Source organism: Variovorax sp. YR752 (genome assembly GCF_943372545.1).
Genome location: NZ_CALRZC010000008.1, coordinates 1 through 57,671 on the forward strand (window position 1 = coordinate 1; position 57,671 = coordinate 57,671).

General features: G+C 66.7%; 47 protein-coding genes and 1 pseudogene (1 of these 48 running past the window's edge). 18 read left to right on the forward strand and 30 right to left on the reverse strand.

Translation table 11 applies throughout. From position 1 onward, the window contains the following. The 7 genes and pseudogenes from AAG801_RS03030 to AAG801_RS03060 form a co-directional block, all read left to right on the forward strand. Window positions 1-913: pseudogene (locus tag AAG801_RS03030) on the forward strand (hypothetical protein); the annotation flags it as partial. Between the two features lie 92 nt (window positions 914-1,005). Beyond that, the gene (locus AAG801_RS03035; protein WP_101488646.1) at window positions 1,006-1,503 is read left to right on the forward strand and encodes an OmpA family protein; all 498 of its coding nucleotides are present in this window, start codon (window positions 1,006-1,008) and stop codon (window positions 1,501-1,503) included. 114 nt (window positions 1,504-1,617) lie between these two features. Next, window positions 1,618-4,719, forward strand: coding sequence for a Mur ligase family protein (locus tag AAG801_RS03040; protein ID WP_341887102.1), 3,102 nt, complete (start codon window positions 1,618-1,620; stop codon window positions 4,717-4,719). Beyond that, window positions 4,716-5,009 carry a hypothetical protein gene (locus AAG801_RS03045; RefSeq protein ID WP_341887103.1) on the forward strand — a complete coding sequence of 98 codons (294 nt, stop codon included), beginning with the start codon at window positions 4,716-4,718 and terminating at the stop codon, window positions 5,007-5,009. The genes AAG801_RS03040 and AAG801_RS03045 overlap by 4 nt, the downstream gene beginning before the upstream one ends. Before the next feature lie 91 nt (window positions 5,010-5,100). Next, a complete protein-coding gene (locus AAG801_RS03050) occupies window positions 5,101-6,930 on the forward strand; it encodes an ATP-binding cassette domain-containing protein (RefSeq protein ID WP_101488649.1) in 1,830 nt (609 codons plus the stop codon). A gap of 83 nt (window positions 6,931-7,013) precedes the next feature. After that, window positions 7,014-8,309 (forward strand): HlyD family type I secretion periplasmic adaptor subunit, encoded by a 1,296-nt coding sequence (locus AAG801_RS03055; RefSeq protein WP_225617102.1) that lies wholly within the window; start codon window positions 7,014-7,016, stop codon window positions 8,307-8,309. After that, window positions 8,306-9,877, forward strand: coding sequence for a TolC family protein (locus tag AAG801_RS03060; protein WP_341887104.1), 1,572 nt, complete (start codon window positions 8,306-8,308; stop codon window positions 9,875-9,877). Before AAG801_RS03055 ends, AAG801_RS03060 begins: the two co-directional genes overlap by 4 nt. 127 nt (window positions 9,878-10,004) lie before the next feature. Here the strand turns inward: AAG801_RS03060 and AAG801_RS03065 are convergent, their stop codons facing one another. From AAG801_RS03065 to AAG801_RS03140, 16 genes are all read right to left on the reverse strand, one after another. Next, window positions 10,005-11,420, reverse strand: coding sequence for a sigma-54 dependent transcriptional regulator (locus AAG801_RS03065; protein ID WP_341887105.1), 1,416 nt, complete (start codon window positions 11,418-11,420; stop codon window positions 10,005-10,007). A gap of 55 nt (window positions 11,421-11,475) precedes the next feature. Then, window positions 11,476-13,560 (reverse strand): TadG family pilus assembly protein, encoded by a 2,085-nt coding sequence (locus AAG801_RS03070; protein WP_341887106.1) that lies wholly within the window; start codon window positions 13,558-13,560, stop codon window positions 11,476-11,478. Between the two features lie 11 nt (window positions 13,561-13,571). After that, window positions 13,572-14,027 (reverse strand): TadE/TadG family type IV pilus assembly protein, encoded by a 456-nt coding sequence (locus tag AAG801_RS03075; protein WP_341887107.1) that lies wholly within the window; start codon window positions 14,025-14,027, stop codon window positions 13,572-13,574. After that, a complete protein-coding gene (locus AAG801_RS03080) occupies window positions 14,024-14,551 on the reverse strand; it encodes a TadE/TadG family type IV pilus assembly protein (protein ID WP_341887108.1) in 528 nt (175 codons plus the stop codon). The genes AAG801_RS03075 and AAG801_RS03080 overlap by 4 nt, the downstream gene beginning before the upstream one ends. Window positions 14,552-14,586: 35 nt before the next feature. Beyond that, window positions 14,587-15,015 (reverse strand): DUF3613 domain-containing protein, encoded by a 429-nt coding sequence (locus AAG801_RS03085; protein ID WP_341887109.1) that lies wholly within the window; start codon window positions 15,013-15,015, stop codon window positions 14,587-14,589. After that, window positions 15,012-15,938, reverse strand: coding sequence for a tetratricopeptide repeat protein (locus tag AAG801_RS03090; protein ID WP_341887110.1), 927 nt, complete (start codon window positions 15,936-15,938; stop codon window positions 15,012-15,014). The genes AAG801_RS03085 and AAG801_RS03090 overlap by 4 nt, the downstream gene beginning before the upstream one ends. Continuing rightward, entirely contained in the window at window positions 15,935-16,894 is a 960-nt protein-coding gene (locus tag AAG801_RS03095) for a type II secretion system F family protein (protein WP_341887111.1), read from the reverse strand. Before AAG801_RS03095 ends, AAG801_RS03090 begins: the two co-directional genes overlap by 4 nt. Then, window positions 16,891-17,898 (reverse strand): type II secretion system F family protein, encoded by a 1,008-nt coding sequence (locus AAG801_RS03100; protein WP_341887112.1) that lies wholly within the window; start codon window positions 17,896-17,898, stop codon window positions 16,891-16,893. The genes AAG801_RS03095 and AAG801_RS03100 overlap by 4 nt, the downstream gene beginning before the upstream one ends. Beyond that, on the reverse strand, window positions 17,891-19,207 hold the full coding sequence (locus tag AAG801_RS03105; protein WP_319357429.1) for a CpaF family protein: 1,317 nt from the start codon (window positions 19,205-19,207) through the stop codon (window positions 17,891-17,893). The genes AAG801_RS03100 and AAG801_RS03105 overlap by 8 nt, the downstream gene beginning before the upstream one ends. 7 nt (window positions 19,208-19,214) lie before the next feature. Then, on the reverse strand, window positions 19,215-20,510 hold the full coding sequence (locus tag AAG801_RS03110; RefSeq protein ID WP_341887113.1) for a histidine kinase: 1,296 nt from the start codon (window positions 20,508-20,510) through the stop codon (window positions 19,215-19,217). Between the two features lie 35 nt (window positions 20,511-20,545). Beyond that, complete coding sequence (locus AAG801_RS03115; protein WP_341887114.1) at window positions 20,546-21,937, reverse strand: type II and III secretion system protein family protein; 1,392 nt, start codon at window positions 21,935-21,937, stop codon at window positions 20,546-20,548. 14 nt (window positions 21,938-21,951) lie between these two features. Then, a complete protein-coding gene (gene cpaB, locus AAG801_RS03120) occupies window positions 21,952-22,935 on the reverse strand; it encodes a Flp pilus assembly protein CpaB (RefSeq protein ID WP_341887115.1) in 984 nt (327 codons plus the stop codon). 82 nt (window positions 22,936-23,017) lie between these two features. Further along, window positions 23,018-23,521, reverse strand: a complete 504-nt coding sequence (locus tag AAG801_RS03125; protein WP_341887116.1) for an A24 family peptidase — start codon at window positions 23,519-23,521, stop codon at window positions 23,018-23,020. A 16-nt stretch (window positions 23,522-23,537) separates the two neighbouring features. Then, window positions 23,538-23,729: a Flp family type IVb pilin gene (locus AAG801_RS03130; RefSeq protein WP_341887161.1), complete on the reverse strand. Its 192-nt coding sequence runs from the start codon at window positions 23,727-23,729 to the stop codon at window positions 23,538-23,540. Window positions 23,730-24,141: 412 nt separating this feature from the next. Continuing rightward, window positions 24,142-25,530 carry a L,D-transpeptidase family protein gene (locus AAG801_RS03135; RefSeq protein ID WP_341887117.1) on the reverse strand — a complete coding sequence of 463 codons (1,389 nt, stop codon included), beginning with the start codon at window positions 25,528-25,530 and terminating at the stop codon, window positions 24,142-24,144. 77 nt (window positions 25,531-25,607) lie between these two features. Further along, window positions 25,608-26,774, reverse strand: a complete 1,167-nt coding sequence (locus AAG801_RS03140) for a tetratricopeptide repeat protein (protein ID WP_341887118.1) — start codon at window positions 26,772-26,774, stop codon at window positions 25,608-25,610. A 205-nt stretch (window positions 26,775-26,979) separates the two neighbouring features. On the opposite strand from AAG801_RS03140, the gene AAG801_RS03145 reads away from it, so the two are divergent. After that, entirely contained in the window at window positions 26,980-27,984 is a 1,005-nt protein-coding gene (locus AAG801_RS03145) for a tripartite tricarboxylate transporter substrate binding protein (RefSeq protein ID WP_341887119.1), read from the forward strand. A gap of 125 nt (window positions 27,985-28,109) precedes the next feature. Here the strand turns inward: AAG801_RS03145 and AAG801_RS03150 are convergent, their stop codons facing one another. After that, window positions 28,110-28,907, reverse strand: a complete 798-nt coding sequence (locus AAG801_RS03150) for an IclR family transcriptional regulator C-terminal domain-containing protein (protein WP_341887120.1) — start codon at window positions 28,905-28,907, stop codon at window positions 28,110-28,112. Window positions 28,908-29,044: 137 nt separating this feature from the next. Here AAG801_RS03150 and AAG801_RS03155 point away from each other — a divergent pair, with 137 nt between their 5' ends. The 6 genes from AAG801_RS03155 to AAG801_RS03180 all read left to right on the forward strand — a co-directional run bounded on the left by AAG801_RS03155 (window position 29,045) and on the right by AAG801_RS03180 (window position 37,150). Beyond that, window positions 29,045-29,746: a 3-oxoacid CoA-transferase subunit A gene (locus AAG801_RS03155; RefSeq protein WP_119552256.1), complete on the forward strand. Its 702-nt coding sequence runs from the start codon at window positions 29,045-29,047 to the stop codon at window positions 29,744-29,746. After that, window positions 29,743-30,390 carry a 3-oxoacid CoA-transferase subunit B gene (locus AAG801_RS03160; RefSeq protein ID WP_341887121.1) on the forward strand — a complete coding sequence of 216 codons (648 nt, stop codon included), beginning with the start codon at window positions 29,743-29,745 and terminating at the stop codon, window positions 30,388-30,390. The genes AAG801_RS03155 and AAG801_RS03160 overlap by 4 nt, the downstream gene beginning before the upstream one ends. A gap of 30 nt (window positions 30,391-30,420) precedes the next feature. Continuing rightward, entirely contained in the window at window positions 30,421-31,626 is a 1,206-nt protein-coding gene (pcaF, locus tag AAG801_RS03165; protein WP_192193623.1) for a 3-oxoadipyl-CoA thiolase, read from the forward strand. Beyond that, window positions 31,626-32,603: a tripartite tricarboxylate transporter substrate binding protein gene (locus tag AAG801_RS03170; RefSeq protein ID WP_341887122.1), complete on the forward strand. Its 978-nt coding sequence runs from the start codon at window positions 31,626-31,628 to the stop codon at window positions 32,601-32,603. The genes pcaF and AAG801_RS03170 overlap by 1 nt, the downstream gene beginning before the upstream one ends. Before the next feature lie 59 nt (window positions 32,604-32,662). After that, complete coding sequence (locus tag AAG801_RS03175) at window positions 32,663-33,676, forward strand: tripartite tricarboxylate transporter substrate binding protein (protein WP_341887123.1); 1,014 nt, start codon at window positions 32,663-32,665, stop codon at window positions 33,674-33,676. Between the two features lie 363 nt (window positions 33,677-34,039). Then, window positions 34,040-37,150 (forward strand): autotransporter outer membrane beta-barrel domain-containing protein, encoded by a 3,111-nt coding sequence (locus tag AAG801_RS03180; protein WP_341887124.1) that lies wholly within the window; start codon window positions 34,040-34,042, stop codon window positions 37,148-37,150. Window positions 37,151-37,176: 26 nt separating this feature from the next. On the opposite strand, the gene AAG801_RS03185 is transcribed toward AAG801_RS03180, so the two are convergent. The 5 genes from AAG801_RS03185 to AAG801_RS03205 form a co-directional block, all read right to left on the reverse strand. Next, window positions 37,177-37,599: a ribbon-helix-helix domain-containing protein gene (locus AAG801_RS03185; protein WP_341887125.1), complete on the reverse strand. Its 423-nt coding sequence runs from the start codon at window positions 37,597-37,599 to the stop codon at window positions 37,177-37,179. A 76-nt stretch (window positions 37,600-37,675) separates the two neighbouring features. Further along, window positions 37,676-38,254 carry a DJ-1/PfpI family protein gene (locus AAG801_RS03190; protein WP_153282122.1) on the reverse strand — a complete coding sequence of 193 codons (579 nt, stop codon included), beginning with the start codon at window positions 38,252-38,254 and terminating at the stop codon, window positions 37,676-37,678. A gap of 141 nt (window positions 38,255-38,395) precedes the next feature. Then, complete coding sequence (locus AAG801_RS03195) at window positions 38,396-39,250, reverse strand: carbohydrate ABC transporter permease (RefSeq protein WP_319357414.1); 855 nt, start codon at window positions 39,248-39,250, stop codon at window positions 38,396-38,398. Continuing rightward, on the reverse strand, window positions 39,247-40,137 hold the full coding sequence (locus AAG801_RS03200) for a sugar ABC transporter permease (protein WP_341887126.1): 891 nt from the start codon (window positions 40,135-40,137) through the stop codon (window positions 39,247-39,249). The genes AAG801_RS03195 and AAG801_RS03200 overlap by 4 nt, the downstream gene beginning before the upstream one ends. A 91-nt stretch (window positions 40,138-40,228) precedes the next feature. Further along, window positions 40,229-41,452 carry a sugar ABC transporter substrate-binding protein gene (locus AAG801_RS03205; RefSeq protein ID WP_341887127.1) on the reverse strand — a complete coding sequence of 408 codons (1,224 nt, stop codon included), beginning with the start codon at window positions 41,450-41,452 and terminating at the stop codon, window positions 40,229-40,231. Between the two features lie 331 nt (window positions 41,453-41,783). On the opposite strand from AAG801_RS03205, the gene AAG801_RS03210 reads away from it, so the two are divergent. Genes AAG801_RS03210 through AAG801_RS03220 form a run of 3 tightly spaced genes read left to right on the forward strand, consistent with a single transcriptional unit; the run spans window position 41,784 to window position 45,266 of the window. Next, window positions 41,784-42,572 (forward strand): SDR family oxidoreductase, encoded by a 789-nt coding sequence (locus AAG801_RS03210; protein WP_341887128.1) that lies wholly within the window; start codon window positions 41,784-41,786, stop codon window positions 42,570-42,572. 36 nt (window positions 42,573-42,608) lie between these two features. Continuing rightward, entirely contained in the window at window positions 42,609-43,805 is a 1,197-nt protein-coding gene (gene ugpC, locus AAG801_RS03215; RefSeq protein WP_341887129.1) for a sn-glycerol-3-phosphate ABC transporter ATP-binding protein UgpC, read from the forward strand. Window positions 43,806-43,823: 18 nt separating this feature from the next. Then, window positions 43,824-45,266, forward strand: coding sequence for an aldehyde dehydrogenase family protein (locus tag AAG801_RS03220; RefSeq protein WP_341887130.1), 1,443 nt, complete (start codon window positions 43,824-43,826; stop codon window positions 45,264-45,266). Between the two features lie 33 nt (window positions 45,267-45,299). Here AAG801_RS03220 and AAG801_RS03225 read toward each other — a convergent pair whose 3' ends face one another. The 8 genes from AAG801_RS03225 to AAG801_RS03260 form a co-directional block, all read right to left on the reverse strand. Beyond that, entirely contained in the window at window positions 45,300-46,238 is a 939-nt protein-coding gene (locus AAG801_RS03225; RefSeq protein WP_341887131.1) for a LysR family transcriptional regulator, read from the reverse strand. A 42-nt stretch (window positions 46,239-46,280) separates the two neighbouring features. After that, window positions 46,281-47,765, reverse strand: a complete 1,485-nt coding sequence (locus tag AAG801_RS03230) for a D-aminoacylase (protein WP_341887132.1) — start codon at window positions 47,763-47,765, stop codon at window positions 46,281-46,283. 20 nt (window positions 47,766-47,785) lie between these two features. Further along, window positions 47,786-49,081 carry an amino acid deaminase gene (locus AAG801_RS03235; RefSeq protein WP_341887133.1) on the reverse strand — a complete coding sequence of 432 codons (1,296 nt, stop codon included), beginning with the start codon at window positions 49,079-49,081 and terminating at the stop codon, window positions 47,786-47,788. Then, entirely contained in the window at window positions 49,078-50,064 is a 987-nt protein-coding gene (locus AAG801_RS03240) for an ABC transporter ATP-binding protein (RefSeq protein ID WP_341887134.1), read from the reverse strand. The genes AAG801_RS03235 and AAG801_RS03240 overlap by 4 nt, the downstream gene beginning before the upstream one ends. A 151-nt stretch (window positions 50,065-50,215) precedes the next feature. Further along, window positions 50,216-51,253 (reverse strand): ABC transporter ATP-binding protein, encoded by a 1,038-nt coding sequence (locus AAG801_RS03245; protein WP_341887135.1) that lies wholly within the window; start codon window positions 51,251-51,253, stop codon window positions 50,216-50,218. Continuing rightward, window positions 51,253-52,092 carry an ABC transporter permease gene (locus AAG801_RS03250; RefSeq protein ID WP_153282130.1) on the reverse strand — a complete coding sequence of 280 codons (840 nt, stop codon included), beginning with the start codon at window positions 52,090-52,092 and terminating at the stop codon, window positions 51,253-51,255. The genes AAG801_RS03245 and AAG801_RS03250 overlap by 1 nt, the downstream gene beginning before the upstream one ends. A gap of 3 nt (window positions 52,093-52,095) precedes the next feature. Then, the gene (locus AAG801_RS03255) at window positions 52,096-53,037 is read right to left on the reverse strand and encodes an ABC transporter permease (RefSeq protein WP_341887136.1); all 942 of its coding nucleotides are present in this window, start codon (window positions 53,035-53,037) and stop codon (window positions 52,096-52,098) included. Between the two features lie 9 nt (window positions 53,038-53,046). Further along, entirely contained in the window at window positions 53,047-54,627 is a 1,581-nt protein-coding gene (locus AAG801_RS03260) for an ABC transporter substrate-binding protein (RefSeq protein ID WP_341887137.1), read from the reverse strand. A gap of 221 nt (window positions 54,628-54,848) precedes the next feature. Here AAG801_RS03260 and AAG801_RS03265 point away from each other — a divergent pair, with 221 nt between their 5' ends. Then, window positions 54,849-57,671 carry the 5' portion of an RICIN domain-containing protein gene (locus AAG801_RS03265; RefSeq protein ID WP_341887138.1) on the forward strand. The gene runs 1,920 nt beyond the window's last position, so the window shows 2,823 of its 4,743 coding nt (coding positions 1-2,823); its start codon is at window positions 54,849-54,851; its stop codon lies beyond the right edge, outside the window.

The window sequence follows — 57,671 nt, forward strand, 5'->3', positions numbered from 1 at the left end:
CGGCGTGGTGGGTGACGACGGCCTGCTGGGCGGCGTCCTCGGCGGCGACGGCGGCTTGCTCGGCGGCGTGCTGGGTGACGACGGCCTCCTGGGCGGCGTTCTCGGCGGCGACGGCGGACTGCTTGGCGGCGTGTTGGGTGACGACGGCCTTCTGGGTGGTGTCCTCGGCGGCGACGGCGGTCTGCTCGGTGGCGTGCTGGGTGACGACGGCCTGCTGGGCGGCGTCCTCGGCGGCGTGACCGGCGGCGACGCTGGCGGCCTGCTCGACGGCATCCTCGGTGACGACGGCCTGCTGGGCGGTGTCCTCGGCGGCGTGACCGGCGGTGACGCTGGTGGCCTGCTCGACGGCGTGCTCGGCGACGACGGCCTGCTGGGTGGTGTCCTCGGCGGCGTGACCGGCGGCGACGCTGGCGGCCTGCTCGACGGCGTGCTCGGCGACGACGGCCTGCTCGGCGGTGTCCTCGGCGGTGACGGCGGCCTCCTGGGCGGCGTCCTCGGCGGCAGCGAAGGCGGTCTGCTCGGCGGCGTCCTCGGTGACGACGGTCTGGTTGGCAGCCTGCTCGGTGCCGATGGCCTGGTGGGCGGCCTGCTCGGCGGCCTGACGGGCGGCGCCGAACCGGTGGCCGGCATCCTGGAACCGGTGACGAGCCTGCTCGACGGCTCGGCCGGCTCGGTGGTCTCGACGGTGGTCGACACCGTGACGACCGCGGTCGAACCGGTGACCGACATCCTGGCCGGCACGCCGGCGGCTCCGGTGGGCGCGGTGGTGACCGGTCTGCTGGACACCGTCGAACACACGGTGGCCCCGGTGCTCGACAACGTGCTCGCCCCGATCTCCAGCCTGGTCGACCAGAGCCCGACCGGCGGTGCCCTGGCCCCCGTGACCAACATCCTGCACGGCCTGCTGGGCTGATCCAAGGGATACGACGAAGGAGAGGAAGGGAAACCTCGATAGCAAGCAGACAGGGACAGGCCGCCAGCGGCCTGTCCCGCGAAAGGACCGTCATGAACAAGAATTTCCGGATACTGGCCCTCGTGGCAATGAGCGCAAGCCTCGTTGGGTGCGTTGTGCCTCCCAAGGGCGGTCGCGACGACGCGACCTACTACTACTCCAACAAGAGCGTGCGCGAAGTGCCCAAGCCGGAGCCGGCGCCCCCGCCGCCGCCGCAGAACACCCCGGCCAAGATCGTCTACTTCGACTTCGACAAATACGACGTCAGGGCGGGCGACCGCAGCATCGTCGAGGCGCACGCGGGCTACATGCGCAACCGGCCGGCGAGCCGCGTGGTCATCGAAGGCAACACCGACCTGCGCGGTGGCCGCGAGTACAACCTCGCGCTCGGCCAGCGCCGTGCCGAGTCCGTGCAACGCATGCTCACGCAGATGGGTGTGCCGGCCGAACGCATCGAAGCCGTCAGCTGGGGCATTGAAAAGCCCGCATCGCTTGCCACCACCGAGGAGGGCCATCAGCTCAATCGCCGCGCCGAATTCAGCTACCGCTGAACCGGGTCCACGCGATGATTCCGAGGGCAGTGCCCGGTTCGCGATCACGTCGTCCAAGCGAGAGCAGATGACGGACGCGACCGGTCGCCGCTCGCATTCGACCGGAGCCGAATGATGTCCTTCTCAGACCAGCTCCACGCCTGCCACGAGCGCCTGGTGTCCGTGTGCGCGGCACTGCCCGCGCCCTACCCGGCCTTCACGCTCTTCTTCTCGGTGAGCGACGGCGCCCAGCGTGCACACGTCGTGCATGCACGGGCCGACGACTTCGAAACCGCCTGGCGCGAAGGCGCCGACCTTGTCGAGCGATGGGTGCGCGAGCGCGGCATCGTCTCGCCCTGGCTGCGCATCGACTGGGTCGAGGGCGCCAGCCCCATGGACTGGACGCAGTTCAAGACCCAGCTCACCGCGGTCAAGCGCAACTACTTCCGGCTCGGCCTGGCCTTCGACCAGGACTTCGGCTTTGCCTTCACCGAGCAGGAGCTCAACGCCAACGCCATGCTGTGCGGCGATTCGACCATCGCGCATTCGGTGGTGAACGTGCGCAACTTCGACGTGTATGCGCAGGCCCGCTTCGAGCACACGCTGCCGCTGGAAGAATCGTCGGAGCGCACGGTGTACCTGCTGGCCACGGTCGGCGTGTTCTGCCAGCCCGACGGCGTGGTGCACAAGCTCGTGGGCACGGGGCTCGACGCGGGCCGGCGCCAGCTGCCGGCGCTCAACCCGCAGTCGGTGCTCGAGCTGGTGCGCAGCGGCTCGTCGTACCTGGCGCGCCAGATGCAGAGCGACGGCCTGTTCGTGTACGGCTACTTTCCGTGCTTCGACCGCCGCATTCCGACCTACGACGCGATGCGCCACGCGGGCACCGTGCACGCCATGCTCGAGGCCTGGGAGCTCACGCGCGACGACACGCTGCGCGCGGCCATCGACCGCGCCATCGACCACCTCACCGACGCGCTGATCCGCGACTACACGCTGCCCGACGGCCGCGAAGTGGCGTACCTCGTCGACACCGGCGGTGAGATCCGGCTGGGGGGTAATGCGGCCTGCGTGCGCATGCTTGTGCGCTACTGCGAGCTGATGGAAACGCGCCACTGGCTGCCGCTGCTCGAGAAGCTCGCGCTGGGCATCGTGGCGCTGCAAGACCCGGCCAGCGGGCGCTTCGACCACGTGCTGCACGCGGCCGACCTGACGCTCAAGCAGGCCTCGCGCGTCATCTTCTACGACGGCGAAGCGGCCTTCGGCCTCATGCGGCTGTACGGCCTCACGCGCGATCCGCGCTGGCTGGCCGCGGTCGAGAAAGCCTTCGACCATTTCATTGCGAGCCAGCACTGGCAGTCGCACGACCACTGGCTCAGCGGCTGCGTGAACGAGCTCACGCAGTGGAGCCCGCAAGAGCGCTACTTCCGCTTCGGACTGCAGAACGTGGCGGGCTACCTGGACTTCGTGCTCGACCGCAAGACCACCTTTCCCACGCTGCTCAGCCTCATGCTGGCGGCGCAGCAGATGCTGCAGCGGCTCGAAAGCATGCCCGCCATGCGGCACCTGCTCGACGAGCTGGACACCGAGAAGTTCTACCGCGCGCTCGACTACCGCGCGCACTACCTGCTCAACGGCTTCTTCTGGCCCGAGATGGCGATGTACTTCCGCCGGCCGTCCACGGTCGTCGGCGCCTTCTTCGTGCGGCACCACTCGTTCCGCGTGCGCATCGACGATGTCGAGCAGTACGTGACGGGCTTCGCGGCCTACCACCGCTACCTGCTGGACCGGCGCAGCCAGCCCGGCGGCCCCGGCCCCGGAAGCGGCGGCAGTGGGGGCGGTGGCGGCGTGCGCGACGACGGCGCGGTCTGGACCGCCGGCGAGATGGCGCGCGTCACGGGCGGCGAATGGGTCGTCAAGCCCGAAGACGGCTGGCGCGCCACCGGCGTGACCCAGCGCACCTTCATGCGCAAGGGCCGCGTCGTGTTCGAGCACCAGGCCCGGCCCTCGAAGACGCCGCTGGCCGCCGTCACGCTCAAGGGCGTGCTGCAGCCGGCCGCGGCCGTGCTGTGCACCGACCCCAAGCCGCACCTGGACAAGCGCGTGCCCGTGCTGAAGGTGGCCAACGTGCTGCAGGCCGTGCTCGAGCTCGGCGACCATGCACGCACCGAGTTCACCGGCCGCGTGTGCGGCGTGCTCGGCAGCGGCGCGGGCAGCAGCACCGTGGCCGCCATGCTGGCCGGTGCGCTCACCGTGTGGGGCGAGGTGGCGCAGCCCGAAGGCAGCATCAGCCTGCCGTCGGGCATTGCGTGGAACCTCACCTGCATGCCGCGCCATGCCGCCTACTGGGTGCTCGAGATGGGCACCTCGCACATGCCCGCATCGGCGCAGCTCATGCGGCCGTCGCTCATCGTGGTGACGGGCATCTCGGCCGCGTCGCAAAAGCACCGCGGCCCGTCTGAAGCCGCCGCGCGGCTCGACTGCCGCATGTTCCAGGCCATGGCCGCAGGTGACCGCGTGGTGCTCAACCGCGACATGCCCGAGTTCGCCACCTTTGCCGAAGCGGCCATGGCGCACCAGCTGCAGATCGTGACCTACGGCGAGCACAAGGACGCCGACGTGCGCCTGCTCGCCTTCGACCACGGCGAAGTGCAGGCCGAGGTGGCGGGCGAACCCTTTCACCTGCGCCTGAACGCGCCGGGCCGCCACATGGGCGCCAGCGCCGTGGCCGCGCTGGCCGCGCTGCAGGCGCTGCGCCTGCCGCTGGCCGCTGCGGTCGAACCCTTTGCGCACTTCGAGCCGCCGGGCGGACGCGGTGCGCTGCACACCATTCACATCGGCGGCGGGAGCTTCAAGCTGATCGATGAAACCTACGACGCCAACCCGAGTTCGATGCGGGCGGCGCTTGAGTTGCTGTCACAAGCCCCCTGCGAGCCTGCGCGCCGGGTGGCCATTCTGGGCGACATGCAGGAGCTGGGGCCCGCGGCGCAACGCCATCACCTCGACTTGGAGGCCGAGTTGCTGGCGTCGCAACCTGACCGCGTGCTCCTTTGCGGACCCTTGATGCGGGCGCTTCACACGCGCATCCGCACCAAGGTCCGCTCCCATTGGTTTGTCGATGTGTCCGACCTCTCCACCGCACTTGGCGGGCTGCTGCAACCAGGCGACTGGGTGCTGGCCAAAAGCTCCGCCGGTGTCGGTCTTTCCCGGCTCGCCCGGGTCCTGAAAGCACTGCCATGAGATGGAACGCGTTGGTCCACATTCCCTATGACTCCGAACCCGAGGTGCCGCCGCGGCGCTGGTGGCTGGGCTGGCTCCAGCTGCTGTGCGCCTGGGTGCTGCTGATGCTGCTGTGCGCCAACATCGCACTCGCGTTTGCCGACAACCTGCCGTCTGCGTCCAGCCGCAGCGCTACCCATTCGTCTACCCAAAAAACAATGAATTGCACGCTCAGGGAAAACACCGCGCCGCAAGGAACGCACGGTGCGCAAGCGACCGGTCCGGCGCAGGTTCGCGCACACCGATGCTGAGAGGCGTCAGAGGCGAATTTCTGCCTTGTAACGATCGGGTAACAGTTGATAATGGGGTCGGCGTCGTTGCCCGACGGATCGGTCTTTTCCCATGATCAAGTTCCTCTTGCCCAGCCAGCTGGTTGCCGACAGGCCGGACGTTCCCGGCGCCAGTCCGTATGCCGGTGCGCTGAACGATGCGTTTCGCGCGGCCTACCCCCTCGTCAAGAGCGCGGCCTGGCTGTCGCTGCCCATCAGCCTGTTCGGGCTGCTGCCTTCCATCTTCCTGCTCCAGGTGTATGACCGCGTGCTCTCGCGCAGCGGCGTCTCCACGCTCGCTGCGCTGGTGTGCGGCATTTTGTTTTTCCTGTGCATCGAGTTCTGGCTGCGCACGCGGCGTTCGCGCCTGCTGCGCAACGCGGGCGCCACCGTTGACCACGGCGTGTCGGGCGCGCTGCTGCACTCCATGCTCGGGCGCCCGCTGCGCGCGCTCGAGGCGCGGCCGGCCTCGTCCTGGCAGCTGTTCTTTCGCGACGTCGGCGCGGTGCGCGGCACCGTCACCGGTGGGCTCGCGCAATCGATCTTCGACCTGCCGATGGCGATCTTTGCGCTGATCGTGATCGGCATCGTCGCGCTGCCGGTGCTGCCCGTGGTGGCGGCCTTCCTGGCCATCATGTCGTTCCTGGCCTGGTGGTGGGCCGACGAAGTGCGCGCCGGCCGCGTCGAAGAAGTGCTGCGCGGGCGCGGCCTGGACCGCATCACCTCCGAAATCTGCCATGCGCGCGAGACGCTCAAGGCGCAGTCGAACGACGGCCCGACCATCGACGTCTGGCAGCAGACCTACAACGCCTGGCTCAGCGAGAGCTTCGGCAAGAACGGCCAGATCGAAACCGCGCGCGACGGCACCACCGTGCTGCTCACCGTGTTCTCGGTGATCGTGGTCACCGTCGGCGCCATCGCCGTCATGCAGCAGTGGATGACGGTGGGCGGCCTCGTCGCCTCCAACATGCTCGCGCTGAAGGCGCTGCAGCCGGTGGCCGGGCTGGTGTCGAACTGGCGCGCGCTGGCCACCGCCAAGGAAGCTGCCAAGCGCCTGGAGACCGTGCTCGGCGAGCCGGTCGAGAAGGCGCCCACCGGCATGGCGCTGCCGCAGCCGCTGGGCCGCGTCACGCTGAAAGACGTGAGCTTCAGCTTCACCGAAGACGCACCGCAGCCCGTGCTCGAAAACGTCGACCTCGACATCGGCCCCGGCGGCCTGCATGTGATCGTCGGGCGCAACGGCGCGGGCAAGTCGACGCTCGTGAAGCTGCTGTCGGGCCTGTACACGCCCACGCACGGCGTGGTGAGCATCGGCGAGTACGACCTGTCGCAGTTCGGCCGCGAAGAGCTGTCGCGCTGGATCAGCTACCTCTCGCAAGAGGTCTACTGGTTCGGCGGCCCGCTGGTCGACACCATGCGCCGCGGCGCGCCGGGCCAGAGCGACGAGCAGATCGTCGCGGCCTGCAAGCTCTCGGGCGCGCACGACTTCATCTCGCGCCTGCCCGACGGCTACCGCACCGTGGTGGGCGAGGGCGGCACCGGCTTCTCGGTGGGCGAGCGGCGCAAGCTCGCGCTCGCCATGAGCTTCCTGCGCAAGCCCTCGGTGCTGGTGCTCGACGAGCCCAGCAACGACCTCGACTTTCAAAGCGAGCGCAACCTGCTCGCGACCATGCTCGCGGTGGCCAAGGTGCGCACCGTGGTCGTGGTCACGCATTCGCTGCGCATCGTGTCGGCGGCCACCACCGTCTATCACGTCACCGGCCAGGGCAACGTGGAGATCGGCTCGGCCGCCGTCATGGTGCCCAAGCTCTTCGGCGTGAAGAAGCCGCTGGTGGCGCTGGGCGACAGCGAGGACGGCAGCAGCAATGCCGGCGTCCCCACCGCGTCGCGCTCGATGGCGTGAGCGACTTGCGTGCTTGATTGATCGATTGACCGACTGACAGACAGAGACAGGGGTACGGGATTTTGAAACCAGACTTGCCGCAGGTGCTTCAGGGCGAGAGCGAGAAACAGGCGGCGCAGACCACGCCGCAAGGCCGCCGGCGCCAGTGGATCATCGGCGGCGCGGTCGCGGTGCTGGCGGCGGTGGGGCTCGGCTTTCCGATGGAAACCGTCGTCGTCGCGCCGGGCCGCGTGATCCCCTCCGACCGTGTCAAGTCGATCCAGCACCTGGAAGGCGGCATCGTCAGCAACGTGCTCGTGAAAGACGGCGACAAGGTCAAGCAGGGCCAGTCGCTCGTCGAGATCGACCTGGGCGGCAGCGGCCTGAACTTCGAAGAACTCACCGCGCGCTACGCCGCCACGCAGGCCACGCGCGTGCGCCTCATTGCCGAGAGCCGCGGCCAGCCGCTCAAGCGCGATTCGTTCGATGCAGAGATCGACGAAGCCGTGCTTGAAGGCGAGGTCGGTGCCTACCAGGCGCGCGCGCTCGAACAGCGCGGCGTCATGGCCGGCGCCGTGTCCGCCCTGGAACAGGCGCGCAGCAAGCAGCTCGAGCAGCAGGCCAAGGCCAAGGGCCTGGCCGACCGGCTGGCGCTGATGCAGAAAGAGCAGGAAATTTCCGAGCAGCTGCTCAGCGAAAAACTCGTCGGGCAGGTCGAGGTGCTCGAGAAGCGCCGCCAGGCCGAAGGCGTGCGCAGCGAACTCGCCGTCGCGCGCCAGGGCATCATCTCGGCGCAGGCCGCCATCACCGAAGCGCAGGCCAAGATGGCCGAGGCCGAAGGCCGCTACCGCCGCCGCGCATCGGACGAACTTGCCACCGTCGAACGCCAGTTCGCCAGCCTGAGCGAAGACCTCGCACGCGCCCGCACCCAGCGCTCGCGCACCGTCGTGAAGGCGCCGGCCGACGGCATCGTGAAGGGCCTGCGCAGCTCCAGCGCCGGTTGGGTCGTGAAGCCCGGCGAAGCCATCCTGGAAGTGGTGCCCGACGAGGACGAGATCATGGTCGAGGCGCGCCTCAACCCGAACGATCGCGGCTTCGTTGAAGTGGACCAGCTGGCGCGCGTGAAGATCACTGCCTACGACTACCTGCGCTACGGCGCCGTCGACGGCAAGGTCAAGCTCGTGGCGGCCGACGCCGACCGCGACGCCGCCATTGCCAACGGCACGCCGTACTACCGGCTGCTCATCAGCATGTCGCAGTCGCACGTGGGACGACCAGAAAACCGCGTCACCGCCGGCATGGAGGCCGAAGTCGACCTGCGCGTGGGGACCGACCCGTTCATCTGGTACATCCTGCGGCCTGTGCTCAAACTGCGGCGCGAAGCCTTCCGCGAACCATGAGCAAGCCCGTGTTGCCGGGCCGGCGCGCGCGCATCGCCCCGGGCGTGCTCTGCGCGACCTTGTGCGTCAGCATGGCGCTGCCGCCCACCGCCTACGCCCAAGCCTCCGAACCCGAAGGACCACCCGCGACGCTCGCGCTGTCGCGCCGCCTGTCGCCGCCGTCCCTGGGCGCCGCCACTTACGCGCAGCGCGTGAAGCAGGCGCTCATTGCGCTGTCGCAGGAATACCCCGAAGTGCTGACCGCGCAGGCCGCTGCCAACACCAGCAGCTTCGGCGTCGACGCGGCCCGCATGGCGCGCTACCCGCGCTTCAAGGTCGGCACCTCGTCGGGCACCTACAGCAGCGGCGCCAAGGACGCGAAGAGCGAGAACTACACCGTGCTCACCGCCGAGGCGCGCGTGAGCCTGATCGATGGCGGCGCCATGAGCGCCGCACAGCGCGCCGCCGAACTCGGCAACCAGGCCGACGACGAAGCCGTGGTCACCACCTCGCAGAAAGTGGTGCTCGATGCGCTCACCGCCTACCTGCAGGTGCAGCGCTTCGACTTGAAAAAGCAGATCGCGCACCGCGCCACCGAAGTCGTGGCCGACCTGTCGAAGGCCGAGGCGCGCCGCGTGGCCCTCGGCGTGAGCGGCGACAACGACCTCAACATGGCCGCCTCGCGCCGCGCTCTCGTCGCCGCGCGCGAGTCCGACTTCGAGGCCCAGCGCGACGAGGCGCTGGCCAAGTTCCGCAACTACTTCAAGTTTTCGCCCGCGCCCGAATCGCTGCCCGTGCTCGCCGCGCCGTCGCACTGGCGCATCGGTTCGCAGGAAGAAGCGCTGCGCCGCGCCGAAGCGCGCAGCACCGAACTGGCCGAAGCCCAGGGCCGCGTGGCGCGTGCGCGTGCGCTGGTCGACCAGACGGAAGCCGGCCTGTACCCCACGCTCGACGCCGTCGTCGTGAAGAGCAAAGACCCGCGCGGCGTGTCGCCGCAAGACCCGACACGCGCCGCGTTTGAATTGAACTGGAACTTCGGCAACGGCTTCGACCGTCAGCTCAAACTCAAGGGCGCCCTGGCCGAAGTTGCGAACCAGGAAGCCAAGATGGAGGGCGTGAAGCTCAACCTGATGGAGCTCACCGCGTCGTCATGGTCCCGCACCGTGGCCGGCCGCGAACGCGAGCGCCAGTTGATGGAAGCCGTCAGCACCTCGGGCCAGGCCTTCCGCGGCCGCCGCCGCCTCATGGAGTTCGGCCGCGAGACCCTGCCCCAGGTGCTCGATGCGCAGCTCGACTACTACACGCTGCTGTTCGACTACATCGACGGCGTGTTCGACCTGCGCATTTCGGAGCTGCGCCTGGCGCGCACCACCGGCGAACTGCGCATCGACCCCATCGGCGTCAACAACTGGATCGACCGCATCTTCGGCCCCCCGAGCCGCAACGTTTTGACCGAAGACGGCCTGCTGGGCGCGCTGTGCATCTCGAGCAACACGGCCTGCGCGAGCGAACCGTTGGTCGATCGCGCGCCGGGCGCGGCGATCGCGAACCCGCCGCTGCGCAGGTCGACGCGCCTCGGAAGCAACTGACCACGAGGCAAGCGGAGCGAAGCCCCTTCGTGAAACACCACGGAACCGGCTTTGCCGGGCCGTAGGTGTTGCCCCCGGTAGGGGGTTGGCGAAGCGGACACGAAGTGCCGCGCAGCCTGGGGGCGAGCTAAGTCTCTTCGGGAATGCCGGGTTCGCCGTCGAGGATTTGATATTTGCGCATCTTTTCCCACAGCACCTTGCGGCTGATGCCCAGGTGCTGCGCGGTGTCCTGGCGCTTCCAGTCGTTGATTTCGAGCGCCGCGATGATGCGGTTGCGCTCGCCGCTGTTCCAGCCCTTGCGATCACCGTTCGCGTCGAGCGCGACCCCCGTGCCGTTGCGGTCGGTGGGCAGCGCAGCCGGTGCCGGCGTGCCGCGCGTGAGTGCGATCGCGCGCTGGATCAGGTTCTGGTCCCAGGCGTGCAACTGCCGCGCGATCACGCCCACGCGCTCCGCAAGATTGCGCAACTGCCGCACGTTGCCCGGAAAGTAGGTTTCGGCCACCGCATCGCTGAGCCAGTGCGGCGTTTCGCCCAAGGCTTCGAGCTCGTCGCCCAGCACGTTCGTCAGCAGCGCCTTGAAGATCGCAATCTTGTCGATCTCGCCGCGCTCTTCGAGGCTCGGCACATGCAGCTCGATGACCGCGAGCCGGTAGAACAGGTCGGCGCGAAACTCGCCGCTCGCCACCATCTCGCGCAGGTTGCGGTTCGTCGCCGCCACGAGCCGAAAGTCGACGCGAATCGGCGATGTTGCTCCCAACCGCGTGACCGCGCTGTCCTCGAGCACGCGCAACAACTTCACCTGCTGATAGCGCGGCAAGTCGCCGATCTCGTCGAGGAACAGCGTGCCGCCCGTCGCCTGCTCGAAGTACCCGCGGTGCGCATGCACCGCGCCGGTGAACGAGCCCTTGGTGTGGCCGAAGAACAGCGACTCGAACAGCCCATCGGGAATCGCACCGCAGTTCACCGCCACGAACGCGCCCTTGCCGTACTGCTGGTGCCCGATGTGAAGCTGCTGCGCTATGCGCTCCTTGCCGACCCCGGTCTCGCCGCGCACCAGCACCGGATGGTTGCAGTCCGCAAAGGCGCCCACTTCGGCGAGCAGCCCCTTCATCGCATCGGAATGCGCCACCAGCATGTCGGGTGCCTGCGGCGCGACATCGCGCGCGCGCAGCTGGCGCACCAGCTTGGCGACCATCGTGCGCAGCTCGGCGCAGGTGAAGTCGTAGGGCAGGACGTGCAGGTACTCGGGCGGATACGTGCGCGAATCGCGCTCGCGCGACGCGGCGGCGACCCAGATCACGGGCATGCCTTGCAGCAGCTCGGTGGCATGCGGCAGCCCGCCGCCATCGATCACGGTGACGCTGATGATCGCGACGGAAGGACGCAATGCGACACCACGGTCCTGCGAAGGCGGCGGCAGGCCATCGGCCCGGATGACTTCCACGTCGAAGCTCGCCATGCACCGCGCAATGCGGTCGAGGATGTCGGCTTTGCCTTCCCAGACAAAGAGGTCGAGTTCGTCGAAGTTGTTGGAGGCACTCATACAGACAATGACAGCCTCACCGAGGCCGCTAACGATTTTCTTCGGGGGTTCTGCATCAATGCACGAGCTCCGCACCAGCCTTGCATGAGAGTCGGGCGCCGACCTGTGCGTTCGTGAGGTCGATGCCGAGGCTTGTCAGGAGCAATTGCACCAACGGATTGATGACAGACTTAAGCAGGGGCGCGATTGCTGTCTTGAGCAAACCTAATACCGTAGACACCGTGCCATTGACAACATTCACCAACGCATCACCGAGCAAGCCTGCTGAGGTGCTTGGCGGGTAGATGTTCAACTCAAGACCCGCGATCGTGTCAAGAATGGGGCCCGTGACATTGGCGGTGGCAGATGTAGATAGGTATTTCTGCGCTGGTAATGAAGTGTCATTCAGGTCCTTCAAAAGTCCGGGATCATTGGATTCGAACGCTAGGCTTCCAATTCCGCCGCCGTACAACGGTGGGTTGATCGCGAACCCGATTCCACCGCCGCCAAACGCGGTTCGCTTCGCGCTGTCCTTCTCTGGCACCCAACTTCCATCTGCCTTTTGGTACTCAGAAGTGCATAACGCGACGATAACGACGAGGCATTTCTTCCTCGCTTGCACTGTTCCGATATCGAGCAAAGGCACGGGGTCGACTGTCGGAGGTAGCTCAGATGAAGAAAATACCTTCTGCTTTGCATCACTCAGTTTTTCTCCCATCTTGCCAATGCGCAATGTCGCCACATTGGATTGGGAATTTGCCCACAGTTTCTTGTTTGATGGATTGCTGCAGTCGTAGTCTTTGACATTTGCTGATGCAGGTGCAACATCCAGAGCGATGTCAATTCGACTCGAAAGAGGTTTCACGTCCGAGATAACCGGCTTCGCATCCGTGTGGCATACCAGATCGATGATTTTGCAATTTTCCGGAGGCGCAAGATTGATGACTAACTGAAGAACTGAAATGAGGGCGGAACCCAGCGACTCAAGAAGCGAAGTTGTCAATCCCGTGATCGAACCCGCGTTCAGATCGACAGAGACCAGCGCCCGAATTTGCGAGGTGCGAACGTAGATTTTGTCGGGCCCCATTGGCGTGGCCTTGGCGAGTTCCGGATTACCGACTGCGGAGAACTGTGGCGGTTCAACGACCTTCACGATGGCCGTGACACCGGCAACCGGGAGTGCGACGTTGGCAAGGACCGCTGATGGATCCGCACTGTTGGCCTGGCTGTTGGCCAATTGCACCAGTGCCTGCGTCAACTGTGCCGCCTGTAGAGAAACATCCAGCGCGCTGCTTGCGGTGCCGGTCACCACGCCCAAAGCATCACCGACCCTTATCGGCGGGAGATTTAATTTGAGTGCGAGCGCCGTCGCCAAATCCTCAAACTGCCCGATGAGCCCGGCTTCGACTGAGGCGCCGTTTGTCTGAAGCACGCTCGCCATCGCTCCGAGGAGTTGCGCCACGGTTACATCTGCGTTGAGAACACCATCGTAGTTTCCGACGGCGACGCCGACCTTTGGGGCCAAAACATCGAGAAAGCTGAGCAGATTGATCTGCGAAGTCACGAGGCCTTGCCAGCCAACAGCTCCCAGATTGATGCTTCCGCCAAGTAGGCCGCCGACGAGCGCATTGAGGATCGGCGATTGACCGGTTTGCAGGGTCAGCAGTGTGCTGTTGATGCTCAAGGCTGCCTTGGGCAGCGCGCGCGCTGCAATCGCTTGTACAGCGATTGTTCGGTTTCCAGTGAAGAAAATGAAAAGAGGATCAGGTGTCCGCGTGACGTTCACCCGTATCGCATTCTTCTCGGTGGCAATCTCATCGAAGTGGTTTGCATGGGTCGTGTCCTGGGAGTTCCATCTCCCGCAGGCCATGTCGGCATCTGTGAGCCAATAGGTCGCCGGCATGTTGCGATTGGTGCCTTCATTTGCATTGGATTTGGCTGCACCAAAGGCCGCAGTGCAGTTGTTGGCGTTCAGCGCTTGCGCACCAGCCAACGCCGCTAAGTCGGCAGTTTTCTGGAACTCCCTTTTCAAGTAGAAGAGGTAACCAAGCTCAATGCTGGTGAACAAGATAACCGCGAAGCTCAGGAAGATAGCGACATGGATCACCACCGAGCCTTGCTGCGATCGGCGACTTTTTCTCTTGTGGGTCAAGTTGTTCATGTCAGTTGGCCCTACATGGAGAATTTGGCAGAGCCAAAGATTTTGGAAGGCGCTACGACATCAGGGAGCGCGATGATCGGATGCTCCTTGTAGGGGTACGAAACGGTCACAAGGCCCGAACTAGTGACGGTGACAAAGACGTTCGGGTTGCCTTGCAACCAGATCTTTCGCTGTTCGGTTGTGTTTGCGACATTTGCCGGCGTTACCAGCGATGTAGCCAAGGAGGCATAGACAATGTTCTTGATCAGCGCAATGTTGGCCGTCTCCGTCGGATCATTGACGCCGGCAAAGGCGCGCGCGCCGTCCTCGGCTGCGCGTGAGATCGCCTGCTGCGCGTACAGCACAGCACCAAAGGAAACAATGCCGTAGAGAACTAGAAGCAACGTCGACAGCACAAGCGCGAATTCGATCGCGGCAATGCCCCGCTGTAATTCGCGCCTAGACCTTAGAAAAAGATGTGTGCTCACATTCCGCTCCCCGCCATGGGATCGGTCATCAACATGCTGGCTCTGCCTTGAATCTTGCTCGGCATCAAAAAGCCAAAGCCAGGCAGCGATGGCGCCAGGGGGTGCGCTTCGTAGTCGTAGTCGACCGTCACGATCATCTGGCAGCGTGCTGCGAGGGTTGAGCCGCAACCCGGGATCGCACCGCTGCTAGTGCAACCGGCGTCGCCGCCGACGAGGCAGAGCTTTGCATCAACCGTTGCAGCGCTTAGCCAGCTGGTGACACCCAATTCGGCGACCTTCTTTGCCGCGAGTTTGCGACACGCGAGTTGAGTGGCGCAGATCGCGGGAACCACCGTTTGATAACGAAGCGCGGCCCTCGCGCCTTCTTCGGCCGCGTTCTGCATGCCCAGGCGGATGGTGAAGAGGATCCCGTAACTGAGAATTGCGTAGAGCACCACGAAGACGAGCGGAAAGACGAGCGCGTACTCCAGCGCGTAGATGCCGCGCTGACAGCGCGGTGAGGGGAGTGCGCGGGTTGTCCTCATGGTGTGGTCTGTGTCGAAAGCGGCTGCGTCTCGTCTTACTTGCCGCTGCCGCTCGTCGATGTCTTGACCGTCGAACTCATGTGCTCTGGAATGGGATGCTCGAAGCTCTTCAGATAGCGGTCGTAGCTGCGGCTGGCGACACTTCCCGCGATAGGCCGAGGCGTTTTCGACGCGACCTCTCCGCTTCGCTGCCAGGCGAAAAGGTTTGACGTCGCATCGCCAACCTGAAGCGGGAGGCTGTAGGTTTCTTCTTCCTCTGCCACAACGGCCGGGGTCTCCATGGCCGGCTTCGCAGCGGCGGCGGCAGCATCCGCGGCCGGTGCTGCGGTACTGCTGGTGCCGCCTTGCGTGGCGCCTGCGCTGACGGTCTGCGCAGAGGCTGTCGCCGTCACGAAACAAAAGGCCGCGGCCAGCGTGCAGGCGGACAGTGTGGAAAGCCGGTGGGCAAGCTCGTTGTTGTTCATGGTGTCCCTCGTGGTGAAGTCGGGTTCGGTGAAAGAGGCGTGTCTGCGGCCGAGATGGACGGGTTCAACTGGTTGGCGGTGCGCACGCCACCCATGCCAGCCCAGCGGGTGGGCTTAAGTGCGAGCGGCAAGGGCGCTATCGGCTCATCGCGCGGGAGCGTCGCGGACGCCGGTGCCGAGGCGGCGGAGTTCCCTGCTGCAGAGCGCATCTGCAATGCGGCCGCGCGCACGGCGGCGCGCGTGGCTTCAGGCATGCGGTTCGCATCCATCAGGGCCGTGGCTTGTTCGGGCTGATGCGTGGCTTCGAGATAGAGCGCCACATTGGCCTGTGCCTGCTTGCTGTCGGGCTGCAGCTGCAGGGCCTGCATCAGCGGCAGGCGTGCCTCCTCAAGCTGGCCGGCGCGCAGGCTCGCGTAACCCAGATCGCTCAGCAGCAACGCATCCGTCGGCGTTCGACGTTGCGCCTGCTTGAACAGTTGCACCGCTTCTGCATAGTGGCCGCGTGCGCCGGCCAGCAGGCCCAGGCCCCTGTAGCCCGCGGCCTCCTGGGGGGTGGTCAGCAAGCGCTTGTAAGCGGCTTCGGCGGGCTCAGCCTGGCCGGTCTGGCGCAGCGCGTCGGCGCGCACGCGGGTGGAGTCGGGCGTAACGCCCCAGCGCTGCTCCAACGCGTCGATGTGTGCCAGCGACGCGAACCACAGGCCTTGCTGCTGCATCTGGCCGACGACCTTGAGGTAGGTCGCCTGGGTGTCGATGTTGGCGCCGGCTTTCGTTTCGTTGGTGGCCTCGAAGGCCTGTCGCTGCTGGGCGTCTTCGCCGGCTGCGTAGTGGTCCTTGGTCGCGGCACAGCCGGAAACGGCCAGAGCCAACCCCATGGCCATGGATGCCCAGACGATGCGCACAGATGGGTTGAAGAATGCGCTCATTTGCCGACGCTCCCCAAGGCACGGAAGATGGCGATGAAGCCGGGGCCTGCAGTCACGATCAGCAACGCAGGCAGCAGCGTGAGGACCATGATGCCGGTCATCTTCACGGTGATCTTTCCGATGCGTTCTTTCATTTCCGAGCGGCGATGTTCGCGAAGGCGATCGCTGAAAGCGCGCAGAGGCTCCTGGACCGCACCGCCATGGCGGTCGACCTGCACCAGCAGCGCAACCAGGCTGCCCAGGTTTTCGTTTTTGTGCAGCGTGGCAAGGCGGTGCAGCGAATGTTCGCGGGTGCGGCCTTGGGCGTATTGCCGATTGGCCAGCGTCAACTCGTAACCCAAGACGCGCAGCACGTGTGAGAAGTCAGTGGCCATGACCTGCAGCCCCTGGTCCAGGCTCATGCCGACGCCTTGCAGCAATTTCAAAAGATCCACAAAAAGCGGCAGCTCTCTGGCGACTTGCGTTCGTCGACCGGCGGCAATTCGGCCCAGCACCCATTTCGGCCCCATGAAGCCGATCACGAAAAGGACGGCAAGCACGAGGATGATGGTGCTTTGCTTGAGCCCTCCGCTCCAGAAAGCAAACGCCAGCAAGGGCAGCAAAATCGCCAGCAGCACGCGCGTGACGAGAAAGATCAACTGGGCACGCTGGGAAGGCAGTCCGCATTGGTCGATGAGGTTGCGGTCTTCGTCGGCAACGAAGGCCCGTCCGAGGCGCGAATCCAGCCAGTGGAATGGCAACTCGACGTCGGGCTTGTAGGACCCGCCGAACGCCGTGTCGACTTCGGTGGCGCCCGTGGCCGACGACACCGTGCCTTGGTGAATCGCCTTGCCGATCGCCTGGCCGCTGCGTGCACGGCGCAGCTCCGACGCGATCAACGTACTGGCTGCCACAAGCAGGCCGAGCGCCAGCAGTCCCAGGCTGATGACCGTCAATACACTGGGTGTCAGCATCATGCGATCCTCGCAAGCCGGTACAGCAGCAGGCCCCCCAGCGCTTGAAGCCCAGCGCCCGTGAGGACAAGCATCCGGCCGGAGCCATCGTTCCACATCCCAAGAAAGTAGCTTGGGTTGTTCATGATCATTAAGGTGCCCACTCCCACGGGCAGCAGTCCCAGAATCCAGGCCGACAACCGTGTTTCCGACGACATCGCCACCAACTCGTGCTCGGCCTGTTCGCGATCGCGCATGAAGTTGCTCACGCGTTCGAGCAACAGGTCGGCGCGTCCGCCGTAGCGGACGCCCAACCCGAGGATCGCGGCCAGAAGAAACATCTCCTCGACGCGCACGTTGGTAGCGGTCTGGTGCAGTGCCTTGTCCAGGTCCACGCCCGCACGCACCAAGGCGGCCGAGCGTTCCAGGTGGCCGCGCAGCGGCTCCCGCGTGCTGCCGATGGCAAGCTGGAAGGCCGCCTGCGTCGAATTGCCGATGGTGATCAGGCGAACCATGGCGTCGATGTATCCAGGCAATTGGCTCACCAGCTTGCGACGCATCTTTTGCAACCGAAGCCAGACGCCGAAAGTGCCGGCCAGTGCGAGCAGCAGCAGCGCGGCGAGCGCGGCAAGCCAGCCACCGAACAAGCCGGCGACCAGCGACAGCGCCACAACGGCGACCAAGCCGAGAACGAGCAACCGAGCTTCGACCACGCCCGCCAGCCATCCGGGCATCGCCCGGTCAAGCCAGCGTTTGGGTCGAGCGGCCGCTGCGGCCGTGGCCTCGGTCTCGAGCCATGGGTCGGTGGTCAGTCCAGAGACGCCGCTGCCCATCGGCTCGGCTGCCCGCGCGGGCGGAATCGCGGAGAAGGCCGTCGGTGCCGACGCGCCCGCCCGGATCTGTTGATCGAGATGCCGCCCCACGGCATGTTGCGTCTGGCGCTTCTTTGCCCATTGCCACAGGAACAGGCCACACGCTGCCAGCAGCAGCGCGACCACTGCAACGCCGAGCAGCACGATCTCACGCACGGGGCTCTCCCTGCTGCGAGCGCGCGAGTGACTGGCGGAACCTCGTGATCTTCGGGGAGTGCGGCGCGATGCCGAGCGACACCCAGCGGTCGCGCTCCTCGCCATCGGGTGAAACGACCGGCTCGTAGCGATATAGCTCCTGCATCGCCACCACGTTGTCGTTGACGCCCGTCACTTCACTCAGCGAGATGATGCGGCGTTGGCCGTTCGACATCCGTCCGATCTGCACGATGAAGTCGATCGCGCTGGCAATCTGGCGTCGCAGGCTCACCTCGCTGCCTTGGTAGCCGGCGAAGCCCGCCAGCATTTCGAGGCGATAGAGGCATTCGCGCGGCGAACTCGCGTGGATTGTTCCCATCGAGCCTTCGTGGCCGGTGTTCATGGCCTGCAGCATCTCGATGACTTCCGCGCCGCGCACTTCACCGACGATGATTCGGTCGGGCCGCATGCGCAGGCTGTTGCGCAGCAGGTCGCGGATCGACACCACGCCGGTGCCATCGAAGCCTCCGGGTCGGCTTTCGAGGCGCACCACATGGCTGGTGCTGAGCGAAAGCTCGGCCGTGTCCTCGATCGTGATCACGCGCTCTCGCGAGGGAATGAAGCTGGCCAGCGCATTGAGCAGTGAGGTCTTGCCGGAACTGGTGCCGCCGCTCACGAGTACGTTGCAACGTGCGCGCACTGCGATCTCGAGCAGTTGGGCCATGCCGGCATCGAAAGTGCCAAGCTTCACCAAGTCGGCTGGCGTGAGTGGCTCCTTGCGAAACTTGCGGATCGAAACGGAGAGTCCGTCAATCGCCAGCGGTTCGATGATCACGTTGATGCGGCCGCCATCGGGCAACCGTGCGTCGACCATGGGATTCGATTCGTCGAGCCGGCGTCCCAACGGCGCTAGGATGCGCCGCACGATGCGCATGACGTGTTCGGAGTCTGCAAAGCGCAGCGTCTCGCGCTCCAGCATGCCGTGGCGCGACACATAGACGTTCTGGTAGCCGTTGATCAGGATGTCTTCGACAGCCGGATCGTTGAGCAGGTCTTCCAGCGGGCCGAAGCCGGCCAGCTCCTTGGTCAGCGCATCGGCGATGAGCTGCATCTCGCGGTCGTTGATCGGTACGCGGCGCAGGCGCACGAAGCTGTCAACCTCCAGTTCGACGAATTGCTGGATCGACGCGCGCGACCAGCGACCGAACTCCGCACCCAGTTCTTCGATGCGACTCAGTAGGTGATCGTGCGTCCAGCTCTTGATGTCCTGGAACTGCTGGGAGTTGATGAACGCCTGGTCGTCGTCGGCAAATTCGATATCGGTGGACATGGGCTGTTCAACCTTGGGTAGAGCTCTTCCGGAAGCCGGTAATCTTCGACATCAGCGTCGAAGGCCAACGCGTGGCTCCGAGTGGGGCGGGCACAGAGCCTGTCGCGCACTCCTCGTGCAGGCTGCGCGCGAGGCCGGCTACGGCCTGCGAATAGGGGTCGTTGCGTGCGATGCGAACCAGCATCTCGCCGCGACTTGCGGCGCCGAGCAATGGGGCGCTGCGCGCCGGCAACACGTGGCGAAGCGACAGTTCAAGCCGCTCGGCGATGTCCTTGGCCGACAGCCCCACGTGGGCGTCGAACTTGTTGACCACAAGCGACAGCTGGTCGGTCTCGATGCCGCGCGTGCGCAATTCCTTGAGCATGGTTGCGGTGGACACGATGGCACCGATGCTCTGGTCACACACGACCCAGGAGCGCTGCGCTTCCTTCACGGTCTGCGCCACGAAATCGATGGTCGAGAAGCCGCCGAGGTCGGCAATCTGGAAATCGAAGAAGTCGCCCAGCCGCTTGATCAGAGCGACCGAGTCGGCGTGCGAGATCTCGCGCACCTGCGCGAGGCTTGCCGGCAGTGGCAACACGGCGATGCCGCTGGCGTGATGCGCGAGAGCGGTTTGCAGCAGCGTCTGGTCGAGGCGGCGCAGGTTGCGCACGCCATCGACGAAGCTGAAGCTGCTCTGCGTGTCGAGGTATAGCAAGCCGTCGCGTGCAGGCAGGCCCAGGTCGAGCAGGGCGACGCCGTGTCGCGCGCTGCGGCCCGGGGCCTTCGTCGGCGCTTGAGCCGGCTGGGCCAGTTGGTCGTGGAGCACGAGCGACAAGCTGGCCGCGAGCGTGGTCACGCCGATGCCTGGCCGGGCGCCCAGCAGCGCGATGGTGTTTCCGCGCGTGCCGCTCGACAGGCTGCTGCGGCGGTCAAGCAGCTTGCGCAGCGTGTTGGCCGCATCGGTCTGCGGTGCGGCCATGTCGATGAAGTCGTCCACACCGGCACGCAGCGCGGCCAGCATCGAGGCCGGCTCGGCCGAGACGCCCGTTGCCAATACCGGCAGTTCGGGCCAGTCGCGCCTGAGGTGTTGATGCAGCTCGCTTGCCGCCTGGGCGTGGTTGCCGGAGAAATCGAGAAAGACGGCTGCGGGGCTGAGCAAGGCGATGCGCTCACCAACCAACTTGGTGTCGGGCGGTAGAACCACCACGGCGCCCTGCCTGCCGAGCGCATCGGTCAACCAGGTGATGTGGCCGTCGTGAGGCGAGGCGAAGAGATAGGTCTCTGCACCGGTCTCAGGGAGTGGATCGTGGGGGGCGTTCATGGCGTCGGCCACAGGTCGTGAATGGCTGGTGTCCATCAACGGGAGAAGCCCGGCACTGTCGTGCCAGAGGCCGGCCCCAGGAGGTGCGCGCGCCACACGGGGCCATCACGCTGCTCGGCACCGCCTGGCAGGTATGGTGTGAGATCGGTGTTACGCGCAATCGGCTTCACCAGGTGCGGGGTGACGAGAATGACCAGTTCCTTCTCGCTCATCTGGTACCTGTTCTGTTTGAAGAACGTACCGATCACCGGGATGTCGCCGAGCAGCGGCACCTTGTCTGCGTTCGAGGTGGTGGTGCGGCTCACGAGGCCGCCGATGATGAAGCTCTCGCCGTCGCCGAGTTCGACTGTGGTGTCGGCACGGCGCGTACTGATGGCCGGTACCGCAACGCCTCCGATGCTCAGCGAGTTGGTGTAGTCGAGATCACTGGCTTCCGGTGCCACCTTGAGCACGATGCGATCGTTCGAAAGCACCGTGGGCGTGACCGTAAGGCCGATGCCGAAAGGCTTGTATTCGATGCTCGTGGTGCCCAAGCCCTGCGGGGCGGGCACCGGCAGTTCGCCGCCGGCCAGGAAACTCGCGCTCTGGCCCGACAGCGCCACCAGCGTGGGCTCGGCGAGCACGCGTGCCATGCCGTTGCCTTCGAGGAAGCCGACATTCAGCCCGATACCGGCCTTGCCGAAGTTGAACAGCAGGCTGAAGGCTTGTGCGAGCGGGTTGGCGTAATCGCCGCTGATGCTTCCGTCCGATGCGAAAGACGCGGACCTCAGTGACGCCGGCGTGAAGGAGCCAAAGCTGAATCCGTTGGAATTGGCACGCGTGCTGAAGATGTTGAGGCCCGCCTGCTTGAGCACGCTGCGATTGAACTCGACGACCTTGACCTCGACCTGCACGGTGTTGCTGCGCACGTTGACGACGGAACGGTCGACCAGCAGGGCTTTTTCTCCGCCGGCGGCCAGCGCTGCATCTCGCGCTTCCTGGTGCGCGGTCATGCTGTCGAGCGTGCCGGTGAGTGTCGAGGCGCGCCGGCGCACTTCGAGCGCATACACCGTGGCGGTCGATTGGCCCTTTTCCCAGAGCATCAGCGTGGTCCGGCCTGCGGCCTTGCCGGTCACGATCAGGCGCGCGGCCGGGGAGTTCGGAGATTGACGCGTGAGCGCCACTCCGGCGACCGTTTCGTCGGCAATGGCCATGCGCTCGATGCCCTTCGGGATCAGCAGTTCCTTCTGCGTGCCTGCATCGACGCGGAATTGGATCGGCGCGCCCGGGGCGACGGCTTGTGCATTGGCGACCGAGGACGCAACAGGCCAGATGCCCGGTGCCAGCAAGCACAGCGCCACGAGGGTCGGACGCAGGGCATGAACCGGGGCGCTGGGTTTCGCGCGAGGAGGGTGCGTCATGGTGTGTTTTTCGTGCGGGGCATGCATGGTCGTGGCGCCGATCAATAACGGATGGTTTCGCTGCGGTCGCCGCGGATGACTTCGACCTGCAGTCCACCGCGGCTGGCGCCGGTGTCGGTTGCTGCGGGGGCTCGCACTGCGGCTGCGGGGGCGCGAACGGCGCCGGGTTTGCCGCCAGTCACGAAATCGGCAGCCGTCAGACCTGCTTGGGCACGGTCCAGGCCTTCGAGCGGTGCCCGCGGCGGTTCGCCGCGTTTGGGTGGTGCTGGCTGCAGAGCTGTAGGCAATTCGGCAAACAGCTTTGGATCGGGCTCCGACATATCGATGGGGTTGCGCAGTGCCAGCAGCAGGCGGCCACTGTTCTCCGCGAGCGCCAGGCGATTGACATCGTCCACCGGTACCGCAAGCACAGCCGTGCGCGCGGCTTCGGCGCGTTGCTGCGAGTTGCCGTTCTTGTCGGCTTTGGAAGCCAAGCCATCGACTGAAGCGTTGCCGAATGCCAGCACACGCTTGCGCGACAGCAGCAGGCGTGCCTGGCTGCGGTCGATGTCCTTGCTGTCGGATTTCAGCATCAGGAAAACGTCGACGAAGTCGCCGGGTTGGACCTTGTTGCCCACACCCATGACTTCGTCGGCTTTGACCGCCACAGCGCGCTCACCTTCTGCAACGCGTAAAGCGAGACCTGAAGCCAACTGGCCTTCGAGAAGGGGGGAGCCTTCGCCCAAGTCGATCACCGGCACGCGGCCGGCGAGCGGCGCAGTCTCTTTGAAAGCGCCCGTCGGATTGATCGTCAGTTGTTCCACGCGCAACGCATCGGCGGGGATCGCCTGCCCGGCCAGCAGCGGCTTGGCGGCGACGACTACGGGGAAGGTCTGGACCTGTGACGCCTTGGCGGGCGCTACACCGGCGCTTGCGGTTGCAGGCGGCGGAGGCGGCGCCTGGCGGCTGAGAACCCATGCATAGCCTCCGAGCGCGAGGGCCAGAAGCACGAGGATGGCGGCGATGATTTTGGGGAGGTTGATCATGGGCGGCGGACCGAAGGAAGCGAGCAAACGATCGCGAGGAAAGGAAGGAAGGACCTGCGAGTCGGGTCAGAGCTGGGTGTGGCTAGCTCTGTCGCCCCCAAACCATCCACGCCGCAGTGGCTAACGCGAGATAGGCCGCATAGGGAATGATGCGAGGCCGGTGTGTCGGGGTGCCGGACTCGGGTGTTCGCGACGGGCCGGCAAGCAAAAGGGCGAGTCGCGGAAAAAAAGGCCAGCGCTTGAGAGCGAGCCAGAGGAGGCTGTGAGCGCTAGCCATCAGGCTGGCGCCGATCCAGATCAGTGCCAGGGCCGAAAGACCGACCCACAGTCCCAGGGCGCCAGCGAATTTCACGTCGCCTGCTCCCATGAGACCAAATGCATAAAAAAGCAGCAAGAAGCCGAATCCGACACCGGCGCCGAGAAGAGCAGAGGTCCAGTCAATTTCGAACGGCTGCATCCCAAAGACGAGTGCCGCGAGAGCCGTGGCGGCTCCAGCAAGCACCAGCCAGTTGGGAGCACGGCGCTCTCGAAAGTCATAGACAGTCACGAAAAGCAGCCAAAGCAACAGGACGATATCGGCTTTCAAGCTCGACTATTTTTGCTTACTGACTAGGAATAGGACCACCGAGCGCGGTGGAAATCCGGGAGTAAACGCCGGTGATTGCGCTGCCGAGTGTTCCCGTGGGCAGGAACACGACTGACAAAATAACGGCCATCATCCCCGCAATAATTCCATATTCAATTGCAGTAGCACCCTCTTCATCGCGCAGAAAACGAGTAATAGAACTAAGCATGGTGATCTCCTGAAAGGAAGTGTTAACAAAGGCTGGCACGGTGGATGTTATACAGCGTAACTCCGTGTATCAAGGGCAGAAACACATGGGATCGAGTCGCGGATGTGCTACCCGGAGGGGTAAAGCAGGATGGCGGCCAGCCCCGATCCTCCCCCGCAACGGGGCAGAAAAGGTCACTTATTCACAGTCTGGAAAGGACGGTTTCCCTCTGTAAATCGCATGCACACTGGCATGGACGAGGGGAACACGTTACGGGCGCGGGAACGTCCGGAAGTTGAGCGTTACGGGAACACACCCGTTACGTGTTACGTAGCACGGTACCCTGGAGTGCAATTTGTAACACTCAACGAGATGGCCTCGTTTGGGTAATAAGTCACGCTTTCGGGGTGGAGACCCCTCCGGTGATGTGGGCTCAGCCCAGGATTTCTTCGTGGAAGAGCTTCCACTCGCCGCCCTGGCGGAGCCAGTACTGGCGGCGGGTACGGCCGTTCTTCTCGCCCTCGAACACCTCGCCGAAGGTGGCGACCATGGTGTCCTCGGTGTCGCGCCAGTGCAGGTACGACGTATCCTTGATTTGCACTCGTTTACCTTGTGCGTAGGTCAATTCGTCGCGGAGTACCGAATTGGCATCGACGGGCTTCCGGCTGGCGCGCTGGAAATCCGGCAAATAGAATTTCTTCAATTGCGCTTCATTGCCGCTGGCTCGTGCATCTTTCCAGGCGGTAATTGATTCGGCGAATTTCTTTTCTTCTTTTTCGGCCTGCGGCTGCGAAATCCATTGCAGGCTGCGCGCGGTGACGACAGGGGTGGCGCCGATCTGCACCTTGCGCAGCAGCTGCTTCAAGTCGGGGTTGGCCATGACGACGCAGCCGTCGCTGGCGAGCGGCGCCCGCGCAAACTGCTGGGGCGGGGTGCCGTGCAGCCAGATGCCGCTGCCGGTCTTGCCGCGCCGCACGTCGTACGGGTTGGGGTAGTTGATGGGGAGGGCGCCGGCGCCGTAGAAGTCTTTGAGCGAGCGCGGGTCGAGGCTGCTGGTGATGTAGTACACGCCCAGCGGGGTGCGCGCGTCGCCTTCGACGGTTTTGTCGGTGCCCGACTTGCCGACGGAGATGTAGTAGTCGGCGACGAGCTTCATGCCCTTGTCGGAGTTCTCGAACAGGTACAGCCGCGAGCGCGACGCATCGACGGCAATGGCGAAGCGGCTGCGGGTCGAGAGGGTGAGGAACTGCGAGGGCACGGTGCCGGCAGGCGGGCGTTCGCGCAGGGCCTGCAGGCGGCGGCGCGATTCCTCGTGCAACTCGACCATGGCCGGGTTGCCGCGCAGGCGCGCGATGCCGGCGGTGTCGGGCATGGCGTTCGAGGGCGGCACCTGCGCTGCGAGCAGGTCGCCGTACACGAGCTGCGCAAGCTGGAAGTTCGGATGGTCGCGCACGAGGGTCTGGGCCTTGGCCAGCGCCTCGCGGCTCTTGCCGCGGCCGAACAGTTCGTAGACGCCGATCAGGCGGGCCTCGGCGCCGCTGGCTTCCTGGAGCGGCGCGGCTGTTCTTGCGGACTTGCGGGCCGGGCGCGTGGCGCCTTGGCTGTCCGCCGCGGCCGCCCGTTTGCTCTTGGCTTGCAACTGCGTCTTGCTGGCGCCGCTGCCGGCTTTGCTGGCCCGGGCTTCCTTGACGGACGCGCGACTGCCGCCGGCCTTGGCGCTCTTCGCGCTGCCGGCCTTGGCTGTCTTGCTGCTGCCGCTGCTGTGGTTGTTGGCTGCGAGCGCGGCGCCGGGCGTGGCCAGCAGAAGCGCAGAGGCGGCCATCAAGGCCGCGAGCAGTTTCCCGCTCCTCAGCGGGAACGGGAGGGTCTGAAGCCGGCCTTGCCGGACGATGTCTGCCACTAGCCGCCGACGCTTTCCTTGCGAATGTGCCACTGGTTGCCAGAGCGTTGGAGCTCGAGCGTCTTACGGCTCGCGATGTTGAGGTTGTCCGCGCGGTAGACCTGACGGAACTTGGCGGTGGCGGTCTGTCCATCGACCTTGATCGCGAGGTTCTCGAGGTTCACGCTGATGCTGGACTTGCCGACGATGCGCGCGCGGCGGTCTTCTTCCCAGGCCTTGCGGCTTTGTCCGCCGGCGGGCGAGAAGTCGCTGCCGTAGGCGGCGAGGTAGCGGTCCATGTCCTGGCTGGCCCAGGCCGAGGCCCAGCCGCGCACGACGGATTCGATCTCTGCGGTGGAAGCCGGCGCAGCGGCAGGTGCCGGTGCGGGTGCCGGTTCAGGCGTCTTGGCCACCGGCGCGGGCGCTGCGGCCACCTTGACGGGCGGTGCGACAGGCGCGGCGGCGGGTGCCGGCGCCGGTGGGGGCGCCTTGGCAACGGGCGCAGGTGCGGGCACGGGAGCCGGAGCGGGTGCCTTGGCGACCGGAGCAGGCGCCGGGGCGGGCTTCGCAGCCGGTGCCGGTGCGGGCGTCGTCGTGGCCGATGCCACGAGGGTCGAGCCGCCCTTCGAGCCGGCCGTCGGCGTGGTCGTGAAGAGCGAGCGGATCACGGCCAGCTTGGGCTGCACCGCGGTGTTGTTCTGGTCGAGCTGCAGGGCCTTGCTGTAGGCCTGGCTGGCCAGCCGCGCGTACACGTCGCCGAGGTTTTCCTGGGCGGTGGCGTAGCTGGGGTTGGTGCGAATGGCGCTTTCGAGGGCGTTGCGGGCCTTGTCGAACTGGTTCTGGCTCGCGTAGATGACGGCGAGGTTGTTGAACGGCTCGGGCAGCTCGGGCGCGTCTTGCGTGAGCTGGGTGAAGGCGGCGATGGCCTCGGCGCGCTTGCCGGTGTCGAGCTGGATCACGCCCTTCAGGAAGCGCATCTGCGGATCGCGCGGCTTGTCCTTGAGGAAGGCCTCGGCCTTGGTCATGGCCTCGTCGAGCTTGCCGGACTGCATGAGGCGGTCAACGTCCTCGTGTTCGGTTGCGGCCAGCGCGGGGAGCGCGGTGCCGCAGGCCGCAACGGCCAGGAGCAGGGCGCGCACGGTGGGGGAGAAGCTGAAGCGGGCGCGAGGCCTGGGGCTCTTGGGCATTGCGGACAAGACCTCGTGGTAGGGGAAGGGGAATGCGGCAGGCATTGTAAATGGGGCTCGTCACCTCTGGATACCAAGCTGACAGGGCATTCGATGGCCCTATTCACAGTTATGCCGAACTTGCGCAGTGCAGCATCATCCTGTAACGTCATGTAAGCAAAGTACACGTATTTACCCTGATTTTTCTATCCCTCTGGAGTCCGTCTTGAAGATCACCAAACGCCGCCTGCTCGAAGGCGGCGCTGCAGCCATTGCCAGCTCGCTGTTCACTCCGGCCTCGTGGGCCCAGCGCGCCGCGGGCGGCGATGCCGCCTGGCCGACCAAGCCCGTGCGCATCCTCGTGGGCTTTCCGGCCGGTGCCTCGCCCGACCTGGCTGCGCGCGCCATCGCCGAGCCGCTCTCGAAGATCCTGCGCCAGCCGGTGACGGTGGAGAACAAGCCCGGCGCCAGCGGCAACCTCGTGGCCGCCGAAGTGGCCAAGGCCACGGACGACCACACGATCGGCGCGCTGATCAACGGCAACCTCACGATCGCCAAGCTGCTGAACCCGTCGCTGGGTTTCGACCCCGAAAAAGACTTCGCGCCCATCGGCCTCATCGGCACCGCGCCGCTGGTGCTGGTGGTGTCGGGCAGCGCCACGGGCAAGTCTGCGGCCGACCTGCTGCTGTGGGTGCGCAACCTGGGCAGCGGCGGCAAGTACGGCACGCCGGGCGTGGGCACGGTCGGCCATCTGGGCATGGAGCTGCTCAAGAGCCGCGCCGCCATCACCGCGCAGCACAAGCCCTACACCGGCAACCCGCAGGTGATTGCCGGCATCCTCGCGGGCGAGATCCAGCTGGCGCTGCTGCCGCCGGGCCTGGCGATGCCGCATGTGAAGTCGGGCAAGCTCAAGGCCATCGGCGTGACCTCGCCCGAGCGCAGCCCGCTGGTCAACGAACTGCCGACGATCCGCGACGCCGACGTGCGCGGCGCCGACCTGGAGATCTGGACCGCGCTCGCCGCGCCTGTGAGCATGAAGCCGGCGGCCGTGGCCAGGCTGAACGCCGCGCTGGTCGAGGTGATCAGTTCGCCCGAGGTGAGCGAGGCCCTGCTGAAGACTGGCTGGCAAGCGCAGCCCGGTTCGCCCGACACGCTGGCCAAGCGCATGCGCGCCGACACCACGCGCCTTGGCGGCGTGATCATCATGAAGGGCATTCGCTCCGAAACCTGAGCTCGCCCCCAGGCTTCGCGCACTTCGTGTCGCTTCTCCAACCCCCTACCGGGGGCAACACCAGCGGCCCGGCGAAGCCGGTTCCGCGGTGTTTCTGAAAGGGCCAGCGGCCGTGCGTGGATGGCCTAAAGCAGCGCCGACACCTGCCGGGCCGCATCGATCAGCGCCGGCAGCATCGTCTCCTGCATCACCTTCGCACTCGTGCGATTCGCCTGCCCGCTGATGTTCAGCGCGGCCACCATGCGGCCCTGTCGGTTCACGATGGGCGCGGCCACGGAAATCAGGCCTTCTTCCAGTTCCTGGTTCACCAGGCACCACTGCTGCTTGCGCGCCTGGGCCACCTTGGCCATGAGCGCTTCGATGTCGGTCACGGTGTGCTTGGTCAGCAGCTCGAGGTTCGACGCCTCGAGCCGTGCGCGCACCTCGTCGTCGCTCAAGTCGGCCAGCAGCAGCCGGCCGAGCGACGTGCAGTACGCCGGCAGCCGCGAGCCCACGCCCAGGCTGATGCGCATGATCTTCTGCGTCGGCACGCGCAGCACATAGACGATGTCGGTCGCGTCGAGCACGGCGGCCGAGCACGACTCCTGCACCTGTTGCACCAGCGCTTCCATCACGGGTTCGGCGCGGTTCCAGATCGGCATCGACGACAGGTACGCAAAGCCCAGGTCGAGGATGCGCGGCGTGAGCGTGAAGAGCTTGCCGTCGGTCACCACATAGCCCAGCGTCTGCAGCGTGAGAAGAATGCGCCGCGCCCCCGCACGCGTGAGGCCGCTGCCGGCGGCCACTTCGCTCAGGGTCTGGTGCGGCGCGCTCGCGCTGAACGAGCGGATCACCTGCAGGCCGCGCGCAAAAGACTGCACGTAGCTGTCACCAGGGGCGGGCGTGTCGGCGGTGGAACTGGCGGAAACGGGGCGGGTTGCCATGGCGAGCGATCCTCTCTAAAATTCATTATACGAACAAAAGTTCTTTAGACGAACAAATTGCAGTTCGCGAGGATTCGTGAATTCGGCAGGCTGTTCGGACCGTTCGGTTTCTTTCTTCACTCCCGGAGACAGGCTTCATGATCAACAAGATCGCGCGCTCGGTCGCCGATGCCCTGGCAGGCATCCAAGACGGCGCCACAGTGCTCATCGGCGGTTTCGGCACCGCCGGCATTCCAGGCGAACTCATCGACGGCCTCGTCGAGCAGGGCGCCAAGGACCTCACGGTCGTCAACAACAACGCAGGCAATGGAGAGACGGGCCTGGCGGCGCTGCTCAAGGCCGGCCGCGTGCGCAAGATCATCTGCAGCTTTCCGCGCCAGGCCGACAGCCAGGTGTTCGACGGCCTGTACCGCAGCGGCAAGCTCGAGCTCGAACTCGTGCCCCAGGGCAACCTCGCCGAGCGCATCCGCGCCGCGGGTGCCGGCATCGGTGCCTTCTTCTGCCCGACCGGCTACGGCACGCAGCTCGCGGGCAATCGCGAGACCCGCGAAATCGACGGCAAGCAGTACGTGCTCGAGTACCCCATTCACGGTGACGTGGCGCTCATCAAGGCCGAGCGCGGCGACCGCTGGGGCAACCTGGTCTACCGCAAGGCCGCGCGCAACTTCGGCCCGGTGATGGCCATGGCGTCGAAGAAGACCATCGCCACCGTGCACGACATCGCCGAGCTCGGCACCCTCGACCCCGAGACCATCGTGACCCCGGGCATCTTCGTGCACCAGGTGGTGCGCATCGAACGCGTGGCCACGCAGGCCGGCGGCTTCAAGAAGGCAGCATGACCATGAGCTACACACGTCGCACCAAGGATCAGCTGGCAGCCCGCGTCGCACAAGACATCTTCGACGGCGCCGTCGTCAACCTCGGCATCGGCCAGCCCACGCTCGTCGCCAACCACCTGCCGAAGGGCCGCGAAGTCATCCTGCAAAGCGAGAACGGCATCCTCGGCATGGGCCCCGCGCCCGAGGCCGGCGAAGAAGACTACGACCTCATCAACGCCGGCAAGCAGCCCGTCACGCTGCTGCCGGGCGGCTCGTTCTTTCACCACGCCGACAGCTTCGCGATGATGCGCGGCGGCCACCTCGACATCTGCGTGCTCGGCGCGTTCCAGGTGTCGGCCACCGGCGACCTCGCCAACTGGCACACCGGCGAGAAAGACGCCATTCCCGCCGTCGGCGGTGCGATGGACCTGGCCATCGGCGCCAAGCAGACATGGGTGATGATGGATTTGCTGACCAAGCAGGGCGCGAGCAAGCTGGTGCAGGCGTGCACCTATCCGCTCACCGGCATCGGCTGCGTCAAGCGCGTGTACTCCGACCTCGCCACGCTCGAGTGCACGCCGCAGGGCCTGAAGCTCGTCGACACCGTCGAGGGCCTGAGCCGCGAAGAACTCGAGACGCTGGTCGGCCTTCCGATCGCCGCCTGATCCGTTCCACCCATTCAAGAGACACACCACATGACCACCCAAGCCTTCATCTGCGACGCCGTGCGCACCCCCTTCGGCCGCTACGGCGGTTCGCTCAGCAGCGTGCGCACCGACGACCTCGGCGCCGTGCCCCTGCGCGCGCTCATCGAGCGCAACAAGAACGTCGACTGGCAGGCCGTGAGCGACGTGCTCTACGGCTGCGCCAACCAGGCCGGTGAAGACAACCGCAACGTCGCGCGCATGTCGGCGCTGCTCGCGGGCCTGCCGATCGAAGTGGGCGGCGGCACCATCAACCGCCTGTGCGGTTCGGGCCTCGATGCACTGGGCACTGCAGCCCGCGCCATCCGCGCCGGTGAAGCCGGCCTGATGATTGCCGGCGGCGTCGAAAGCATGAGCCGCGCGCCCTTCGTCATGCCCAAGGCCGAGAGCGCCTTCAGCCGCAACAACGCGGTGTACGACACCACCATCGGCTGGCGCTTCGTCAACAAGCTCATGAAGGCGCAGTACGGCGTCGACTCCATGCCCGAGACCGCCGAGAACGTGGCCACCGACTACAAGATCGAGCGCGAGGCGCAAGACCTGATGGCGCTCAACTCGCAGCTGCGCGCCGTGGCCTCGCAGAAGTCCGGCTTCTTCGACGCCGAGATCGTGCCCGTGAGCGTGCCGCAGAAGAAGGGCGATGCCCTCATCGTCAACAAGGACGAGCATCCGCGTGACACCACGCTGGAGGCACTGGCCAAGCTCAAGCCCATCGTGCGCCCCGACGGCACCGTCACCGCCGGCAATGCCAGCGGCGTGAACGACGGCGCCTGCGCGCTGCTGCTGGCCGACGAAGCCAGCGCCGCCAGGCACGGCCTCACGCCGCGCGCCCGCGTGGTCGGCATGGCCACGGCCGGCGTCGCGCCGCGCATCATGGGCATCGGCCCGGCGCCCGCCACGCAGAAGGTGCTGGCGCTCACCGGCCTCACGCTCGACCAGATCGACGTCATCGAACTCAACGAAGCCTTCGCCGCACAAGGCCTTGCCGTGCTGCGCCTCCTGGGCCTGAAGGACGACGACGCGCGCGTGAACATCAACGGCGGCGCCATTGCACTGGGCCACCCGCTCGGCGCCAGCGGCGCACGCCTGGCCACCACCGCGGTGAACCAGCTGCACAAGGGCGGCGGCCGCTACGCGCTGTGCACGATGTGCATCGGCGTGGGGCAGGGCATTGCCGTGATTCTGGAACGCGTCTGATGGGCCTCGCCCGACGCGAGCTGCTGCTGGGGCTGCTGGCCGCGGCGGGCCTGCCGGCGCATGCGCAGCCGAGCGATGCCAAGCCGATCCGCATCGTCGTGCCGTTCGCGGCCGGCGGCGGCAACGACGTGTTCGCACGCCAGATGGCCAAGGGCCTGGGCGAGGCGCGCAAGTCGGGCGTCATCGTCGACAACAAGCCCGGCGCGGGCGGCAACCTCGGCACCGAGCAGGTGGTGCGCAGCACGCCCGACGGCAGCACGCTGCTGCTGGGCCACACGGGCACCGTGTCGATCAACCCGGCGCTGTACAAGGGCCTGAAGTTCGACGCGCGCAAAGACCTGCTGCCCGTGGCCATGTTCGCGTCGTCCGCGCTCGTGCTCGTGGTGCCCGCCGCATCGAAGGTGCGCACCGTGGCCGACCTCGTCAACGAGGCGAAGTCGCGCCCCGGCCTGCTCGACTACGCGTCGAGTGGCAGCGGCACCGGCGGCCACCTCACAGGCGAACTCTTCGCGCAGCGCACCGGCACGAAGATCAATCACATCCCCTACAAGGGCACCAACCCCGCGCTCACCGACCTCGCGGGCGGCCAGGTGCAGATGATGTTCAGCGTCATCCCGCCCGCGCTTGCGCTGGTCAAGGGCGGACGGCTGCGCGCCATTGCCGTCACGGGCGCCAAGCGTTTGCCATCGCTGCCCGACGTGCCCACCGTGGCCGAGTCGGGCCTGCGCGAACTCGCGGGCTTCGAGAGCACGCTCACCTACGGCATCCTCGCGCCGCGCGGCACGCCCGATGCGTTCGTGAAGACGCTGTCGGCGCAGATGCTGCAGGTGGCGGGCGGTGCCGAGTTCCAGTCGCGGCTCGATGTCGAAGGCGCCGTGCCGCTGCTCGGCGGGCCGGCTGACTACGCCGCGCTCATCGCGAAGGAAAGCGCGCTGTGGGCCGGCATCGTCAAGGCCTCGGGCGCGTCGGTCGACTGACCGAGCGGCTCCGCGCTGCACCCAATCAATCAACGATTTTTAAACCGGAGACTTCCTTCATGTCCTTCTTCCGTTCGTCGCTCTCGCGTCGCGCCATCGCCGCGGCCGCGCTGGCCCTGACCGCCGGCGGCCTGCTGCCGCTGACCGCTTCGGCACAACAGCAGCCTGCAGCCTTCCCGACCAAGCCCGTGCGCATCATCACGCCGTTCCCGGTCGGTGGTGGTCCGGACGGCGTGGCCCGCCTCGTGGCCGACAAGCTCTCGCGCGCCTGGGGCCAGCCCGTGGTGGTCGAGAACCGCCCGGGCGGCAACGGCTTCATCGCGATCGACGCCTTCAAGCGCGGCGCGAAAGACGGCCACGACATCGTCGTGCTCGACAACGTGCACCTGGCCGCGTACCCGGCGCTGTTCAAGAAGCTGCCCTACGACGCATCGAAGGACTTCGACGCGCTGCTGCCACTGTTCAAGACCTACTTCTTCTTCACCGTCGGCACGAACAGCAAGTACAAGACCGTGGGCGACCTGATCGCCGATGCCAAGGCCAACCCCGGCAAGCTCGACTACGGCTCGTGGTCGGTCGGCAACCCGGTGCACCTGGGCTCGGAACTGTTCGAGTCGGCCACCGGCACGCAGATGGAACACATCATCTACAAGGAAACCACGCAGCTGTACACCTCGGTCGCCACGGGCGAGCTGGCCTTTGCGCTGGGCAGCAGCGCCACCGCCGGCCCGCTGCAGCGCGCCAACAAGCTGCGCTTCCTGGCCGTGGCCGCGCCCCAGCGCAACGCCGCCTTCCCCGACGTGCCGACCGTGGGCGAATCGGGCGGCCCGAAGGGCTTCGAGGTCATCGGCTGGAACGCCATCGCCGTGCCGAAGGGCCTGCCCGCTTCGGTGACGGAGAAGATCAAGCGCGACATCGAGAAGGGCCTGGCCGAACCCGACGTGCTGGAGAAGTTCAAGAGCTTCGGCTACGAGCCGTTCCCGACCACGCGCCCGCAGTTCGACCAGTTCGTGGCGACGGAAACGAAGCGCTTCACGGACGTGATCCGCAAGGCGAACGTGTCGCTGGACTGAGTGATCGCGCTCAGCGCGGCACCTGCAACGAACAAGGCACCCATGAGGGTGCCTTTTCTTTTGGGGGCACATCGGCGCCGCGCCAGGCCCGAAAGATTGTGCTGTCCCAAAGTCACATGTTACGCACAGATACATGCCTGGGTAGACCGTCTACCGCACGCCCCGACAGAGGCGACACGGCCCCGCCTCCGGTAGATCGCTCCCATTTCGGGGTACCCCCTTGCAGGGATACGCGTAACTGGCACCCGTTCTTACATTTTTGACCTGCACATCCGAAATCGTCGCCGTGTGGAGGAGCAAGCCATTGCCGCTGCACACGGATTCCAACCTGCTCAGTCAGTGAACGAAGAGGGAGTTGAAGTCATGAACAAGTTCTTCCGAACCCTGTGGAGTCCCACCGCCGGCACCTGGGTGGCCGCGCCGGAAATCGCGCGCGGCCACGCGCGATCGTGCAGCGGGGGCGGCGTGCGCGCGGTGGCGGCTGCGGCGGCAGCGGCGGCGCTGTGGGTCTGCGTCGTGCCGGTGCTCGCGGCGGGCGGCGCGGGCGGCCAGCCGATCGGCGACCTGTCGCTGCACGGGGGCACTGGCGGCAGCGACGGCACGGGCGGCAGCGGCGGGCTCAACGACACCACGGTCAATGCATTCGGTGGCGCGGGCGGATCGTCGACGCCGGGCGGCGTCACGGCGGGGGCCAACGCCAGCATCGGCAGCTTCGCCGGTGCCACGCCGGGCACCGGCGGCGCGGCCGGCACCACCAGCGCGCCCGCGGGTCCCGGTGCGTTCCAGGGCGACGCCGGTGGCGCGGGCCAGTCGCAGACCGGTGACGCGGCCAACGGCAACGGCTATGGCGGCGGTGGCGGCGGTGGCTTCCAGGGGATGTCGATCGCCAACAACGTGGCCAACTCGTCCGACAGCTACACGGGCGGCATCGGTGGCGCGGGCGGCAACGGGTACTGGGCGGCCGGCGGCGGCGGTGCCGGCGGCTACGGCTCGATCCTCAGCGGTCCGCTCGGCAGCTACACGGCCACGGGGTCTTCCACGGGCGGCGCGGGTGGCAAGGGCGGCGACGCCTTCTCGCAGGGCGGCGGCGGCGGCAGCGGGGGCGGCGGGTTCTACCTGAACGTGACCAACCCGGGGCTCAGCTTCAACAACTCCGGCTCGCTCACGGGTGGCGCGGGCGGCGCCGGTGGGGCCGAATTGCTGCCCGCCCGTTCCAACGCCTCGGGCGGTGGCGGCGGCGCAGGGGGCATCGGCGCGACGCTCGCGGGCGTCGCCGTCACCGTCGGCAACACCGGCGCGATCACGGGCGGCGCCGGGGGCGCTGGCGGTGCGGCCGGCGGTGGGGCGGGCGGCACCGGTTCACCGGGCGCCGGCGGCGACGGCGGGGCGGGCCTCGCATCGATCGGCGCGGGCGCAAGCATCACCAACACCGGCACCATCGCCGGCGGGGCGGGCGGCGTCGGCGGGGCCAGCAGCAGCGGCGGTCCGAGCGGTGCCAACGGTGTGGGCGGCGTCGGGGTGACGGGCGCCAACCTCGCGCTGACCAATGGCGGCACCATCTCGGGCGGCCTGGGCGGCGACGGCGTCACGCGCGCCGCGGCGGTCGCGTTCACGGGCGGCGCCAACAGCCTCACGTTGAACACCGGCTCGTCGATGACGGGCGCGATGTCGATCGGCGCGGGCGCGACCGCCAGCGTCGTCGCGGGCGCCGGCGGCCTCACCGTCAACAACGCATTGCTGCTGGGCGGCACCGGAACCATCAACACCAACGGCAACGACTTGGCGTGGACCGGTGCGATCTCCGGCGCCAGCGATCTCGTGAAGATCGGCGCGGGCGTGCTGACGCTGAGCGGTGCCGACACCCATGCGGGCGCGACCAACGTCGCCGCGGGCACCCTGCGTGCCGGCGCGGCCAACGTGCTCAGCAGCGTGAGCCCCTTCACCGTGGCCACCGGCGCGACGCTCGACCTGGCCGGCAACAGCCAGACCCTCGCGTCGATGGCGAACAGCGGCACGGTCTCGCTGGTGGGCGCGGTGCCCGGCACCACGCTCACGGTCAACGGCCCGTGGGTGGGCAACGGCGGCACGCTGCGACTGGGGACCGCGCTGGGCACCAGCGCGAGCGCGAGCGACCGGCTCATCCTGAGCGGCGCCACCGCAGTGGCCAGCGGCACGACGAATGTGCAGGTCACCAACCTGGGCGGCCTGGGCGCGCTCACCACCGGCAACGGCATCGAGGTGATCAGCGCCATCAACGGCGCGACCACCACTGCGCAGACGACCCAAAGCGCGTTCCTGCTGGCCGGCACGCACGTCGATGCGGGCGCCTATGAGTACCGGCTGCATGCGGCCGACGCCACCGGCGCGGGCGAGAACTGGTACCTGCGCTCGACCACCGCGCCCGTCACCCCCGTCACGCCGGTGACGCCCGGCACGCCGCCTGCCAGCGGTGGCGGCACCAGCACCGGCAGCGCAGGCAGCGTGCCCGTGTTCGTCGTGCCCACCTACCGCGCCGAAGTGCCGCTCTACGCCGCGCTGCCCGAGCAGCTGCGCCAGTCCAGCCTCGCGATGCTCGGCAACCTGCACCAGCGCATGGGCGACAACCTGGTCACGGGCGCGAACACGGTCACGCCCGCGCAGGGCTACCGCCAGGCCTGGGGCCGCATCATCAGCACCGAGCGCACCATCGCGCAGGGCGGCACCGTGAGCCCCACGAGCAAGGGGCGCCTCACGGGCTTCCAGGCCGGCACCGACCTGTGGGCCAACCCCGACTGGCACGCGGGCGTGTACGTCGGCCAGCTCGACGGCGACATGCGCGTGAACGGCTTTGCCAGCGGCCTGGCGAACCGCGGCGTGGGCAGCAACAACCAGAAGAGCGAATACCTGGGCGCCTATGCCACCTGGAAGCACGGCAGCGGCGTGTACGTCGACGGCGTGCTGCAGGCCGGCCGCCACCGCTACAGCGCCTCGCCCGCGCTGGGCTTCTCCCGGGGCGGCAAGGGCAACAGCCTGCTGGCGTCCATCGAGGTGGGGAAGCCGATTCCCATTGCGCCCAACTGGACCGTCGAGCCGCAGGTGCAGCTGGTGCACCAGCGGGTGAGCCTGGGTGACACGGGTATCTCCGGCGCCCTCGTGCAGCAGAACAGCCACAACGGCTGGCGGGCACGCGCCGGCGTGCGCGTGAAGGGCGAGTTCGTCACCAGCGCCGGGCTGCTGCAGCCCTATGTGCGGGTCAACTTCTACCGCAACAGCAGCGGCACCGACGTCACCCGCTTTGTCGGCCCGGCCGGTGTCACGGACATCGCGACGCGCACCGGCGGCAGCAGCACCGAGCTGGCGGCAGGGGCCACGCTGCAGGTGGCCGAGAACACGAGCGTGTATGTGGAGCTGGGCAAGCTGTGGGCGGGCTCCGGCGGCGACTCGCGCATCAAGAGCGGGGTCAATGCCAGCGTCGGCGTGAAGATGCGCTGGTGATCTCGCGAAGGGGAGCCGTGCGGCGTCTACGCATGCCGCCGCACGACGGCGTGGAGCGTGCGCACGCGCGTCTCGCTTGACGGCTGCGCAGGCGACGGCCGTCCCCAGCCCTGCGGCAGTTCATGCAGCACGGCGTTCGCATCGAGCGAGCGGATCGCGACCGACGTGTCGGCCGGAATCCGTCCCTGCGCCACCATCGCCTCGTAGCGCAACGCGCACACGCGCAGGAACGACGCGAAGTTGCCGACCTCGCCGCGCGCCGCCACCAGCTCGTCGTACAGCCGCTCGATGAGCTGCACCACGGCCATGCCGTCGCGCTGCGCAATCTCTTCGAGCACCTGCCAGAACAGGTTCTCGAGCCGGATGCTGGTGACCACGCCATGCAGCCGCACCGAGCGTGTGCGCGCGTCGTAGCTTTGCGGATCGGCGCTGATGAAGACTTCGCACATGGGCCATCTCCTTTGCGAGAGTGGGTGATGTCGGGGCGACGCGGCACTGTAGCGCCGCCCACGCACTTTCGTCAGGTCAGTGTTCGATGCGGGTGCCGAGCACCACCAGGAACTGCGACAGCCACGCCGGATGCGCCGGCCAGGCCGGTGCGGTGACGAGGTTGCGGTCGGTCACGGCCTGGTCGACCGGGATGCCCATGTACTCGGCACCGGCCAGTTCCACCTCGACCTGGCAGGCCGGGTAGGCCGACACTTTGCGGCCCTTGATGAGGCCCGTGGCCGCGAGCAGTTGCGCGCCGTGGCAGACGGCGGCCACCGGCTTGTCGGTCGCGAGAAAGTGGCGGGCGATCTCGACCACGCGGGGGTGCATGCGCAGGTACTCGGGCGCACGGCCGCCGGGAATCACGAGCGCGTCGTAGGCCTCGGGGCGCACGTCGTCGAAGGTGGCGTTCAGCGTGAAGCGGTGGCCCGGCTTCTCGCTGTAGGTCTGCGCGCCTTCGAAGTCGTGGATGGCGGTGTGCACCCAGTCGCCGGCTTTCTTGTCGGGCGCCACCGCGTGCACGGTGTGGCCGACGGCCAGCAGGGTCTGGAACGGCACCATGGTTTCGTAGTCTTCGGCGTAGTCGCCGCAGAGCATCAGGATCTTGCGAGCCATCGGGTTTGTCTCCTTCGGATGAGGTGGTGCGAAACCGGCCGGCGCAGGGGGCGCGCCGGCCGTCGCCGCATTATTCGAAGGGGGAGGGCGCAGCGGGTAGCAGCGGGCTGTGATGCCGCTGCGGCCCCTGCCTGCCGCTTGCTACTTGACCGAGCCCGCCGTCAGGCCTTGCACCATGTAGCGCTGCATCCACGCAAACAGAATGGCGACCGGGACCACGGCGCAGATGGCGGCGGCCATCACCAGCTCCCACTGCACCACGTACTGGCCCGCGACCATGTTGGTGACGAGCACGGTCAGCGTTTGTTTTTCGGTGGAGCGGATCAGCGTGTAGACCACCGCGAACTCGTTCCACGCATTGACGAAGGTGACCAGCGCCGTGACCGCCATGGCCGGCAATGCCAGCGGCAGGAACACCTTGCAGACTGTGCGCACCGGGCCGGAACCTTCGAGCCAAGCCGACTCTTCCAGGTCGCGCGGAATGGTCTCGAAGTACGAGGTCATCATCCAGACGGCAAAGGCAATGCCGAAGGCGCCATAGGCCACCACCACGGACAGGCGCGAATCGGTCATGTTGCCGCCGTCGAACCAGGGCAGGCTGGCCGCCATCTTGAACAGGCCCACCACCAGCAGCACGGGCGAGATCATCTGCGTGATGAGCAAAAACTGCCGATAGCCGCCCTGGCCGCGAAATTTCAGGCGCGCCAGCGCGTAGGCGGAAGGCACGCTGACGGCAATCGTCAGCACCGTCGCAGAGAGCGACACCAGCAGGCTGTTCAGCAGCGCGCGCCCGAAGCCGGTCTGGGTCCACATGGCGGAGAAGTTGCTCCACTGCCACTGCTGCGGCAACCACCGGGCCGGATAGACGTAGATCTCCGAGGCCGGCTTGAGCGCCGTGAAGAACATCACCGCGAGCGGAAAGATGACCACCACCACCAGCGGCAGGAGCAGCAGCCAGCACCAGAGGCTGCGCACGAGTTTGTCCGAGCGGATCATGCGGCGGCCTTCGCGGACTGCCGCTTTTGCAGGCGCAGGTAGAACACGGTGAAGGCCAGCAGCAAGGCCAGCATCACGAGCGAGATGGCGGCGGCTTCGCCGGGGCGGCCCATGCGAAAGCCCAGCTGGTAGAGCCAGGTGACGAGGATGTGCGTGGCGTTGTCCGGCCCGCCCTGCGTCATGATCCAGATGATGGGAAACGAGTTGAAGACGTAGATCACGTTCAGCACGATCGCCATGTGAATGAAGGGCTTGAGCAGCGGCAGCGTGAGCCGGCGAAACTGCTGCCAGCGCGACGCGCCCTCGATGTTGGCGGCTTCGTAGATGTCCTGCGACACCGACGACAGGCCGCCCAAAAAGATGGTGACGGTGAAGGGGATGGACACCAGGATGCCCACGCCCACTTCGACCCAGAACGCGAGCTGCCCGTCGGCCAGCCAGTTGATCGGCTCCTGGATGACCCCGACCATCGCCAGGCTCGCGTTGACCATGCCGTACTGGCCGTTGAAGGACCAGGTCCAGACGATGGCGGTCATCGTCAGCGACACCGCCCAGGGCAACATCACGATGGTGCGCGCCACGCCCCGGCCATAGAAGTCCTGCTGCAGGATGAGCGCGATCGGCACGGCGCACAGCACGGCACCGCCGACCACGCACACCGTCCATTGCACCGTGCGCCACACGACATGGGCGAACACCGGATCGGTGAACACGGTGCGAAAGTTGTCCAGGCCATTGAAGGCCCGCAGCAGGCCGAAGCGCGAGATGTCGTGCACCGACTGGAACACCAGCGTGGACAGCGGGTAGGCCAGGATGAAGATCGTCAGCAACAGGCTCGGCGCAATCAGCCCCCAAGCCAGGGTCGGACCTCGAACAGGATTCTGCATAGGGCAATTCGATCGGAATGGGCGTGGTTAGGCGTGGTGCGACACGCGGAAAGCTGGCGCAGCCCCAGGGCTGCGCCCGGGGCTTGCTGGCTTACTTCTTGTTGAGCTTGGTGTTGGCTTCGGCCGCGGCCTTGTCCAGCGCCGCCTTCGGTTCCGCCTTGCCCTGGTAGATGGCCTGCAGCGCATTGGTGACGGCCTGCGCCGAGTCTTCCCAGCCGGCGACCAGCGGGGCGAAGCGCGCGTTGGGCAGCAGGGTCACGAACTCGGACAGCACCGGGTCGTCCTTGAACACGGGGTCGTTGGCCACCTCGCGCGTCACCGGCATGAAGCCTTCGCCCTGATCGAACTTCAGCCGTGCGTTCTTGGAGAACATGAAGCTCAGGAATTTCTGGGCGGTTTCCTTGTTCTTCGAGGTCTTGAACATCATGATCGAGTCGGTCACGCCGAAGGTGATGTCCTTGCCGCCGTTGGGCACGCCGGTGATGCCGTATTTCAGTTGCGGCGCGTCCTTGGCGATTTCCTTGGCCAGCGGCGGCAGCGAAATGACCATGCCCAACCTGCCCTGCTTGAACAGGTTGTGCAGGTCGTAGCGCGTGTTGCCGGCGACGCCGGGCTCGGTCAGGCCCTGGTCGATCATGCTTTTGTAGAGCGTGGCGGCTTTCACGCCGGTCGGCGAATTGAAGGCGGCCTTGTTGCCCGCATCCAGCACATCGCCCCCCATGCTCCACAGCGCGTAGTAGAAATAAGTGTCGGTATCCAGGTCTTTACCCTGGATGCCGTAACCGTAGGCGCCCGTGGCCTTGATCTTTTTCGAGGCGGCAATCACGTCGTCCCAGGTCTTGGGGCCATTGGGAAAGCCTGCCTTGCTCAGCATGTCCTTGTTATAGAACATGGCGCGCACGCTGGCCGCAATGGGCAGCGCATACGGCTTGCCTTTGATATTGCCGGCATTCAGGAAGGCCGGAATAAAACGATCCTTGAACGCCGCATTGGCGTAATTGTCGACCGGCTCCACCAGGTCGTCGTTCACGAAATCGCCCACCCAGCGGGTCGCGACATGGGCCAGATCGGGCGGGTTGTTGCTGGCGATTTCAGCCTGCAGTTTCTGCTGCATGTTCTCCCAGCTTCCCACCTCGACCTTGACCTTGTCTCCGGGGTTGGCCTTCTCATATTCCCGAGCTAAAGCCTCCAGCCAGGGGCGCGTGTTGTCGCTGTAGCTGGACATGGCAATGCGGATATTTCCCGCCTGGGCCGTGAGGGAGCAAAGGCCCAGAAGAATTGCACTGGCCAATAGAGTTGTATTTCGTTTTTTCATATTTAATTCCTCGTAAGATTATTGAAAATGAATTAAATCCACGTCTGCTTCCGCTGCATTCAATGCTTGCGCTTTTTTATCTTACGAGGCAGCCAGATCACGCCATAGATAGAGCTAACCCTCGATTTCTAAAAACTAGAACCCTGCGTGCGAAATATTGAACGCCAAATGCCGATGACGTCCTGTACGCTCCAAAATTCGAGCTCGAATTGCGCGCGGTAATTCATTGCCGCCCGGGTCGGGAGAAGTATTGGCAATTCACAGGGCGCATTGCGTGGACAAATTAATTTCGACCCCGTCTCCGGTTCATTCCCACGCGTCGCCCCGGCGTGTGACGCTGGTCACGGGCGCCGCGGGCGGTATCGGCCAGGCCCTGTGCCGCCGCGTGCTGCAGGCCGGCGACCGGCTGATCGCGCTGGACCACGACGCGGGCGCACTGGAAGGTCTGGCGGCCGTGTTGGCCGCGCAGGGCGTGAGCGATGACGATCTGGCGCGGCTGCATCCCTTGGTGGCGGACGTCACCGACTGCGCAGGCTTGTGCGAGAAGGTGGCCGCAGTCGTCGCCACGGTCGGGGCGGTGGATGTGCTGGTGTCGAACGTGGGCGCCGCGCGCGGGCCGACGGTGCGCAAGACCACGCCGCAGGACTGGCAGGCCGACATCCAGCTCAACCTCAATGGCGCGTTCCATTGCGTGGAGGCGGTGCGCCACGCCATGGTTGAGCGCCGCAGCGGGCAGCTCGTGCTCATCGGCTCGGTCAATGCGCTGACCACGCTCGGCCACCCGGCCTACAGCGCGGCCAAGGCCGCCCTGGTCAGCTACACCCGGTCGCTCGCCATGGAGCTGGGCGGTTATGGCATCCGCGCCAACATCGTGCTGCCGGGCACCGTCAAGACGCCCGCCTGGCAGGCACGGGCCGACAAGAACCCGCAGGTGTTCGAGCAGCTGAAGAAGTGGTACCCGCTGGGCGACTTCGCGACACCCGACGACGTGGCCGATGCCGTGCTCTTTCTCGCGTCGCCCGCCGCGCGCGTCATCACCGGCGTGGCGTTGCCGGTGGATGCGGGCCTCATGTCGGGTGTCCTTCCCATGGCCCGTGAGATCACCGTCGAAGACTACTGAGCCAGCGACCCCTTTTCACAACTACAAGGAGACCCCATGGCTCAGGTTCAACTCAAGCAACTGCGCAAGGATTTCGCGGGCGTGCCCGTCGTGCACGGCATCGACCTGGACATTGCCCACGGCGAGTTCGTCGTGCTGGTCGGCCCCTCGGGCTGCGGCAAGTCGACGCTGCTGCGCATGATCGCGGGGCTGGAGCCCATCAGCGGCGGCGAGCTGCGCATCGGCGGCGCACGGGCCAACGACCTGTCGCCGCAGAAGCGCAACATCTCGATGGTGTTCCAGAGCTATGCGCTCTACCCGCACCTGTCGGTCTACGAGAACATCGCCTTCGGCCCGCGCACGCGCGGCGAGGCCGAAAGCGACTTCCGTCCGCGCATCGAAAAAGCCGCCAGCCTGCTCAACCTCACGCCGTACCTGGACCGCCTGCCGCGCGCGCTCTCGGGCGGACAGCGCCAGCGCGTGGCCATGGGCCGCGCCGTGGTGCGCGAGCCCGCACTGTTTCTCTTCGACGAGCCGCTGTCGAACCTGGATGCGCAGCTGCGCGTGCAGATGCGCGCGGAGATCAAGGCCCTGCACCAGCGCCTGGGCAACACCATGGTCTACGTCACGCACGACCAGGTGGAAGCCATGACCATGGCCGACCGCATCGTCGTGATGCGCGCGGGCCGGGTGGAGCAGGTCGGTGCGCCGCTGGAGCTCTACGACCGCCCGGTCAACCGCTTCGTGGCGGGCTTCATCGGCTCGCCCGCGATGAACTTCACGCAGGGGCAGGTGCATCGCGAACACGGCCGCACCTGGCTCGCGCTGCCCGACGGGCAGGCGTGGCATCTGCCCACTTCCGGGTGCACGCCGCTGCTGGCCGATGGACAGCACATCCTGCTGGGGTTGCGGCCCGAGCATCTGCAGTTGGCCTCCGAAGGATTGGCGCTGCGTGTGATCCTCACGGAGTCGACGGGCGACAAGACGCAGATCTACGGCACCGTGGCGGGCAGCGAGACACCCTGGTGCGTCTCCGTGCATGACCGCGTGGCCCTCAAACCCGGCGACGTGGTGCACCTGCAGGTCCGCGATGCCGCATCGACCCATTGCTTCGATGCGCAGACAGAGCGCCATGTGGGCGTTGCGGCCCCCGCGCCGGTCGGGCACAGGCCAGCCGTGTCCAGTGCGGACTTGCGTGCCAGTGGGAGCGAGGGCCAACGCCATGCCGCGTCGATCGCGTATTCGTACGGCTAGGCGATGAGCAGCCATCGCATGCCCGACGTCGAAACGGGCAACCACATCGGCGGGCGCTGGTCGAGCACCATAGACACGCTGCCAGTGGTCAACCCGGCCAACGGCGAAACCATCGCCACCGTGCCCCGGTCAAGCCGCGAGACGGCGGACGCGGCCGTCGCCGCCGCCAAGGCCGCAGCCTCCGATTGGGCCGCGGCCCCTGTGTTCGAGCGCGCTGCGATGTGCATGGCGATCGCGACCGAGATCGATGCCGCGCGCGAGACCATCGCGCACACGCTGTCGAGCGAGCAGGGCAAGGTCCTGGCCGAGGCGCTCGGCGAAGTCGCCAAGGCCGCCGACGGCTTCCGGCTCGCCGCCGAACTCGTCAAGCAGATGGGCGGCAAGACGCTGCCGGCGGAAGACCCGAGCAAGCTCGTCATGACCCTGCGGCAGCCGCGCGGCGTGTATGGCGTCATCACGCCCTGGAACTTCCCGGTCAACATCCCCGTGGAGTACCTCGCCCCCGGCATTGCCACCGGCAACACGATCGTCTGGGTGCCTGCGCCATCCACCGCGCTCGTGGCCTGCGCGCTGATGGCAGCGATCCAAAAGGCCGGCCTGCCCGCCGGTGTCGTCAATCTGGTGATCGGCGAGGGCGCGATCGTGGGCGATGCGGTGGTTGTGCATCCGGACGTGACCGCCATCGCCTTCACCGGCAGCACCGCAACGGGCCAGCGCATCGCCGAGCGAGGCGCCGGAAAGCCGATGCTGCTCGAACTCGGAGGCAATGGGCCGCTGATCGTTTGTGAAGATGCAGACCTCGATGCCGCAGCCGCTGCAGCGGCGGGCGGCGCGTTCTTCAACGCGGGGCAGGTGTGCGCGGCGACAGGCGTTGTGCTGGCCCATGCCAGCGTGGTCGACCGCCTCTGCGACAAGCTGGTCGCCAAGGCCGCCGGGCAGGTGCTGGGCGATCCCTTGCATCCCGCGACGACCATGGGGCCGCTCAACAACGCCAAGGTGGCGGCCAAGGTGCGCGCGCATGTGGACGAGGCCATCGCGCAGGGGGCGCGCCTGCTGCACGGCGGCCGGGCGCGGCCGGACCTGGGCAGCGACCTCTTCTTCGAGCCGACCGTGGTGCGCGACGTGACCCCGACCATGCGGCTGTGCCGGGAGGAAACCTTCGGCCCCGTCGTGCCGGTCATTGCCTTCGAGGACGAAGCGCAGGCCCTGCAAATGGCCTTGCAGAACGACTACGGACTCTCGGTGGGCGTGTTCACCCAAGACATCGGCCGAGGCATCGCCATGGCCCAGGCGATTCCCGCCGGCATCGTCAACATCAACGCGGGCACGACCTGGTGGGAACTCCACCTGCCTTTCGGTGGTGGCTCCGGCAAGAAAAGCGGCATCGGCCGGCTGGGCGGCATGCACACGTTGGAGGCGATGACCGAGATCAAGATGATCACGGTCACGCTGCCGGGTTGAGCCTCTCGACGCCGAAGGTCCCGCGCGCCGGGACTATTCCAACTTTCCCTTCGCGCGCCCCGGCTTCACGGGCCGCTGCCACCCTTGCATGTACGCGATCAGCGACTGCGACAGGTGATTGGCCGCGAGCGACAGGCGCCGGGAATAGCTCGCCACCAGCGTGGCGCGCGCCGAGCGCAGCGACGCATCGGTGAGCGGAATGGCCACCACCTTGCCAGCCTCGATCAGCGGCGCGACCACGTCGCTCGGCTGGAAGGTGATGAGGTCCGACTCCGCGACCAGCCGGCTCGCAAAGGACAGCGAATTCGTCTCGACCGCAATGTTCAGCTTGAACTTGCCCTTGGAGCTGACGCGGTCGACCAGCTGGCGCAGGCCGAAGGAGCGGTCGGGCAACGCAAGCGGCGCATCGGCGACCTGCGCGAGCGTGCAGCTGCGCAGTTGTGCCAGCGGATGCTGCGGCGACGCAATCACGCACAGCGGCTGCTCGATCTTCTGCAGCTCGATGAGGTCGGGGCGCGGCGAGGCGCCGAACAGAATGCCCAGGTCGTACTTGTGCTCCGCCACCGACTCGCCCACCGCATGCGAGCCCATGAGATCGAGCGAGAAGGTGATGCCCGGGTGCGTGCGGATGAAGTTCGGCATGAAGCTCGTGAGCAGGCCGTGCAGGATGCCTTCCACGCAGCCCACCCGCACATGGCCCTTGGCCAGCGTCTCGTACTCGTGGATCTGGCCCTTCAGGTCGGCCAGCTGCGTCTTGTTGTCCTGCGCATAGCGCAGCAGGAGTTCGCCGGCCGCGGTCAGCGCCATGCCGCGTGCGTGGCGCTCGAAGACGGGCACGCCCAGTTCGTCTTCCAGCAACGCGATCTGCCGGCTCACGGCGCTCTGGGCGACGAAGAGCTTTTCCGCCGCCACGCGCACCGAGCCAAAGGCCGCGACCTCGTAGAAGTACCGAAGGGTTGTGGATTCGATCATGCGTGCACTCTACGGGATGGCAGGGAAGGGGCGCGGCGCCGCTCAGTTCGCGGCGCGTGCCTGCCGTGTCAGCATGCGCCCCGCGCGCGCGAGCACCCGCGCCTCGCTCGCTCCCCGGTACGCGAGCACGCCGTTCACGAACACCCGCTCGATCCCTTCGCTCACGCCCAGCGGCTGGTCGTAGGTCGCGGTGTCGGTGATGGTCTCGGGGTCGAACACCACCACGTCGGCCATCGCGCCGACACGCAGCAGGCCGCGATCCGCGATGCGCAAATTGCGCGCTGTCATGCCCGTCATCTTGTGCACCGCCTGCTCCAGCGTGAAGAGCTTGCGCTGGCGCCAGTAGCGTGCGAACACGCGCGGGAACGCACCCCACAGCCGCGGATGCGGATGGCGGTCATGCGGCAGGCCGTCGCTGCCGATCATGGTGCGCGGGTGGGCGATGACGCGCTCCACATCTTCTTCCTGCATCAGGAAATAGCAGGCACCGCCGGGCTTCAGGCGCAGGCTGGCTTCCTTCTCGGTGGTGCCCCATTCGCGCGCGATGTCGGCGATGAGGCGGCCGGTCATCTCGGGATGGGGCTCGGACCAGGTCAGCAGCACGTCGATCACGCCATCGACCATGTCCTCGCGCAGCACGGTGGAACCGGCGACGTAGGGGTACACGTCCATCGCGATCTCCTGGCGCTGCGACAAGGCGTCGATCAATGGCAGCGTCTCCTTGGTGCGGCCCCAGTTGGCCGGGCTTGCGCATTTGTGGTGCGAGATGATCAAGGGCACGCCGGCCTCGAACGCCGAGTCGCCGGCCTCGTGCATCGCCTCGATGATCTGCTGCATCTCGCTGCGCAGGTGCGTGGCGTACACGCCGCCGTGGCGCGCGACGACGCGCGCGAGCGCGGTGACTTCCTCGGCCGGCGCGGCAAACGCCTCTTCGTAAAACAGGCCCGACGACATGCCGTGCGCGCCCGCGGCCATGCAGTCGTCGAGCAGCGCTTCCATGCGCGCGAGTTCGTCGCCGTCAGCAGGCCGGTCGAGCGCCTGCATCGCCGCGAAGCGCAGCGTGGTGTGGCCCACGAGCGCGGCCACGTTGAGCGCAGGTTGCGTCGCATCGACGGCGGCGCGGTACTCGGCCATGGTCGTGTGCTTGAACGAGTCGGCACCCAGCAGCGTGAGCGGTGGCTTCGACTGCGGCGTGCGGTACGGCGCCAGCGAGATGCCGCAGTTGCCGGTGACCACGGTGGTGATGCCCTGCGACACCTTGGGCAGGCACAACGGATCGCGCAGCACGATGGCGTCGTCGTGCGTGTGCGCGTCGATGAAGCCGGGCGCGATCACCTTGCCGCGGCAGTCGACCACGCCGACGTCCGCGATGTTCAGTCCCTCAGGCAGCCGCGTGCGCAGGCCTTCGCCGAGCGCCACGATGCGGTCGCCCTGCAGCAGCACGTCGCCGGGCCATGAAGGGCCGCCCGAGCCGTCGACCACGAGGCCGCCTTCGAGCAGCGTCGCGGCGTTCTTCTGTGTGTTCATGGATGGATTCGTTGCCTTGCTCAGAAATGAATCACGACCGCATCGCTCACGCGGTAGTCGTTCTCGACCACGGGCATCCAGTGCCACTTGTCGAAGGTGGTGCAGGGGTGCGAGATGCCCAGGCCCACGCGATCGCCGACGACAGGGGCTTGCGCTTCGTCGTTCGCGTCCCAGCGCAGGTAGGCGTGCTGGTCGTTCAGTGCGGTGACCTTCCAGCTGGCGGGCACCGCATGCGACTGCAAGGCACCGCGCGCCGCGTGCGCAATGGGGATCGGCATCGACATGTCGAAAGAAACGTCGCGCTTGCCGACCGAGAGAATCGCCAGGCCCGGCTCGGGTCGCGACTGCACGTTGGCCCAGACCTCCATCGCCGGTCTCAGCCCTTCGCCGCATTCGCACCCCATGCGCTCGTCCGCCACATTCACCATGCGCTTGTAGAAGCCATGGTCGTGCGTGACGTAGCAGCCTGAGCGCAGCAGACCGCGCACCGGCGAACCCAGTGCGGGCTTCAGGCGTCCGGCCACGAGGTCGAAGATGGCCGAGCCGCCGGCCGAGACCAGCACCTCGTCGGTCTCGAAGAGTTGCTGCGTGTCGCAGTGGCGCGCCACGGCTTCGATGCGGTCCATCAGTGCCTTGGCAAAGGCGGTGTCCTGCTCGGTGGACCCGGTGGCATTCAGGCCTTCGTAGCTCTCGATGCCCACCAGCTTCGCGGCGCTGCTGGCATGCACCGCGCTGGCCACGGCGATCGCTTCGTCGTGCGTGCGGCAACCGGTGCGCCCGCCGTCGATGCCGATCTCGAGCATCACCTCGAAGGGCACGCTCGCGGGGTTGCGCCTGGACCAGTCTTTGATGAGCGCCAGCTGCGCGATCGAATCGATCAGGAACACGACGCGCAGGCCGGCATGCGCGCGCAGCAGCATCTGGATGCCCGCGAGGTCTTCGTCGCTCACCACCTGGTTGGCGATGAGCGTGCGACGCACGCCGGCAGCCACGCCGACGGCGAGTTGGGTGACAGTCGCGAAGGTCAGGCCCCACGCACCCGCATTCAACTGGCGCTGGAAGAGCTGCGGCGACATCGTCGTCTTGCCGTGCGGCGCGAGGTCGATGCCCCATTCGCGCACACGCGACTGCATCCACGCGAGGTTGTGTTCCAGCGCCTCGCGCTTGAGCACGGCCAGCGGCAACGGCAGGTCACCGGCCAGCACGTTCCAGCCGGCGGCACCGACTTCACTGCGTCGGCGCGGTGCCTGGGTGCGCGGATAGCCCTTGAAGTTGCTGCCCAGCAGCGGATCGTTGAAGTTGTCGGTCATGGTCATGCGGCGATGTGGGAGAGCAGATCTTTTCGGAGGCAGGCGCGATAGTGGCCCACCGAGATTTCTTCGAGGGCGGGCACGTTCTGCGCGCAAGCCTCGATGGCATGTGGGCAGCGCGTGCGGAACACACAGCCCGAGGGCGGCGAGATCGGGCTGGGGATGTCGCCCTTCAGTGCGATGCGCTCGGTCGCCATCTCGGGATCGGGCTTCGGGCTCGCGGCCAGCAGCGCCTGGGTGTAGGGGTGCGAGGGGCGCGCGAACAGCTCGCCGGTGGTCGCCACTTCCATCACCTTGCCCAGGTACAGCACCACCACGCGGTCGCACAGGTACTCGACCACGTCCAGGTCGTGCGAGATGAAGAGCATCGTCAGCCCCAGGCGCTCGCGCAGGTCGGCCAGCAGATTGATGACCTGCGACTGGATGGACACGTCCAGCGCCGACAGCGGCTCGTCGGCCACGATGAACTCGGGCTCCACGGCCAGCGCGCGTGCGACGCCGATGCGCTGGCGCTGCCCGCCCGAGAACTCGTGCGGGAAGCGGCTCGCATGCTCAGGGCGCAGGCCCACGGTTTCGAGCAGCTCGGCGATGCGCTTGTCGCGCGCCGCGGCGCCCTTGTGCAAGCCGTGCGTGGACAGCGCTTCGCCCAGGATCGCGCTGATGCGCATCTTCGGGTTCAGGCTGGCGTACGGGTCCTGGAAGATGATCTGCAGCTTGCTGCGCAGCTTGCGCATGCGCTCGCCCGAGAGGCCACCGATGTCGTCGCCGCGGTAGAGCACCTGGCCCTCGGTGCGCTCGACCAGGCGCAGCACGGTGCGTCCGATGGTGCTCTTGCCGGAGCCCGACTCGCCGACCAGGCCCAGCGTCTCGCCGGGGTGGATGGCAAACGAGACGTCGTCTACTGCGCGCACGGGGCGGTCGCTGCTGCCGAAGTACTTCTTGAGGCCGCGGACTTCAATGAGGGGGGAAGAAGGAACGGCGGCGGTCATCGTGGGCTTCGGGTATTGGCTCCTTCTCCCGCGAGCGGGAGAAGGCGGGGGATGAGGGTGCTCGTGAAGGACTCGGGCGTCACCCTCACCCCAACCCTCTCCCGCAAGCGGGAGAGGGAGCAAGTCAGGAACAAGGCGCTCGTCATGCGGCTCATGCAGCCCTCGCAAGCGGTTGGTCAGGCTGCACGCGGACGCAGCGCGCCTGCCGGTCCTGGCGGATGTCGATCAGCGGCGGCATGGCACTGCGGCACTCGGGCAGCGCCTGGTCGCAGCGCGGCTCGAAGGCGCAACCGGGCGGTGGTGCCAGCGGACTCGACACCTGCCCACGGATCGCAAACAAGCGCTTGGGCTTCGGCTGCCCAGGAACCCGCGCCTTGCCCGGCAGGCAGGCCAGCAAGCCCTGCGTGTACGGATGCTCAGGCTGCGCGAACAGAGGCCGTACCGGCGCACGCTCGACCACCCGCCCCGAGTACAGCACCACCACATCGTCGGCATGGTGCGCCACCACACCGAGGTTGTGCGTGATGAACAGGATGCTCATGCCCGTCTCGGCCTGCAGCCGGCGCATCAGCTCCAGGATCTGCGCCTGGATGGTCACGTCCAGCGCGGTGGTGGGCTCGTCGGCGATCAGCAGCGTCGGGTCGCAGGCCATCGCCAGCGCGATCATCACGCGCTGGCGCATGCCGCCCGAGAGCTGGTGCGGGTACTCGTGGATGCGTTGGGCAGCGGCGGGAATCTCCACCAGCTCCAGCATGCGCAGCGCATGAGCCAATGCCGCCTTGCGGTCCAGCCCCTTGTGCAGGCGCACGCTCTCGGCAATCTGCTCGCCGATGGTGAACACCGGGTTCAGGCTGGTCATCGGCTCCTGGAAGATCATCGACAGCTGGTTGCCGCGCAGCGAGCGCATCTCGCGTTCGCCGATCTGCAGCAGATCGAGTGTCTTGCCTTCGCGCGTGACGAACGAGGCGCTGCCGCTGACCTGCGCGTTGGCGGTCTTGGGCAAGAGGCGCATCAGCGTGAGGCTGGTGACCGACTTGCCCGAGCCGGACTCGCCCACCAGTGCAGTGGTCTTGCCCGGCTGGATGGCAAAGCTCACATCGGCCACCGAGCGGATCAAGCCGTCTTCGGTCGGGAAGCTCGTACTCAGGTTGGTGACCGTGAGCCGTGGGGTGGTGTTCGTGGTGTTCATCACGAGGTCTTCTTCAACTTGGGGTCCAGCAGGTCGCGCACACCGTCGCCCAGCAGTTGCAGCGACAAGGCCGTGAAGATGATCGCCAGCCCCGGGAACAGCACGACCCAGAAGGCCTGGTGCGCGTACTGCTGGCTGCCCGCGACCATGGTGCCCCAGGTGGGGATCTCGGGTGGCACACCGACGCCCAGGAACGACAGGCCCGCTTCGGCCAGGATCGCGTACGCAAAGATGAACGACACCTGCACGAGGATCGGTGACATCAGGTTCGGCAGGATGTGACGCCACAGGATGCGCGAGGTGCGCACACCCAGGGCCCGCACGGCCTCGACGAACAGCAGCTCGCGCACCACCAGCGTCGAGGCCCGCACCACCCGCGCGACACGCGGCGTGTAGACCAGCACCAGCGCGAGCACGGTGTTCATCAGCGAGGGCCCGAGGATGGCCACCAGCGCGATGGCCAGCAGGATGTCGGGGAAGGACATCATCGCGTCGACCACGCGCATCAGGGGCGTGTCGAGGCGGCGGAAGAAACCGGCCATCAAGCCGAGCACTGTGCCGGCGATGACAGAACCGAGCGCAGTGAGTGCCGCAATGGCCAGCGAGTAGCGCGCGCCGTGCACGATGCGCGCGTACATGTCGCGGCCCAATTCGTCAGTGCCCAGCAGGTGTTCGGCGCTGGGCGCCTTCAGGCGCTGCAGCACTGCTGTGTCGTTGGGATCGGCCGACGCAAACAGCGGCGCACCCACAGCGAGCACGGCAATCACCAGCAGCACCAGGGCGGAGACCATCACGATGCGGCGGTGCATCAGCTGGCGGAGCATTCTTGGCATCTGCACGACTCAGACCTTCACGCGCGGATCGACGACGGCATACAGCAGGTCGATCGAGAAATTGATGAGCACATAGATCGCGGCAATCACGAGCAGCGCACCTTGGATGACGGGGTAGTCGCGCCGCAGCACGGCGTTGACCACGAGGTTGCCCACGCCGGGCAGGCCGAAGACGGTCTCGGTGATGACGGCGCCGCCGATCATGAGAGCGACCGTCAGGCCGATCACGGTGACGATGGGCACCAATGCGTTGCGCAGCGCATGCTTCAAGACGACGGTGCCCTCGCTCAGGCCCTTGGAGCGCGCGGTGCGCACGTAGTCTTCACCGAGCACATCGAGCATCGAGGCGCGCGTGAAGCGGATGATGAGCGCGGAGTTCAGCAGGCCCAGCACGGTGGCCGGCAGCACCAGCGCGTGCAGCCGCTCGGAAAAGGGCGCATCGGGCGCGCCGTAGCCCGACACGGGGAACCAGCCGAAGGACACCGCGAAGATCTGGATCAGCACGATGCCCATCCAGAAGCTGGGGATGCTGGCGCCCAGCATCGCGATGCCGGTGAAGAACTGGTCGACCACGCGCCCGCGGAACACCGCAGAGACGATGCCGCAGGGCACACCGATGAGGGCCGCGATGGCCACGGCCAGCAGGGCCAGCAAGGTGGTGGGCTCGGCGCGCTCCCACAGCGCCTGCGTGACCGGGCGCTGCAGAAAGATCGAGGTGCCCAGGTTGCCCTGCAGCACTTCACGCAGCCAGTAGCCGAACTGCACGGGGAGGGGTTTATCGAGCCCGTAGTCCTTCTGCACGCGGGCGATGTCGGCAGCGGTGGCCTGGTCGCCCAGCAGCACGGAGATCGGGTCGCCCGAGGCGGCGCGGGTGAGCACGAAGACCAGCACGGCGACCAGGGCCAGCACAGTGAGCATGCCGGCGAAGCGCGAGGCAATGAAACGGAACAAGCGCGCCTCCTACTTGATCTTCACATTCCAGAAGAACGGCCAGTTCGTGGGTTGGTAGTTGTCCAGCGCGGGGCTCTTGGCCGAGAGGGCGTTGAACTTGCCGACGCTGATGTACGGCACCTCGTCGTACACCACCTGCTGCACCTTGCCCCACAACGCACCGCGCTTGGCCGGGTCGCTCTCGGTGTTGAAGGCGCTGAGCGAGGCCTTCTTGGCGGGCGAGTCCCACCAACCTGGTGCACCGTCGCCCAGTTGCGGCGGCGACAGCATCGGCTCGGGGAACAGTCCCGAATGGGTGATGAAGATTTCCCACAGGCGCGGATCGTTGCGGCGCTGGGTGAGCGTGGCCCAGTCGACCACGTTGAGATCGACCTTGAAGCCGGCGCGCTTGAGCTGCTCGGCCATCAAGAGCGACATGTTGTAGTGGAAGTCGTACTGGCGGCTGGTGAGCACGCGGATCGGCTCGCCCTTGTAGCCGGCCTTGGCGGCGGCGTCCTTCGCCTTGGTGGCGTTGCGCTGGTTGTACTGGTCGGTGCCCGCCGCCGAGTAGAACGGCGAGCTCTTGGGAAAGTGGTTCGCCTCCGCGATGAAGAAGCGCGTGTCACCGAAGCCGGCCGCGAGCATCTCGCCTTGGCCCATCGCCGTCTGCAGGGCTTGGCGCACGGCCTGGTTGGCGAGCGCGCCCTCCTTGGTGTTGAAGACCACCAGCGGAAAGCCGAACGCGGGCGTGATGATCGGCAGCGTCTTGCCACTGGCCTTCTCCAGACGCGGCAGCGCCTCCACCGGCAGCAGGTCGGCAAAGTCGTACTGGCCCGCGAGTGCACCTTCGACGCGCGTGCTGGCGTTGGGCACGGGCACGAAGCGCAGTTCTTCGATGACCGCTTCGCGCTTGCCGCCATAGCCGCTCGCAGGCTCCTTGCGTGCGCTGTACTTGTCGAAGCGCGTGAGCAGCACGAACTGGTCGGGGCGACGTTCCTTGAACTTGTAGGGGCCGGTGCCGACGAAGTCCTTCAGCGGCGAGGCCATCGATTCCTTGGCCATCATCGCGGCCGTGCCATTGCTGGGCAATGCCAGTTGCGAGAGCAGCGGCGCATACGGCGCCTTCAGCACGATCTCCACGCCCAGCGGGCCCTTGGCTTTCAACGTCTCGATTTCCTTGCTCACGGCCTTGCCGCGTGGCGACTGGTCCATCCAGCGCTGCAGGCTGGCGACCACATCGTCGGCGGTGAGTTCACGGCCGCTGTGCAGCATCACGCCCTTGCGCAGCGTGATCGCGTAGGTCTTGCCGTCGGCGGAGATCTTGGGCATGCCCTCGGCCAGCATCGGCACCACGTTCCACTTGGCATCGAAGGTGTACAGCGTCTCGTACACGTGCTGCATGATGGTTCCGACCAGGTCGGCCGTGGAGGCCATCGGGTCGAGCGTCTGCGGCTCGGCCACCATCGCCAGCGTGGCGAAGTTGCGCGGGCTCTGCGCATGCGCTTGCTGGTGGGGCAGCGTGGTGCACAGCACCGCGAGCAACGAAGCGCCCAGCAGGCTGCGCTTCGACAGACGGGGCAGGCGCTGGACATCAGGACCGGCGTGAGACATGGGGTGTTCCTTCATGGGCGATCGGTGGGCAATGAATTCACTTTTTCAGGCCCGAACTTTGAAGCACAACCCATGCCAAAACATCACCATTTACCCTGATCACTGATCTAACTATTCGAACCCTCCCTTCGAAATTCAATGCCGTTCTCGCGCTGATCCGCTGCTAGATTCCGGTCGAATCTTTTCCCACCGAAAGATGGCGTCCGATCGAATTTGCGAGGATGAAAATGAGCACCAAGAAAGTTCTTGCGGTAGGTTTTCTGTTCGGCTGTGCGTTGCTGACGCATGCGGCGATCACCGGGGTGAACCCCCTCGACACGATCAGGAAGGCCGCCACCAGCATGGCCTCCGCGGCTGCTGAGCTGGTGGCCGATCCGCTGCCGTTGCAGGGCCCTGGCCTCGGCAACCTGACCTACACGCAGGCCGAGCTGTTCAAGCCCATCTCGATGATCAAGGAAGAGGTGGACACCGGTGTCGGCGCAGGCACCGGTGCCGACGTGCCGAAGATCCCCGGTGGCAGCGTGACGCACCCCACGGCCGGGTACACCAAGTACCACTACGGCCAGAACGTGGGCCTCATGATCAACGGCTACTTCCTGACGACGTTCACGCCCGATGGCGGGTTGGGCCCGGGGGGCTTCCTGCTCTACAACGTGTCCGATCCGCGCAACCTCCAGCTCGTGAAGCGCATCTACGAGCCGGATGGCCGCACCAAGGAACTGAGGGAGCCGCATTCCATCGGCATCGCCACCATCGGCGGCAAGCAGTACGTCGCCGTTCCCAGCGTGTTCGGCATCGAGTTCTGGGACTTCACCGACATCAACAACATCCAGCAGGTGAAGAAGCTGGTGCTGCCCAACGTCAACAAGGGCGACTACAACAACGTGAGCTGGCAGCTCTGGTGGCAGGCGCCCTACCTGTACGTGGCGGCGGCGGAGCAGGGCGTGTTCGTCATCGACGCTGCAGACCCCGTGAATGCACAGCTCGCGAACCGCGGCGCCGGCAAGCCCAACCCGATACCGACCGGCGAACTCGGCGGCTTTCGCGTGGGGCCGATCTTCACCATGGGCAACCACATGGTGCTGACGTCCATGACCAACACCAGCGGCTTCGCCAGCCTGGACATTTCGGACCCGCTGAATCCCAAGGTGCTCGACGCCGTCGCTGGCTCTACGGCCAGCTACTACGCCACCTGCTTCGACGGAAAGAAGGTCTACGCCTCCGCACAGGAGAGCGGTGGCAAGATGTTCGGCTACGACCTGAGCGACCGATCGCGCTTCGTGGCCGAGGACAACCGGCTGGTGATCAACCAGCAGCTGTATTGCGGCACGCAGGACAACTTCGTGTTCCAGGGCGCGCAGAACTACATCCACAAGGTCGATGTGAGCAACCCGCTCAACCACGTCGAAGTCGGGCGCGGCGGGCTCTTCGCGACGACGCACCCCGATTTCTCGAGTTCCGACCATGGCCAGGTGTCGCCGTTCGGCAACCTGATCTACGTCGGCAACGACCACGGCTCGGGCAGCGGTTTCATCGTGCATGCGGTGGACCCCGACCTCACCAAGCCCGAAGTGAAGCAGGTCTCGCCCGTGAACGGTGCGAAGCAGCAGGCCCTGACCTCGCGCATCGGCCTGGGCATGACCGACAGCATCCTGCCGGAGAGCGTGAACGCCAACACCTTCATCGTGCGCGCGGTGGGCGGCAACACGCTGGCGGGCACCTACAGCGTGCAATTGGGCATCGTCAACTTCCACCCCGCGCAGCCGCTGCAGCCGGGCACCGCCTACGAGGTGTTCCTGCCCGCCAACGGCCTGAAGGACTACGCGGGCAACGCCATTGCCGCCGACTACCGCTCCACCTTCAACACCGGCAATGCCAACGACATCAACCTGATGCACCACTGGGCGCTCACGGGCAACCTCGGTGACCAGATCAGCGCCAACAACGGCACCGCCGCCACCGGCGACGCCTTCGAGAGCATCGGCCTGAACTTCGCGAACCGCACCACGGGCGTGCAGCTGAAGAACGACTCCGTGTCCACCACGCTGGGCGGCACCGCGTCGCTGAGCTTCTACATGAAGACCACGCAGGCGGGCAGTGGCAGCTCGTGGACCGCGCCCGGCATCTTCGGTCGCGACCAGTCGCCGGGCGTCGACGACGTGTTCTGGGGCTGGCTCGACAGCACCGGCAACATCAAGCTGTCGGTGGGCGACAACGCAGGCACGCGCTCGCAGTCGGCCGTGAACGACGGCAACTGGCACCACATCGTGCTCACGCGCGACGCGGCCTCGGGCGCACAGGCGGTGTACGTCGATGGCGTGAAGACCACGTCGACCGGGCCGACCGGCACCAAGGGCCTGACGACCAAGTTCCAGCTGCTGGGGCAGATCCAGGGCAACACCGCGCTCTTCAAGGGCACGCTGGCCGAGGTGCGCGTGTACGGCCGCGTGCTCGGCGACAGCGACGTGGCGGCGCTGCGCAGCCAGGCCGTGATCGGCGACCCCGGCATCGTGGGCGCACCGAAGATCGTCAACGGCCAGCTGAACTTCAACCCGGCCACGTTGGGCGCCACCGGTGCGCAGTTCCGCTGGAACTTCGGCGACGGCACGCAGAGCGCGTACGCCGCGCAACCCGGCGTCACGCACACCTACAGCAGCCCCGGCCACTACACCGTGACGTTGACGGTGAAGGCCGCGAACGGTCAGGAGACCTTCTACACCTACAACCTCACGGTGATCGCACCCGTCACGGCGGCGGCGCCGACGCACACGACCAACATCGCAGGCGATGCGAACTCGGTGTACTCGGTGAACCCCGACAGCGGCACGGTGGCCGCCATCAACGCCGAGACTTTCGCCAAGCGCTGGGAAGTGCGCGTGGGCGACGAGCCGAAGACGCTGGCCGTGGGCCCCGACGGCCGCATCTGGGTCACGGTGCAGGGCGAAGACAAGCTCGTGGCGCTCAACGCCGCCGACGGCACGCTCTCGACCACTGTGCCGCTGGCCTACGGCAGCGGCCCGTACGGTGTCGTCTTCACGCCCAAC

Bases quoted from the DNA above. Each gene is read 5' to 3' on its own strand.
- AAG801_RS03035 (WP_101488646.1), top strand. From the start codon at position 1,006: ATGAACAAGAATTTCCGGATACTGGCCCTCGTGGCAATGAGCGCAAGC.
- AAG801_RS03040 (WP_341887102.1), top strand. From the start codon at position 1,618: ATGTCCTTCTCAGACCAGCTCCACGCCTGCCACGAGCGCCTGGTGTCC.
- AAG801_RS03045 (WP_341887103.1), top strand. From the start codon at position 4,716: ATGAGATGGAACGCGTTGGTCCACATTCCCTATGACTCCGAACCCGAG.
- AAG801_RS03050 (WP_101488649.1), top strand. From the start codon at position 5,101: ATGATCAAGTTCCTCTTGCCCAGCCAGCTGGTTGCCGACAGGCCGGAC.
- AAG801_RS03060 (WP_341887104.1), top strand. From the start codon at position 8,306: ATGAGCAAGCCCGTGTTGCCGGGCCGGCGCGCGCGCATCGCCCCGGGC.
- AAG801_RS03065 (WP_341887105.1), bottom strand. From the start codon at position 11,420: ATGAGTGCCTCCAACAACTTCGACGAACTCGACCTCTTTGTCTGGGAA.
- AAG801_RS03070 (WP_341887106.1), bottom strand. From the start codon at position 13,560: ATGAACAACTTGACCCACAAGAGAAAAAGTCGCCGATCGCAGCAAGGC.
- AAG801_RS03080 (WP_341887108.1), bottom strand. From the start codon at position 14,551: ATGAGGACAACCCGCGCACTCCCCTCACCGCGCTGTCAGCGCGGCATC.
- AAG801_RS03085 (WP_341887109.1), bottom strand. From the start codon at position 15,015: ATGAACAACAACGAGCTTGCCCACCGGCTTTCCACACTGTCCGCCTGC.
- AAG801_RS03090 (WP_341887110.1), bottom strand. From the start codon at position 15,938: ATGAGCGCATTCTTCAACCCATCTGTGCGCATCGTCTGGGCATCCATG.
- AAG801_RS03095 (WP_341887111.1), bottom strand. From the start codon at position 16,894: ATGATGCTGACACCCAGTGTATTGACGGTCATCAGCCTGGGACTGCTG.
- AAG801_RS03105 (WP_319357429.1), bottom strand. From the start codon at position 19,207: ATGTCCACCGATATCGAATTTGCCGACGACGACCAGGCGTTCATCAAC.
- AAG801_RS03110 (WP_341887113.1), bottom strand. From the start codon at position 20,510: ATGAACGCCCCCCACGATCCACTCCCTGAGACCGGTGCAGAGACCTAT.
- AAG801_RS03115 (WP_341887114.1), bottom strand. From the start codon at position 21,937: ATGCATGCCCCGCACGAAAAACACACCATGACGCACCCTCCTCGCGCG.
- cpaB (WP_341887115.1), bottom strand. From the start codon at position 22,935: ATGATCAACCTCCCCAAAATCATCGCCGCCATCCTCGTGCTTCTGGCC.
- AAG801_RS03130 (WP_341887161.1), bottom strand. From the start codon at position 23,729: ATGCTTAGTTCTATTACTCGTTTTCTGCGCGATGAAGAGGGTGCTACT.
- AAG801_RS03135 (WP_341887117.1), bottom strand. From the start codon at position 25,530: ATGGCCGCCTCTGCGCTTCTGCTGGCCACGCCCGGCGCCGCGCTCGCA.
- AAG801_RS03140 (WP_341887118.1), bottom strand. From the start codon at position 26,774: ATGCCCAAGAGCCCCAGGCCTCGCGCCCGCTTCAGCTTCTCCCCCACC.
- AAG801_RS03150 (WP_341887120.1), bottom strand. From the start codon at position 28,907: ATGGCAACCCGCCCCGTTTCCGCCAGTTCCACCGCCGACACGCCCGCC.
- AAG801_RS03155 (WP_119552256.1), top strand. From the start codon at position 29,045: ATGATCAACAAGATCGCGCGCTCGGTCGCCGATGCCCTGGCAGGCATC.
- AAG801_RS03160 (WP_341887121.1), top strand. From the start codon at position 29,743: ATGACCATGAGCTACACACGTCGCACCAAGGATCAGCTGGCAGCCCGC.
- pcaF (WP_192193623.1), top strand. From the start codon at position 30,421: ATGACCACCCAAGCCTTCATCTGCGACGCCGTGCGCACCCCCTTCGGC.
- AAG801_RS03170 (WP_341887122.1), top strand. From the start codon at position 31,626: ATGGGCCTCGCCCGACGCGAGCTGCTGCTGGGGCTGCTGGCCGCGGCG.
- AAG801_RS03175 (WP_341887123.1), top strand. From the start codon at position 32,663: ATGTCCTTCTTCCGTTCGTCGCTCTCGCGTCGCGCCATCGCCGCGGCC.
- AAG801_RS03180 (WP_341887124.1), top strand. From the start codon at position 34,040: ATGAACAAGTTCTTCCGAACCCTGTGGAGTCCCACCGCCGGCACCTGG.
- AAG801_RS03185 (WP_341887125.1), bottom strand. From the start codon at position 37,599: ATGTGCGAAGTCTTCATCAGCGCCGATCCGCAAAGCTACGACGCGCGC.
- AAG801_RS03190 (WP_153282122.1), bottom strand. From the start codon at position 38,254: ATGGCTCGCAAGATCCTGATGCTCTGCGGCGACTACGCCGAAGACTAC.
- AAG801_RS03195 (WP_319357414.1), bottom strand. From the start codon at position 39,250: ATGATCCGCTCGGACAAACTCGTGCGCAGCCTCTGGTGCTGGCTGCTG.
- AAG801_RS03200 (WP_341887126.1), bottom strand. From the start codon at position 40,137: ATGCAGAATCCTGTTCGAGGTCCGACCCTGGCTTGGGGGCTGATTGCG.
- AAG801_RS03205 (WP_341887127.1), bottom strand. From the start codon at position 41,452: ATGAAAAAACGAAATACAACTCTATTGGCCAGTGCAATTCTTCTGGGC.
- ugpC (WP_341887129.1), top strand. From the start codon at position 42,609: ATGGCTCAGGTTCAACTCAAGCAACTGCGCAAGGATTTCGCGGGCGTG.
- AAG801_RS03220 (WP_341887130.1), top strand. From the start codon at position 43,824: ATGCCCGACGTCGAAACGGGCAACCACATCGGCGGGCGCTGGTCGAGC.
- AAG801_RS03225 (WP_341887131.1), bottom strand. From the start codon at position 46,238: ATGATCGAATCCACAACCCTTCGGTACTTCTACGAGGTCGCGGCCTTT.
- AAG801_RS03230 (WP_341887132.1), bottom strand. From the start codon at position 47,765: ATGAACACACAGAAGAACGCCGCGACGCTGCTCGAAGGCGGCCTCGTG.
- AAG801_RS03235 (WP_341887133.1), bottom strand. From the start codon at position 49,081: ATGACCATGACCGACAACTTCAACGATCCGCTGCTGGGCAGCAACTTC.
- AAG801_RS03240 (WP_341887134.1), bottom strand. From the start codon at position 50,064: ATGACCGCCGCCGTTCCTTCTTCCCCCCTCATTGAAGTCCGCGGCCTC.
- AAG801_RS03245 (WP_341887135.1), bottom strand. From the start codon at position 51,253: ATGAACACCACGAACACCACCCCACGGCTCACGGTCACCAACCTGAGT.
- AAG801_RS03260 (WP_341887137.1), bottom strand. From the start codon at position 54,627: ATGTCTCACGCCGGTCCTGATGTCCAGCGCCTGCCCCGTCTGTCGAAG.